The organism is Paenibacillus phytorum (assembly GCF_013141715.1).
In the GTDB taxonomy this organism is placed as follows: Bacteria; Bacillota; Bacilli; order Paenibacillales; family NBRC-103111; genus Paenibacillus_E; species Paenibacillus_E phytorum.
In genome coordinates this window covers 57,672-115,138 of record NZ_WHOA01000004.1, presented here as the reverse complement: position 1 = coordinate 115,138, position 57,467 = coordinate 57,672, and the positions used below count along the sequence as shown (strand labels likewise).

The 57,467-nt window shown below is 46.5% G+C and carries 54 protein-coding genes, 3 pseudogenes and 1 riboswitch (2 of these 58 cut by a window edge); of the genes and pseudogenes, 38 read left to right on the top strand and 19 right to left on the bottom strand.

Annotated features, from left to right (window positions below; translation table 11 throughout):
• Together aspA and GC098_RS00485 are read left to right on the top strand one after the other, a co-directional pair.
• Positions 1-323, top strand: partial view of an aspartate ammonia-lyase gene (gene aspA, locus GC098_RS00490; protein WP_171639955.1) — the end only. Its footprint begins 1,105 nt before the window's first position; the window shows 323 of its 1,428 coding nt (coding positions 1,106-1,428); the start codon falls outside the window, past its left edge; its stop codon occupies positions 321-323.
• 53 nt (positions 324-376) lie between these two features.
• Positions 377-1,804, top strand: coding sequence for an NAD-dependent malic enzyme (locus GC098_RS00485; protein ID WP_171639953.1), 1,428 nt, complete (start codon positions 377-379; stop codon positions 1,802-1,804).
• 211 nt (positions 1,805-2,015) lie between these two features.
• Here GC098_RS00485 and GC098_RS00480 read toward each other — a convergent pair whose 3' ends face one another.
• The 4 genes from GC098_RS00480 to GC098_RS00465 form a co-directional block, all read right to left on the bottom strand.
• On the bottom strand, positions 2,016-2,288 hold the full coding sequence (locus GC098_RS00480) for a hypothetical protein (protein ID WP_171639951.1): 273 nt from the start codon (positions 2,286-2,288) through the stop codon (positions 2,016-2,018).
• Between the two features lie 154 nt (positions 2,289-2,442).
• Positions 2,443-2,820 (bottom strand): hypothetical protein, encoded by a 378-nt coding sequence (locus GC098_RS00475; RefSeq protein WP_171639949.1) that lies wholly within the window; start codon positions 2,818-2,820, stop codon positions 2,443-2,445.
• Between the two features lie 41 nt (positions 2,821-2,861).
• Entirely contained in the window at positions 2,862-3,221 is a 360-nt protein-coding gene (locus GC098_RS00470; RefSeq protein WP_171639947.1) for a hypothetical protein, read from the bottom strand.
• A gap of 165 nt (positions 3,222-3,386) precedes the next feature.
• Positions 3,387-3,668, bottom strand: coding sequence for a DUF1761 domain-containing protein (locus GC098_RS00465; protein ID WP_171639945.1), 282 nt, complete (start codon positions 3,666-3,668; stop codon positions 3,387-3,389).
• A gap of 205 nt (positions 3,669-3,873) precedes the next feature.
• On the opposite strand from GC098_RS00465, the gene GC098_RS00460 reads away from it, so the two are divergent.
• From GC098_RS00460 to lepB, 4 genes are all read left to right on the top strand, one after another.
• Positions 3,874-4,332, top strand: a complete 459-nt coding sequence (locus GC098_RS00460) for a hypothetical protein (RefSeq protein ID WP_171639943.1) — start codon at positions 3,874-3,876, stop codon at positions 4,330-4,332.
• Positions 4,333-4,407: 75 nt separating this feature from the next.
• Positions 4,408-5,181: a hypothetical protein gene (locus GC098_RS00455; RefSeq protein WP_171639941.1), complete on the top strand. Its 774-nt coding sequence runs from the start codon at positions 4,408-4,410 to the stop codon at positions 5,179-5,181.
• A gap of 76 nt (positions 5,182-5,257) precedes the next feature.
• A complete protein-coding gene (locus tag GC098_RS00450) occupies positions 5,258-5,929 on the top strand; it encodes a hypothetical protein (RefSeq protein ID WP_171639939.1) in 672 nt (223 codons plus the stop codon).
• A gap of 32 nt (positions 5,930-5,961) precedes the next feature.
• A complete protein-coding gene (gene lepB, locus GC098_RS00445) occupies positions 5,962-6,519 on the top strand; it encodes a signal peptidase I (RefSeq protein ID WP_171639937.1) in 558 nt (185 codons plus the stop codon).
• A gap of 44 nt (positions 6,520-6,563) precedes the next feature.
• Here the strand turns inward: lepB and GC098_RS00440 are convergent, their stop codons facing one another.
• Entirely contained in the window at positions 6,564-7,199 is a 636-nt protein-coding gene (locus tag GC098_RS00440) for a response regulator (RefSeq protein ID WP_216625103.1), read from the bottom strand.
• 163 nt (positions 7,200-7,362) lie between these two features.
• Here GC098_RS00440 and GC098_RS00435 point away from each other — a divergent pair, with 163 nt between their 5' ends.
• The 4 genes from GC098_RS00435 (at position 7,363) to pdaA (ending at position 11,319) form a co-directional block, all read left to right on the top strand.
• Positions 7,363-8,913 carry a sensor histidine kinase gene (locus tag GC098_RS00435; protein WP_171639935.1) on the top strand — a complete coding sequence of 517 codons (1,551 nt, stop codon included), beginning with the start codon at positions 7,363-7,365 and terminating at the stop codon, positions 8,911-8,913.
• Positions 8,906-9,334 carry a response regulator gene (locus GC098_RS00430; RefSeq protein WP_171639933.1) on the top strand — a complete coding sequence of 143 codons (429 nt, stop codon included), beginning with the start codon at positions 8,906-8,908 and terminating at the stop codon, positions 9,332-9,334. Before GC098_RS00435 ends, GC098_RS00430 begins: the two co-directional genes overlap by 8 nt.
• Positions 9,334-10,452, top strand: coding sequence for an HD-GYP domain-containing protein (locus GC098_RS00425; RefSeq protein ID WP_171639931.1), 1,119 nt, complete (start codon positions 9,334-9,336; stop codon positions 10,450-10,452). The genes GC098_RS00430 and GC098_RS00425 overlap by 1 nt, the downstream gene beginning before the upstream one ends.
• A gap of 132 nt (positions 10,453-10,584) precedes the next feature.
• Complete coding sequence (gene pdaA, locus GC098_RS00420; RefSeq protein ID WP_376769339.1) at positions 10,585-11,319, top strand: delta-lactam-biosynthetic de-N-acetylase; 735 nt, start codon at positions 10,585-10,587, stop codon at positions 11,317-11,319.
• Positions 11,320-11,365: 46 nt separating this feature from the next.
• Here the strand turns inward: pdaA and GC098_RS00415 are convergent, their stop codons facing one another.
• Positions 11,366-12,286, bottom strand: a complete 921-nt coding sequence (locus GC098_RS00415; RefSeq protein WP_171639929.1) for a peptidyl-prolyl cis-trans isomerase — start codon at positions 12,284-12,286, stop codon at positions 11,366-11,368.
• Positions 12,287-12,574: 288 nt separating this feature from the next.
• On the opposite strand from GC098_RS00415, the gene trxB reads away from it, so the two are divergent.
• From trxB to tpx, 3 genes are read left to right on the top strand one after another with little or no spacing between them, the layout of a single operon-like run.
• Positions 12,575-13,519: a thioredoxin-disulfide reductase gene (trxB, locus tag GC098_RS00410; RefSeq protein ID WP_171639927.1), complete on the top strand. Its 945-nt coding sequence runs from the start codon at positions 12,575-12,577 to the stop codon at positions 13,517-13,519.
• Positions 13,520-13,551: 32 nt separating this feature from the next.
• Positions 13,552-13,863, top strand: a complete 312-nt coding sequence (gene trxA / locus GC098_RS00405) for a thioredoxin (protein ID WP_171639925.1) — start codon at positions 13,552-13,554, stop codon at positions 13,861-13,863.
• Positions 13,864-13,917: 54 nt separating this feature from the next.
• Positions 13,918-14,442, top strand: coding sequence for a thiol peroxidase (tpx, locus tag GC098_RS00400; RefSeq protein ID WP_171639923.1), 525 nt, complete (start codon positions 13,918-13,920; stop codon positions 14,440-14,442).
• A 251-nt stretch (positions 14,443-14,693) separates the two neighbouring features.
• Here tpx and GC098_RS00395 read toward each other — a convergent pair whose 3' ends face one another.
• Positions 14,694-17,024, bottom strand: a complete 2,331-nt coding sequence (locus GC098_RS00395; protein WP_171639921.1) for a UvrD-helicase domain-containing protein — start codon at positions 17,022-17,024, stop codon at positions 14,694-14,696.
• A 60-nt stretch (positions 17,025-17,084) separates the two neighbouring features.
• On the opposite strand from GC098_RS00395, the gene GC098_RS00390 reads away from it, so the two are divergent.
• Positions 17,085-17,948, top strand: a complete 864-nt coding sequence (locus tag GC098_RS00390) for a YihY/virulence factor BrkB family protein (protein ID WP_171639919.1) — start codon at positions 17,085-17,087, stop codon at positions 17,946-17,948.
• Between the two features lie 26 nt (positions 17,949-17,974).
• On the opposite strand, the gene uvsE is transcribed toward GC098_RS00390, so the two are convergent.
• Together uvsE and pyk are read right to left on the bottom strand one after the other, a co-directional pair.
• Complete coding sequence (uvsE, locus tag GC098_RS00385) at positions 17,975-18,922, bottom strand: UV DNA damage repair endonuclease UvsE (RefSeq protein WP_171639917.1); 948 nt, start codon at positions 18,920-18,922, stop codon at positions 17,975-17,977.
• Between the two features lie 471 nt (positions 18,923-19,393).
• Positions 19,394-20,806: a pyruvate kinase gene (gene pyk / locus GC098_RS00380; RefSeq protein WP_171639915.1), complete on the bottom strand. Its 1,413-nt coding sequence runs from the start codon at positions 20,804-20,806 to the stop codon at positions 19,394-19,396.
• Positions 20,807-20,929: 123 nt separating this feature from the next.
• On the opposite strand from pyk, the gene GC098_RS00375 reads away from it, so the two are divergent.
• On the top strand, positions 20,930-21,712 hold the full coding sequence (locus GC098_RS00375) for an AraC family transcriptional regulator (protein ID WP_171639913.1): 783 nt from the start codon (positions 20,930-20,932) through the stop codon (positions 21,710-21,712).
• Between the two features lie 7 nt (positions 21,713-21,719).
• Here the strand turns inward: GC098_RS00375 and GC098_RS00370 are convergent, their stop codons facing one another.
• Positions 21,720-22,451: a DUF3105 domain-containing protein gene (locus tag GC098_RS00370; RefSeq protein ID WP_171639912.1), complete on the bottom strand. Its 732-nt coding sequence runs from the start codon at positions 22,449-22,451 to the stop codon at positions 21,720-21,722.
• Positions 22,452-22,640: 189 nt separating this feature from the next.
• On the opposite strand from GC098_RS00370, the gene GC098_RS41075 reads away from it, so the two are divergent.
• The 4 genes and pseudogenes from GC098_RS41075 (at position 22,641) to GC098_RS00350 (ending at position 27,215) form a co-directional block, all read left to right on the top strand.
• Entirely contained in the window at positions 22,641-24,086 is a 1,446-nt protein-coding gene (locus GC098_RS41075; RefSeq protein WP_171639910.1) for a methyl-accepting chemotaxis protein, read from the top strand.
• A 62-nt stretch (positions 24,087-24,148) separates the two neighbouring features.
• Positions 24,149-24,258: riboswitch (TPP riboswitch) on the top strand.
• 96 nt (positions 24,259-24,354) lie between these two features.
• A complete protein-coding gene (locus GC098_RS00360; RefSeq protein WP_171639908.1) occupies positions 24,355-24,951 on the top strand; it encodes an ECF transporter S component in 597 nt (198 codons plus the stop codon).
• Positions 24,952-24,955: 4 nt separating this feature from the next.
• Entirely contained in the window at positions 24,956-26,431 is a 1,476-nt protein-coding gene (locus GC098_RS00355) for an ABC transporter ATP-binding protein (RefSeq protein ID WP_171639906.1), read from the top strand.
• Positions 26,422-27,215 (top strand): annotated as a pseudogene (locus GC098_RS00350) (energy-coupling factor transporter transmembrane component T family protein). Before GC098_RS00355 ends, GC098_RS00350 begins: the two are co-directional and overlap by 10 nt.
• A gap of 60 nt (positions 27,216-27,275) precedes the next feature.
• Here the strand turns inward: GC098_RS00350 and GC098_RS00345 are convergent.
• Positions 27,276-27,671: a YuzC family spore coat inner layer protein gene (locus GC098_RS00345; protein ID WP_171639903.1), complete on the bottom strand. Its 396-nt coding sequence runs from the start codon at positions 27,669-27,671 to the stop codon at positions 27,276-27,278.
• Positions 27,672-28,061: 390 nt separating this feature from the next.
• Between GC098_RS00345 and GC098_RS00340 the strand changes: the two genes are divergently transcribed.
• From GC098_RS00340 to ptsP, 6 genes are all read left to right on the top strand, one after another.
• Positions 28,062-28,847 (top strand): DeoR/GlpR family DNA-binding transcription regulator, encoded by a 786-nt coding sequence (locus tag GC098_RS00340; protein ID WP_171639901.1) that lies wholly within the window; start codon positions 28,062-28,064, stop codon positions 28,845-28,847.
• The gene (gene pfkB, locus GC098_RS00335) at positions 28,844-29,800 is read left to right on the top strand and encodes a 1-phosphofructokinase (RefSeq protein WP_171639899.1); all 957 of its coding nucleotides are present in this window, start codon (positions 28,844-28,846) and stop codon (positions 29,798-29,800) included. Before GC098_RS00340 ends, pfkB begins: the two co-directional genes overlap by 4 nt.
• A gap of 14 nt (positions 29,801-29,814) precedes the next feature.
• Complete coding sequence (locus GC098_RS00330) at positions 29,815-31,188, top strand: PTS fructose transporter subunit IIC (RefSeq protein ID WP_171639897.1); 1,374 nt, start codon at positions 29,815-29,817, stop codon at positions 31,186-31,188.
• A gap of 71 nt (positions 31,189-31,259) precedes the next feature.
• Positions 31,260-31,712, top strand: a complete 453-nt coding sequence (locus GC098_RS00325) for a PTS sugar transporter subunit IIA (protein ID WP_171639895.1) — start codon at positions 31,260-31,262, stop codon at positions 31,710-31,712.
• Between the two features lie 15 nt (positions 31,713-31,727).
• Entirely contained in the window at positions 31,728-32,006 is a 279-nt protein-coding gene (locus GC098_RS00320) for an HPr family phosphocarrier protein (RefSeq protein WP_171639893.1), read from the top strand.
• Between the two features lie 39 nt (positions 32,007-32,045).
• Entirely contained in the window at positions 32,046-33,767 is a 1,722-nt protein-coding gene (ptsP, locus tag GC098_RS00315; RefSeq protein ID WP_171639891.1) for a phosphoenolpyruvate--protein phosphotransferase, read from the top strand.
• Between the two features lie 53 nt (positions 33,768-33,820).
• Here the strand turns inward: ptsP and GC098_RS00310 are convergent, their stop codons facing one another.
• Complete coding sequence (locus tag GC098_RS00310) at positions 33,821-35,428, bottom strand: S-layer homology domain-containing protein (protein ID WP_171639889.1); 1,608 nt, start codon at positions 35,426-35,428, stop codon at positions 33,821-33,823.
• 780 nt (positions 35,429-36,208) lie between these two features.
• Here GC098_RS00310 and GC098_RS00305 point away from each other — a divergent pair.
• The 8 genes from GC098_RS00305 to GC098_RS00270 all read left to right on the top strand — a co-directional run bounded on the left by GC098_RS00305 (position 36,209) and on the right by GC098_RS00270 (position 44,730).
• Positions 36,209-36,916, top strand: coding sequence for a FadR/GntR family transcriptional regulator (locus tag GC098_RS00305; RefSeq protein WP_171639887.1), 708 nt, complete (start codon positions 36,209-36,211; stop codon positions 36,914-36,916).
• 58 nt (positions 36,917-36,974) lie between these two features.
• On the top strand, positions 36,975-38,204 hold the full coding sequence (locus GC098_RS00300) for an MFS transporter (RefSeq protein ID WP_171639885.1): 1,230 nt from the start codon (positions 36,975-36,977) through the stop codon (positions 38,202-38,204).
• Positions 38,205-38,327: 123 nt separating this feature from the next.
• Positions 38,328-38,903, top strand: a complete 576-nt coding sequence (locus GC098_RS00295) for a nitroreductase family protein (RefSeq protein WP_171639883.1) — start codon at positions 38,328-38,330, stop codon at positions 38,901-38,903.
• A 251-nt stretch (positions 38,904-39,154) separates the two neighbouring features.
• Entirely contained in the window at positions 39,155-40,201 is a 1,047-nt protein-coding gene (locus GC098_RS00290; RefSeq protein ID WP_171639881.1) for a LacI family DNA-binding transcriptional regulator, read from the top strand.
• Between the two features lie 24 nt (positions 40,202-40,225).
• Entirely contained in the window at positions 40,226-41,638 is a 1,413-nt protein-coding gene (locus tag GC098_RS00285; RefSeq protein ID WP_171639879.1) for an extracellular solute-binding protein, read from the top strand.
• A gap of 71 nt (positions 41,639-41,709) precedes the next feature.
• Positions 41,710-42,585: an ABC transporter permease subunit gene (locus GC098_RS00280; protein ID WP_171639877.1), complete on the top strand. Its 876-nt coding sequence runs from the start codon at positions 41,710-41,712 to the stop codon at positions 42,583-42,585.
• A 9-nt stretch (positions 42,586-42,594) separates the two neighbouring features.
• Positions 42,595-43,455 (top strand): carbohydrate ABC transporter permease, encoded by an 861-nt coding sequence (locus GC098_RS00275; protein WP_171639875.1) that lies wholly within the window; start codon positions 42,595-42,597, stop codon positions 43,453-43,455.
• 9 nt (positions 43,456-43,464) lie between these two features.
• Entirely contained in the window at positions 43,465-44,730 is a 1,266-nt protein-coding gene (locus GC098_RS00270; RefSeq protein ID WP_171639873.1) for a CehA/McbA family metallohydrolase, read from the top strand.
• A gap of 184 nt (positions 44,731-44,914) precedes the next feature.
• On the opposite strand, the gene GC098_RS00265 is transcribed toward GC098_RS00270, so the two are convergent.
• The 4 genes from GC098_RS00265 to GC098_RS00250 all read right to left on the bottom strand — a co-directional run bounded on the left by GC098_RS00265 (position 44,915) and on the right by GC098_RS00250 (position 50,238).
• Entirely contained in the window at positions 44,915-45,829 is a 915-nt protein-coding gene (locus tag GC098_RS00265) for a pseudouridine-5'-phosphate glycosidase (RefSeq protein WP_171639871.1), read from the bottom strand.
• Between the two features lie 8 nt (positions 45,830-45,837).
• On the bottom strand, positions 45,838-46,938 hold the full coding sequence (locus GC098_RS00260) for a carbohydrate kinase (RefSeq protein ID WP_171639869.1): 1,101 nt from the start codon (positions 46,936-46,938) through the stop codon (positions 45,838-45,840).
• Between the two features lie 160 nt (positions 46,939-47,098).
• Positions 47,099-47,491, bottom strand: coding sequence for a hypothetical protein (locus GC098_RS00255; protein WP_171639867.1), 393 nt, complete (start codon positions 47,489-47,491; stop codon positions 47,099-47,101).
• 143 nt (positions 47,492-47,634) lie between these two features.
• A complete protein-coding gene (locus tag GC098_RS00250; RefSeq protein WP_171639865.1) occupies positions 47,635-50,238 on the bottom strand; it encodes an Ig-like domain-containing protein in 2,604 nt (867 codons plus the stop codon).
• Between the two features lie 616 nt (positions 50,239-50,854).
• Here GC098_RS00250 and GC098_RS00245 point away from each other — a divergent pair.
• The 4 genes and pseudogenes from GC098_RS00245 to GC098_RS39710 form a co-directional block, all read left to right on the top strand.
• Positions 50,855-51,090 (top strand): annotated as a pseudogene (locus tag GC098_RS00245) (23S rRNA (pseudouridine(1915)-N(3))-methyltransferase RlmH).
• Between the two features lie 101 nt (positions 51,091-51,191).
• A complete protein-coding gene (locus tag GC098_RS00240) occupies positions 51,192-51,347 on the top strand; it encodes a hypothetical protein (RefSeq protein ID WP_246358338.1) in 156 nt (51 codons plus the stop codon).
• A gap of 144 nt (positions 51,348-51,491) precedes the next feature.
• The gene (locus tag GC098_RS00235; RefSeq protein WP_171639863.1) at positions 51,492-53,231 is read left to right on the top strand and encodes an ABC-F family ATP-binding cassette domain-containing protein; all 1,740 of its coding nucleotides are present in this window, start codon (positions 51,492-51,494) and stop codon (positions 53,229-53,231) included.
• 20 nt (positions 53,232-53,251) lie between these two features.
• Positions 53,252-53,359, top strand: a pseudogene (locus GC098_RS39710) (DUF8821 family protein); the annotation flags it as partial.
• 275 nt (positions 53,360-53,634) lie between these two features.
• Here the strand turns inward: GC098_RS39710 and GC098_RS00230 are convergent.
• The gene (locus GC098_RS00230; protein WP_171639861.1) at positions 53,635-54,924 is read right to left on the bottom strand and encodes a glycoside hydrolase family 18 protein; all 1,290 of its coding nucleotides are present in this window, start codon (positions 54,922-54,924) and stop codon (positions 53,635-53,637) included.
• Between the two features lie 101 nt (positions 54,925-55,025).
• Between GC098_RS00230 and GC098_RS40695 the strand changes: the two genes are divergently transcribed.
• Positions 55,026-55,160, top strand: a complete 135-nt coding sequence (locus GC098_RS40695) for a hypothetical protein (protein WP_281366885.1) — start codon at positions 55,026-55,028, stop codon at positions 55,158-55,160.
• Positions 55,161-55,178: 18 nt separating this feature from the next.
• Here the strand turns inward: GC098_RS40695 and GC098_RS00225 are convergent, their stop codons facing one another.
• Together GC098_RS00225 and GC098_RS00220 are read right to left on the bottom strand one after the other, a co-directional pair.
• Positions 55,179-56,981, bottom strand: coding sequence for an alpha/beta fold hydrolase (locus GC098_RS00225; RefSeq protein WP_246358337.1), 1,803 nt, complete (start codon positions 56,979-56,981; stop codon positions 55,179-55,181).
• Between the two features lie 61 nt (positions 56,982-57,042).
• On the bottom strand, positions 57,043-57,467 hold the 3' portion of the coding sequence (locus tag GC098_RS00220) for a TetR/AcrR family transcriptional regulator (RefSeq protein WP_171639859.1). It continues 157 nt past the right edge of the window; 425 of the gene's 582 nt are visible here — the last part of the coding sequence; its start codon lies off the right edge, out of view — the gene reads right to left on this strand; it ends in the stop codon at positions 57,043-57,045.

Below are 57,467 nucleotides of genomic sequence, written 5' to 3'. Positions count from 1 at the left end.
ATTTATTGCAATCGCTTAGCATGATGAATCAAGTATTCCAAGCTTTCCGCGTGCATTGTTTGGAAGGGATCGAAGCTAATGAGGAGCGCTGCAAACAATATGTGGAGCAAAGTGTAGGCGTGATCACGGCGCTTAATCCACATCTCGGCTACGAAGTGGTGGCACGAATCGCGCGTGAAGCCATTTTAACAGGAAAGCCTGTTAGAGAGCTCTGCCTGATCTACAATGTTCTGACGGAAGAAGAATTGCAAATTATTCTCGATCCATATGAGATGACAAACCCGGGGATAGCGGGAGCTGAGCTGCTGGAAGGCAAGCAATAAAAGCTGGAAGCAAAAACTCGATTAGAGCAAAATTAAAGGGAGTGAACAGGAACATGTCAGTTCCAAGCGGTGCAACGACTTATATGATTTTTCGGCTTCAAATCGATAAAGAATTAACCTCGCTCGGCGATATCGCGGCTACCATAGAAAAGACAGGAGGAGATATTGTAGGCATAGACGTCATTTCTTCCGGTCGCACGAGTACTGTCCGCGATATTACTGTGAATGTTTTCGATCAAACACATAGCCAGCTCATCGGCGAGTCTCTTCAAAGTTTAAGCGGTGTAAAGGTGATTCACGTATCGGACCGGACCTTCCTTGTCCACTTAGGTGGGAAGATTGAGATAAATTCGAAAATTCCAGTCAAAAACCGTGACGATTTGTCGCGAGTGTACACCCCTGGGGTCGCTCAAATCTGTACCGCCATTGCGCAAGAGCCAAGCAAAGCCTATTTGCTGACGATCAAACGGAATATGATCGCGGTGGTATCCGACGGTACGGCTGTACTTGGACTTGGCGACATCGGACCGTTGGCCGCGATGCCGGTGATGGAAGGCAAGGCGATGCTGTTCAAACAATTCGGGGGCGTGGATGCATTCCCAATCTGCCTTGACACGAAGGACCCGGATGAAATCGTCAGCATCATCAAAGCGATAGCTCCGGCGTTCGGAGGCATCAATCTAGAGGACATATCGTCGCCTCGCTGCTTTGAGATCGAAGAACGGCTGAAGCGTGAACTCGATATTCCCGTGTTTCATGATGACCAACACGGCACGGCGGTCGTGCTGCTGGCCGGTTTGTTGAATGCGTTGAAAATAACAGGCAAACAAATGTCGGACATTAAAGTTGTTGTTAATGGCATTGGGGCAGCAGGTATCGCTTGCTCTAAGATGCTGCTCGCCGCCGGAGTGCGTAACTTAATCGGGGTGGACCGCTATGGCGCCATTAACCGAAATACACAATACGACAATGCGCATTGGACCGAGTTTGCCCAGATGACGAATCCGAACTTGGAAGCAGGGAGCTTGTCCGACGTTATCCAGCATGCGGATGTATTCATTGGTGTTTCCGCTCCGAACATTTTAACGGTAGATGATGTCCGATCCATGGCGAGGGACCCCATTGTCTTCGCGATGGCGAACCCAACGCCGGAGATCGATCCCGAGCTTGCCAAGCCATATGTGAGAGTGATGGCTACAGGGAGATCTGATAAGCCGAATCAAATTAATAACGTTCTTTGCTTTCCCGGTATTTTCCGCGGTGCTTTGGATTGCAGGGCGAGTGAGATTAATGAGGAAATGAAGCTGGCAGCTGCTCAGGCGATTGCATCCGTAGTAACCGATGAAGAATTGAATGAGACTTACATTATCCCCAGCGTTTTTAACCAGAAAGTGGTGGAAAAGGTAAGAGAGGCTGTTGTTGAAGCTGCCTATCGTACAGGGGTGGCACGCAAGAGCATGAGGGATCCAAATAAGGAGTAGATTCATCTAATAGGGCTCAGTTCTTCGCCTTAAAGAGATGATCTGAAAGAAATCGTCATCGCATAGAACCGTTCCGTTGCTGGAGCGGTTTCTTTGTGTTTTTAGTGTCCGAACAGCAACTGAGAGTTATTGCAGATCGGCTGCGCGGGATGAGTTAGGGGAGTAACACGCGAAGTAAAAAGGGCATAAAGGATGCAAACCGTAAATTGGTTTAGCATCCTTTTTCGTTTTGTCTGCTAACCAGCTGCAACCACTCGGTTTTGGTTTTGGGAACTTGAATGGAATAGGCACCTTGATCCGGATGGCAGGCATAGGCTTGTGAACAAACCGTTGGTTCTTGATCATGGCCAAGTATCGTGATGTGTCCGCGACGTACGATAATAAGCTGATACTTATTGGCTGGGCATTCGGCCGTAAGAGAGGAACTATTCGTCTCGATCTGTTCAATGAGAGGGACAAGCGGAATAAGTTGATGAAAATTCATGATCAAGTCGTAGTCCTTTCCTAATGAGCTTCTCTTCATTTGATAGTGACATAGATGTGAGTTCACAACAAGTAAGTAACATAAAAAAACGCCCAAGCGGGCGTTTTTTAGTTGTTCCTGAAGGACGACGGAGTCGGTTATCCTTATTTTATCCTTACATGGCGTATACACTTTTGATAATAATTTCAGGTAATTCTGCACGTTGTGCTTCATATTGCTCAGGTGTAATGCTGCCGCTGGACAGCCGTAAGTTTAATTGTTCGGTTAACTCTGCTAATTGAAGCTCAATGACCTTCTGGACGTCAACCTTGTTGGCTTCGGCAATATCTGCTAGAGATAACCCATTATACTGGGCAATGTAAATATCTTCCTCTGAGGATAGCCCCAGTACATGCAGCAGATCTTCTTTTATAGGAACAGTATTCTGTTTATTTGCAATTGGATTAGCTCTTAAAGGATCAATCCATGTGGTTCCCCCCAGGCTTAAGGTAAGGGCCATTGTACTGATCAGGAGCATTTGCTTCCGGTTCATTGTATCCTCTTTTCTACTGATTAAACATTTGGTCATCATACTTAACGCCGCACAAAGGTCATGTGCCAACTATCTGAACGACTCAAGGATCTCGAGTTCTTGGCTTTATTAACGGCACTTACGAGTAGGAATATAAGCAAATCCTCGCCAGTTGTATTATTAACTAACACTTTACGAGGCGTTAAATCACCAGCTCCCCCTCTGGCTATAAAGACGCCCGGCGAGGGTTCAGCCTCAATTTTGATAGCAAAGGCCTCGTTGTTAAACAAGAAGTTGATATCCCTCAAAATTAACTTTTGTTTACTTTTCACACGAATAAGTATTTGCTGCAGCAGTATCGTTTTTCCAGCGCCAACCGAGATTGGTGAGCTACCGCCAACGATTCCATTAAGTTGAAGCACTATCTCCACCCCCAAAGATCTTGTGCTCCAGTATATTCGAGTGAATGCCAAGTGGAATGGGGGGATATACCTGAATAAACGATTTAGACGATTTTGAAACACGTTAGAGGCAATAAAAAAGAGCGTCTCCTGTGGAGGCGCTCTTGTGAGTCTATCTCTATGACATTAGGACTGCCAGGCTCCAATGATAATGCCAGCAATCAAATAGGATACCAAGTGGTAGCCGATGGTGATGAAATACAACTGCAGCTTGCTATTCTCGAACAAATAATTCATCCCGATTTTCAGCGAAATGCTTAGGCCGATAAGTAAGCCAATCGTAAGCCCTGTCAACCAGGTTGTCTCACTGCCAAGCGTCAAGAGAAGTGCCAGGATAAAGGCGCCCCCTAATGCGGTTAGTGCCGTGAGGATGTAAGTGATGGGACCTCCGCCTTTCATCTCTTCCATTTTCATATTTCGCAGCTTGACCGTATCGTGTAGCTTCTTGGTTGTAAAAGCTTATTTACTTAAAACATATGGTACTAAAGTATACCCTCAGACACTGCGAAAGTAGTAGATATAAATTACTCTAAAGGACGAAGTCACGAATCGTATGGCGGGATACAATAGGTTTGTAAGCGAGATCGGAACAAGAAGGAGGCAGGGCAGCACGATGATTCGTTTGAAACGCAAAGTGATGATCGTTTCATTGGGCCTCTCAACTTTCCTCGTTATGGGTACGGCTTACGCCTACTCGGATGTAAGTAAGCCTCTGCAAAATTGGTACAAAGCAAGTTTTCAGCAGGGGACGAAAGAAATTAATTCTATGGTCCAACAAGGGTTGGACGAAGCTTCTCAATCCTTGAGCGTATCGACGAATGAATCGACATCCAAGGCAAATGCCAACTTGAAGAAGATGGCAGATGACACTAGTCATAAGGCTATCGACAGCATAGCAGCGGCTCGCCAATCCTATGTTGGTCAAATCGAAAGCGCGGCAGAGCTTGCTAAGACTGGTGCAGCAGCAGATTTCGACAAGTACGTAAGTGCTTCGAAGAGTGCGAATGACCGTGAAATCGATCAATGGGCTCAGGAAACGATTCAAGGATTAACGTCGAAGCTGGGCAACTAGTCAGTCATGGTGAGTTATGGGTTCACTTCAGGTGAGCGCAATGAAACAATATACTATTCTAAGGGAGATTGATGAATGATGAAAGCATTGAAGAGTAGATTAGCAATTGGTGTTATTGCAACAGGTTTAGTAGCAGGTATGGGTACAGCATTCGCAGCAACAGACGCTGGTGGCCAACTTCAAAGCTGGTACTCCTCAGCATCAGCCATCACAAAAGGTTTAATCGCTGGAGACGTTGCAAGCTATGTAGCTGCTAACAAAGAAAAAATGGTTACTGATTACAAAAATATCAATAACACAGCAGTGAATGACGTAAAAACAGCAGGTACAACTGAAACGACTCGTGTACAAGGTTCTATTAACGGTCAATTGAACACTTACACGACGGCTATCGACAGTAAAAACACAAGCATTAAAGGCAGCATGCCTGGCGAGTACGACCGTTTAGTAAATGGTACGAACGCTATTAACAACGGTGTAATTGATGGTATTGGTTTTGTAGCCAAATTAGACATTACGAAAGATGTTAATGACCAAGGGAAAACATCCGTAAACAACCTGACTACGGCGGTAGGTACGACTCAAACTCAAGCTGCAACTGCTTTGACTACGAAAATCGAAACTACAAAAACAGAACTTAACACATTGCTTGCTGCTGAAAGAACAGCTGCATCCCAAGAAATTAAAGACAACTTGGCTGCTAAAATCGCAGCTAAATTAGCAGAACTTCAAACACTTGCTGATACTTTAGAAACAGCAAACAAAAAAGCAATTACGGATAAAGGTGCTTCCCTTGAAACTACTGGTTTAGCAGCATTGGAAACTATCGTAATCAACGGTTTGAAATAATAACATAGGCAAACAGGCCCCGGTGACGGGGCCTCAAGCTTACCTTTATTCACTAAGAGAAGAAGGAGGAATTAAAATGGTCACTAGAAATGAAAAGCAACGCAACCTGAAATCCAAACGGATTGTCGCCGCTGGAATTGTTTCTTTAACTGTTGTACTTACGGCGTCGGTCGGAATTTCCTATGCGGACATTGATATTGCGGGCTCCATGGCTTCTTGGTTCAATAAGAAAACAGAGCAAGTCATCCAAGGCTTGGATCAATCGATGAAGTCAGAGACCGAAACGCAAAAGGAACTGTTGAAGAAAGAATTGCAGCTTCGACTCGAAGCATCATCCAGAAGTTTGGAATCATTCACGGAGGAGCAGAAGCGAATTCGTCTTCAGGCTCTTGGACAGTATGCGCAATCTTTGCTCGCCAGTACGGATATCAAGACAGCACAAGATCGTCAGCAAATCTTGAATAAGCTCCAAGCGATTGTGGATAGTGCACAGGGGGCAATGGATACATTAGCGAACAGCTATGTTCCGCCTGCACTCGTGTTCACACCTAGCCCGCCGGTTGTCTTAGTTCTGCCACAAGGGGCACCGGCACCGCTGCCTGCACCAGCAGGACCTATTCAACCACCAGTGCCTGTGCCAATGCCTGTACCAGTCCCTGCGCCACAGCCGCCAACAGTAACGGATGATGTCTATGGACAGCAACCAAATCCAGCAACCGTGGTTCATGTCACGTACAACCAACAATAATTGAACAGACTTAAAAGTTGAGGTGAGCAGATATGACGGAAGAAGTCTTAGAGCTTAGACAGCCCGTAATCAAGAAAAAAAGTGAAGTATGGGGCTGGATTCGATTCATACTACTCCTGACACTGGCCTTTATTTTGATTAACAACATGATTGGGCTTACGAAAGTTTCGGGTAATTCCATGAATCCTTCGTTACAGAACGGCAATGTGCTGCTGATGAATAAAATATCGTTGTTCTTTTCAACGCCCAAATATGGAGATGTCGTCGTCATTAAGGATGAGCGACTAGGTTTTAGCATTATCAAACGTGTTATCGCTGTTCAAGGGGATCGCGTACTCATTCGTGATGGCGTCATCTTCGTGAACGAAACTCCGCTGCCTGAGCTGTATACAGCTGGAAAGTCGGAAGATATGGCTGTACAGACAATTCCGAGTGGACACCTGTTCGTTGTCGGAGATAATCGGAATTTGGGTGAGAGCAAGGACAGTCGGGATCCTTCATTAGGTCCTGTTCATATCAAAGATGTGAAGGGTTATGCGGTCTTCTCGTTATTTCCTATGCATAGTATCGCGGAACCGCTTGACCTATAAGGCAAAAAGATCCGGCGGGTTATCCCGACGGATCTTTCATTTTATTATCGCTGCATTTCAAACTGCACGAGTCCTTTGGATAAGGCATATAAGGCGGCTTGCGTACGATCAGCTAAAACTAATTTGGCTAGCACCTGACTCACATGCTTTTTCACCGTAAACTCTGTAATGTAGAGGGCGCTGGCGATTTCCTTATTGGAAAGTCCTTTGCCAAGAGACATAAGGACTTCTAGCTCTTTGGGGGTTAGTTCGGAGAGCTCCTGCTCTTCGCTGTGGGATTTATCGCCCATCATAGATCCCATTAGGACAGGATCATAGTATTTACGACCACGAGCAACGCTTTCAACTGCATATAGCAAGTCTTCGGGAAATGCTTCTTTCAAACAGATGCCCTCAACCTGTAAAGATTGGGCTAATTGAAGCTCACTTCGAGTTATCGAAGAGGTTAAAATGATATATTTGCAAGTATGTCCCGATCGTCGAGCCTCTCGAATCAAGTCCAGTCCATTTTCATTTCCCAAATTTAAATCAACGAGTACTAGGTCAGGCTTTGTCAGCTCAAGAAGCCGTAGAGCCTCCTTCGCATTCGCGGCTTCCCCAACAACATTTATCGATTGGCCGGATGATACAACCGTGCGAATTCCTTTGCGAACAAGCGGGTGATCATCAAGGATAATCATATTAATCAAGCGGGTTCCCTCCAAAAAGATCTCAGCTATGTTATACTAAAATAGTGCCAAATACCTATTACTATGTACCTACGCCTCATCAATTGGCTCCATTGTATAACAAAATATGCCAAAAGACCATTAAGAATTCATAAAGTTTAGGAGAAGTTAGGACATGTCCTTACATAACAGAACGGGCTTATATGTATTTTTTGGCTGCAGATGGGCGTTGTTGCTGTCTGGACTCATCCTGTATTCAAAGGATGGCGGTGTAACGCCTGGACTGCTGTTGGCTGCGGTTCTTTTTCAGACGATATACAGCCTATTACAGTTAAATAAAATGCGTAGAAAAGTGGCGATCATGGCCGCTATCGCGGATGTATCCTTTGGGATTTATTTACTTGGGCAGACGGGCGGCATTTCCAGTCCGTTTTTAATCTATAGTTTTACAGGTCTCTGGATGGTCAAACAATTCGTGAGCTGGAGACAGTACTATCCGATCCTCCTGTTTTATGTAGCGGGTATCCCGATTCTGTTTGCTTTGACATCTGATGTTCTCATATATAGATATGTACTGGCTCATTTTGATTACGGATTTATCGTATTCGCATTCTTTTGCGTAGTAAGTCTAGTGCATTATGCAGCGCAAAATGTACAGAAACAATTTCGCAAGCTTGTCATGATCTATTCTTCTCATCACATGAACGTACAGCCAATGAAGCAAGGAACGATTTCCTATGTAGAGGAACTGCTTCAGCATATTTTAGATGAGCGGGAAGTTATCCTTTGCGTGGAAAATGCCGGTCGATACGAAAAGGTTCAGAGTTGGAAGCATACATATTTTACGAATTATATGAAACAGAATAGGGCGAATATCCAGAAGATTTACACCCAATTACCATCGCCTACAGGTGAAGCTGTGCCTTATTACGTCCAAGTCCTTCTAGACCGTAGTGGGAAAAAGTATGGTTGGCTGCTTGTTAAAACAGGCAAGAATGAATTGTCTATTTTACACAAAATTTATATTCAATTTATCCTCATGAAGCTGGAAGCTTTCCATTTCGTCAACGAGGAATTGCTAGATGCTCAAGAAAATGCTGTCGCCCTTGAACGCGATGCGATTGCTCAAAATATTCACGATGGGATCGCTCAGGAGCTTTTCTTTATCTCTATTCAGCTGTTTCAATTGAAAAATGCGCTTCCCCCGGATGTTCGCGAGGAGACGCTTCCTTATGTGACGGAGATCGAGAAAAAAGTGAAAGAAAGCCATCGTGATATTCGTCAATTCATCATCGAGCTTAAGGATGAGAAGAGAAAATTCAATCTCCATAGTGCCATTGAGAAGCTGCTGCACCGTGTTACTGAACATACCGAGGTGGTGCCAATCTTTGAGAACATTGGTTGGGTAGCGCGTGAGCAGCTTGATATCGAAGAAGCGATTTATCACTTGGTAGAGGAAGCAGCCAACAACGTCATTAAGCATGCCAAGGCCAAACATATCCATGTGAGGATTGAAGTCACGATTGTACAATGGTCGATTACCATTAAGGATGATGGCATCGGAATGCAGATATCCGAGGTGTACGAGCAGGGGCGATTTGGGCTGAGAGGCATGGAAAATCGAATTAAAGCCTTGAATGGAGCCATTTCTTTTCAATCCGAAGCTGTCATGGGTACGACGGTTACAGCCTACATCCCACGTGAAAGGAGTATCGCCTATGTATAAAGTAGTCATTGCTGATGACCATTGTATCGTAAGAGAAGGTCTTCATATTTTGCTCAACAGCTGTGGGAGTTACGCGGTTACGGGTGAGGCGACGAACGGAAATGAAGCGATTGCGCAGTCGTTAGCGTTAGTGCCCGATCTTCTTTTAACGGATCTGAAAATGCCTGGTACTTCTATTATTGAAGGGGCTAAGACCCTTAAGGTTAGGTATCCGAAAATGAAAATTATCATTTTAACGGCTGTTGATGAGAGTGAGGATATTTATCGGGCTTTCAAAGCGGGGATTGACGGTTACTTGATGAAAGATACGAGTCCTGAAGTGATTCTATCCACCATTGCGGATGTCATGAAAGGTGCCTCTATCTTCCAGTCGAAGGAGAACATAAGCGATCAACCAGATTCAAGAAGGAGTTCACTATGATGAATTTACAACGATTCGGCCAACTGCCGGTTCATCAACTATTGATGGCTATCATTGGTAGTATGTCCTCTATCTGTACACTGAGTGGCTTGTCATACTGGTTGGTTAACGGTAACTCCGAATCTAAGCTGTATATGATGACCTCGTTTACCGTTTCCCTTTTTGCCTGGGGGATGTACGCGATTCAGAAAAGTATGCCAAAAGACAGTCCATATACGAATCTGATAACCCCCTCATTACTATTCTTAGTGATTGTTATCATCACATTGTATAACCCTATGGCTTTGCATCAGATGTGGGTTGCTCTTATCTTTTTCCCTGTTATGCTCAGTTTATTGGTTGAATTCAGGGTTTATCTATATGGTTCTGTCATTTTTCTGTTGTATTTCTTACTCTTTCAAATTTTTGGTCCTACGTATGGGATTAACGACGGGTTCTCTCCCATTATTATGGCGACGACAAAAGGTGTATATGCATTAGGCTGCGTGATCTTAGGCGGAATTATTATTACAGCCTTTAACCAACATAAAAGGCGCGTCGAGGCCGCCGCGTTTCAGCAGCAAAAACAGCAAGTGATTAACATCTTGCAATGCTTCATCCCCGTAGGAGAACGGAAAACACAAACGTCGCGTAAAGAAATCGGTGAAATGAGTGTGCTGCTCAAAGCACTTGTGAATGAATATGGAAGCTTGCGGGTGCAAGATTGGGAGATTGATTTATTGTCACTCTTGCATTTTGTAAGCAGGGTCAAGCTGCCGGATTATATGTTTGAAAAAGAAGAGAAATTGACAGAGTTTGAGTTCGAAGTGGTGCAGGAGCACTGCTTCATGGCGAAGGAATTGTGCGAAGGCATCCCCGATTTTCAAGAGGTCGAGAAAGCGTTCCTTTATCATCATGAAAAAGTAGATGGCACCGGCTATCCGTATCGTCTCGCGGGCGATCAGATACCGCTGCTTTCGCAGATGCTCGGCTTAGTGGAAGTGTTCCTCGCCATGACGACGCCGCGGTCATACCGACAAGCCACGTCCCCAAGAGAAGCGTACGCTGAAATTAAGAAACTAGTCGGACATGCTTTTCGGTCTGACATTGTAGAAGCTTTTGGGAAAGTGATAGATTGAAAAAGAACACATAATCTCCATCTAACATGTGGCATATTAGTAACAGTCTAATCAGACTGTACCAATCCACAAAAGGCAAGGAGTGAATGTTCAACCGTGAAATACATGCGAATTCTGACGATCGTACTCGCCATGCTGCTCGGGCAAGCAACGATGGCATCTGCCGATGGGTCTTATCATTTTGGATTTAAGAAAAGTACGAAAGGACAGCCCCCGTCGATTGATGAAGAAGGCTTCAAAGGCCTTTTGAAGCAGCGAGGGGCTATTTTCACAGGAGATCCAGCTTTAAAGGAATTGTACTTAACCTTCGATAATGGCTATGAGCAGGGCTATACCGGTAAGATTTTGGACGTGCTGAAGGAGAAGCAAGTACCCGCGATCTTCTTCGTTACGGGGCATTATATCAGGACGGAGCCTGAATTGTTAAAGCGGATGGCACAGGAAGGTCACTTGATCGGCAACCATTCTTGGAGCCATCCGGATATGAGTCAAATATCGGCAGAACGCATTCAGAAAGAACTGAATCAAGTGAAAGACGAGGTCAGAACTCTCACTGGACAACAGGAGATGCGCTATCTGCGCGCGCCGCGAGGGATATTTAGTGGCCAATCGTTAGCGGTTAGCCAGGGGCTTGGCTATACGAACGTATTCTGGTCCGTTGCTTACCGCGATTGGGAGCCCAAGCATCAGAAGGGCTGGGAGTATGCGTACAAAAATGTGATGGCGCAGCTGCATCCAGGTGCTGTCATTTTGCTTCATTCGGTGTCCAAGGATAACACGGAGGCGTTGGCCAGAATCATTGACGATGCGAAGAGTCAGGGATACCAGTTCAAGAGTCTCGATGAGATGCAAAGTCGGACGCCATAAAAGCTAAGAAGGATGCCCCGGTATGGGCATCCTTCTTTTGTATACATTAAGCATCTTTGCTCAAGTAGTTCTCAACAGTCGATTGCGATTTCTTCTCTTGCAGCCAAGTAGAAGATAGGGTAGACAACTTTTGGTTGGTTAATGTTGTTTTAATATCCTCCTTTTTCTCCTCCATTGTAGGCGTGTAGGCCGCTTTACGGTCAGTTACTTTAATAATGTCGTATCCAGTACTTGTTTGAACGGCACTGCTTGTTTCACCTACAGCTAAGGCGAAGGCCGCGGTGTCGAAGGTTGCTTCCATTTTACCGCTAGAGATGTAACCAAGAGCTCCGGCTGTATCTTTGGTTGCAGTGTCTAGGGATTTGTCTTTGGCAAGCGTTGCAAAGTCCGTACCTTTTTTCAACTCAGTGAGAATGGCATCCGCTTCTTCTTTGGTCGTGACCGAGATGTGAGAAGCCTGAATTTGCTCAGGGACCTTCAATGATTCGATATTCTCATCATAATATTGTTTGATTTCATCATCCGAAATCGTAATTTGAGGTTCTAGAATTTTCTTCAAGAGAACTTGAGTCTTCATATTTTTCTTTAGATCGTCTAATGTCATGCCGTAAGAGGTGAGTGCTTGCTGAAACTCATCATTAGAAGCGTAGGAACTTTGAATGGATGAGATTTCTTTCTGAATATCTTCATCTGTGATTTGAATGCCCGTCTTCTGTGCTTCTTGGTTAATAAGTTCATCAGTGATTAAAGAGTCCAGTGTCTGCTGGCCGCCACTTACTAGCATCGCTTTATAGAGCTGATCCGTGCTGATATTGACGCCATTAACCTTAGCTACGGCTGATGATGCTGCTGATGCCTGATCGGTTTTCTTAAGAGGAGGATAGACGATGAGATAAGCGATAAGACTGAGCAGCAGAAGAGAAGATACCCATTTCCTTGTACGATTTGCTGATATACGTTTATTCATTATGAATGCTCCCTTCGGTTTCAGTAATTGGAATGACTTGACCTGATGCCTATTATGCCGATTGAAACTGAAGCCCACTTGAAAGCTGACTGAAAGTTTGATGAATAGATAGGCTGAATCTGCCATTAACAAAGGGGATCATCCCTAAATTTAGATTGTATACAAATTAATTGTTGACAATGTTAAATGGAATTGGTATGATTCATTCATAAGGTTGTTTCAAATTAAATTGCTGACAAATAAAACAAAATCATACAATTACCACGAAGTATTAAAGGAGGCGTTCCTATGCATCACAAAGCGATCATTATCGGAACTGGACCAGCGGGGTTGACCGCAGCGATTTACCTGGCAAGGGCGAACATGTCGCCTTTAGTCATAGAAGGCATACAGCCTGGGGGGCAGTTAACTACCACCACGGAAGTAGACAACTTCCCAGGATTCCCGGATGGCATCACGGGGCCGGAGTTGATGGACAATATGCGTAAACAGGCATTGCGTTTCGGTGCAACGATTCAGCCAGGTCGGGTCTCAGAAGTCGATATGTCCAAACGGCCATTCACCTTGTTTTTAGAGGATGGAGGTCAATTGACAGCGGACTCGCTGATCATTTCCACAGGCGCAACGGCCAAGAAACTGGGCATCCCCGGTGAATCCGACAATATTGGTAAAGGCGTTAGCACCTGTGCAACTTGCGATGGATTTTTCTTTAGAAACAAGAAGATTATCGTGATTGGCGGTGGGGATACAGCGATGGAAGAGGCACAGTTCTTGACTCGGTTCGCTTCTGAAGTGCGCGTAGTGCACCGTCGTGACGATCTGAAAGCATCGAAAATCATGCAGGATCACGCCCGCGGCAATCAAAAAGTTGCCTGGAGCCTCAATCGGACACCGCTTGAAGTCGTAGCTGGCCCTCTTGGAGTGACCGGACTTAAGGTGCTCAATAACGTAACCGGCGAGGAAGAGCTGCTGGAGGCAGATGGTATTTTTCTAGCGATTGGGCATACTCCGAATACTAGCTTCCTAGGCGGACAGCTGCCAACAGATGAGCTCGGATATTTGCAGGTTATTCCCGGAACATCGCAAACGACTGTACCTGGCGTATTCGCTTGTGGGGATGTGCAGGATCGCATTTATCGCCAAGCCATTACATCAGCAGGAAGCGGTTGTATGGCGGCACTTGATTGTGAACGATTTATTTCCGAACAGCATGCTAAATGCTTTTTAATATAAAAATATAAAAGAACCTTTAGGAGGAATTAGCCATGTCAGTTAAACAAATTTCCGATGCGACTTTTAACAATGAAATTGAAGCGGGTATTGTACTTGTAGATTTTTGGGCCCCTTGGTGCGGACCTTGTAAAATAATCGCTCCTATTCTAGATGAGCTATCTGCTGAGATCGGCGATGCAGCCAAAATTGTAAAAATCAACGTGGATGATAACCCAGAATCCGCTTCTAAATATAACGTTATGAGTATCCCTACACTGCTCGTATTCAAAGATGGTCAATTGGTTGATCAGCTGGTTGGGGTACAATCCAAAGAGAAGCTTAAAGCGGTTATTGAGAAAGCCTAACAAACAACAAATCTAATGACCTAAAACATATAAAATCCCAGGAGGAATACGAATATGACACAAGTACAAGAACGCACAGGGGTAGCAACAGTTGGAGGAAATCCAGTTACTTTACTAGGACCGGAAATTAAGGTTGGCGATCAAGCGCCAGATTTTAAGGTGAATAAGGATTTGATGACAGAGGTCAGCCTATCGGATTATGCAGGCAAAGTGAAGCTGATTTCGGTCGTCCCTTCCGTGGATACAGGCACATGTGATGCACAGACGCGTCGTTTCAATGTGGAAGCAGATAAGCTAGGAGATAATGTCGCCATTTTGACGATTTCGGTGGATCTTCCATTTGCACTAAGTCGTTTCTGCGGGGCTGCAGGCATTGATAAAGTCGTAACCCTATCTGATTATAAAAGTCGCGCTTTCGGCCAAGCGTATGGCGTTTTGATTAAAGAGATTCAGCTTGATCAGCGTGCGATATTCATCTTGGATGAGAACAATACCGTTCGTTATGTGGAGTATATAACGGAGATGAAGGAGCATCCGAATTATGATGCGGCTTTAGAGGCTTTGAAGGAACTTGTGTAAAAAAAAGAGAGCAGCATTCCCAAAGGGGATTGCTGCTTTTATTGATTTAGGGGGTAAGGTGTAGATTAATGCCTATTTAGCATGGTTAGCTATGGGATTTGCTGAGCTGAGTGAGATTGTGGATATATGCATATTCATCGGGCTCGGCCGGAAGGCGTTTTTTTGTTCAACGTGAGTCCTTGCTGAAAGTTGGAGCCTTGATGGGGAAATCATCCATCGAAAAGCTTAAGTGGGCATGTAGGCATGCTCGGCTAGCGAGTGAGCGAAACCATGCGGCTGCCCTTGACCATCGCTGCGCTGCACAAGGGGCACGCCTTCGCCGCAAGCTTCGCTTCCTGCGGCGAAGAGATGCGTGACCAGGCCTTGCAGCCGACCTGCTCGCAGATCCACGCCGCGACCCGCTCAGTCGCGGCGGCGGGTTTCCCAGCAGCGGCTGGGCGCCGCGCCGCTGCAGAACCCACAGCCGCAGCAGGCTCGCGGCTGACAACAGGGTCCGCGCCAGGGAACGCGGACAGCAGGAAGCGGGAAGGCTCCGCCTTCTTCCCGCGATAAAACGCCGGCGAGCTGATCAGCAGCTCAGCCTTGGCGCGCGTGACGGCGACGTAGGCCAGTCGCCGTTCTTCCTCCAGCGCGGCGGTTCCCTTGTCGCGCCCCGTAACCCCAGCCATCTTTACATCGTCTAGATGGCTGGCATCGAGTGCCGAGCTATGCGGCATATTGCCCTCAATCGCACAGAGCAAGTACACGATCGGGAACTCCAGTCCCTTCGATTTATGAATCGTCATGAGCGAAATTTTATTCGCGAATTGTTCTTTTTGGAGCCGACTCATTTCGGTGCGTTTTTCCGCGACCTCATGGATAAAATAAAGAAATTGCTCCACCGTATCGAATCGCTTGGCCGAAGATTCCAGCTCGTCCAGCGTTTCCTTCAGCATTTCTCTGTGACTCGTCAGCTTGCTGCGCTTGTTCGTCTCTAGGAAAGCATCATAGAAATCCTTGCGAATCGCCTGAACGGCTGCGAGTGGCTTCATTTCAGCAAGCGATTTAATGAGCCGGATGCGACTTTTGAGCTTTTCTTTCTGAAAATCTTTCAGCTGAGGCAGACCGAGCAGGTGGATGAGCGGCCACTTTTTCGCCTGAATCGCTTCCTGATCTTGAATAATCCGCATGCCTTGGTCCCGTCCTATATATAATGAAGGGAGGACACCTTCTATAGCTTCGAAATTACGCCGCTCATGGGCAAGCCTTAAGTGATCGATAATCGGCTTCACCATCCACTGATCGTAGAAGGAGTCATTGCTACCGTAATCCACAAAAGGCAAATTATGAAGAATCAACTGCTCGATAATCGCCCGACTGTTGCTGGCTGTCCGATACAAAATAGCGAAATCGCCATACTGGCTGCCACCCTCGGCTACTTTAATCCGAAGATCGTTAATTAACCAATCGGCCTCGTCGTCACTATTCGTGGGTTTCACATATTGCGGCTTCCGATCACTTTCCTTCGTGGCGAGGAGGGTCTTCGACTTCCGCTGCACATTGTGTTTGATGATGGCATTTCCCAGACCGACGATGCTTGAAGTAGAACGGTAATTAATATCAAGAGTGACCGTCGTGGCAGCAGGATACTTCTCATGGAACTGTAGAATAAATTCATTTCGCGCGCCATTGAACGAATAAATCGTCTGGTCATCATCACCAACGACCATCAAATTCTCGTGGTCCTTTGCAATCATTTGAATGATTTCGTACTGCACGGTATTCGTATCCTGGAACTCATCGACGCTGATATAAGTGAACTTTCGCTGCAGCGAGCGCAAGACATCGGTGTTTTGCTTTAGTAAATGGTACGCTTTGATCAAAATATCATCGAAGTCAATCTTCTGCTGCTCCATTTTCCACTGCTCATACTGCATGAAAATCCGTTTCACTTCTTTGTCTTCTTCCGTTCCTTCTGGGAGGTCTTCAACCTCAATCAGCTGCATTTTATAAGAGGAAAGCAAGGAAATGAGCACTTCGGGTTGATATGTATCCTGCAGCCCCATGCCTAGCATGATGCGTTTGAAGACGATTTGCTGATAGCGGCCATCACTCAGAATCTCTTGTTGTAACCCGTTCATTCGCAGTAATCTGAGACAAAAAGCATGAAATGTCCGCACCTGCATCGTATTGGTCATACTATGATCAAGACCCGGCATGGACGTGAGGCGTTCCCGCATCTCTTCGGCGGCCTTTTTCGAAAAAGTAATCAACAACATATTCGACGGATGAACCCGGTGGACACGCAGTAAATAAGCCACTCGGCACACCAGAACAGTCGTCTTCCCGGAACCGGCTCCAGCCAGGGTAAGTAAGGGACCTTTGAAATGGCGCACAGCCTGAACTTGCGCTTCATTCAACAGAATCTGATGGCTTTCCAAGTCGCGGAAAAAGTAAGCGTCACGATCGCTATCTGACACAAAATCGGAACTATTCGTTAAAAGCGCCATACGCGCATGCGGGATAGGTCGCTCTGTGGTTTGTTTCGTACCTAATGGTGTAGGGTAAATAGAAAGAGAACTCAAAATCATCACCTGTTTCATAGCAATACTGGACTATCTATTCTATCACATTTATAGACCGATGAAAGGACCTATATACATATGGGGATATCTTACTTAAAATTGCTTTGGAATCAGTTCGAAAAGCATGATGCCACGGGGCTTGCAGCCCAATGCGCTTACTATTTTTTGCTATCGTTGTTCCCATTTCTTCTATTTATTCTAAGTCTATTGGGGTATTTACCGTTCTCCTCGGATGATGTCATGGGGCTCATTAAAGAATATATTCCGGGGGCAGTCGCCGGGTGGATCGAGGAAACGCTTAGCAATCTGTTGGATGTGAAAAGAGGAGGGGCACTTTCCTTCGGGATCATATTGGCCTTGGTGAGTGCCAGCGCAGCGATGAATGCGATCGTCATTGCCGTTAATAAAGCGTACGGGCTGCCTGAGCGCAAAAGCTTCATACACTCGCGTTTTCTCGCTGTGATGCTGACGCTGGGCATGCTCATTGTCATCGCTTCAGCGCTGCTGCTCAGCGTGTTTGGTCATTGGATCGGGGATTGGACGCTTGCCAACATTCCGATTTCAGTGAAGCACGTGAATTTGTGGAACAACCTGCGCTGGATCGTCAACTTTGTCATTGTGTTTGTGGTTTTCATCGGTATTTACTATATTGCACCCAATACATGTCTCACCTGTAAAAGCGTCCTTCCTGGAGCGATATTCGCTGCAGTTGGATGGCAATTAACATCCTTCGGTTTCTCCTTCTATGTCAATAATTTCACCAACTACAGCGCGACTTATGGCAGTGTCGGGGGGATCATCGTGCTCATGACGTGGTTCTATATTTCGGCGCTCATCATTATCATCGGCGGTGAAATTAATGCGATAAAGCATGTGAAGAGCCAGATTCATACAGTACCATTGGATAAAAAGGATTCGACAGCGAATAAAAACCGCTTCTGAGTTTTGGTCAGAAACGGTTTTTTGTTCTACCACGTCAAAACGCCGCCATCCACTCGTTTCACGCCGCGAATTTTTCCAAGCTGTTCCGCGAGCATGAACAGGGCTAGATCCTTCATTTTGGCTTCAATCATGACGTCGATGCGGGGGAGGCCAACCTCTTTGCAGCTTTTCAGAAAAGGGATGAGCTGATCGAGTTCAATGTAGTCGGAATGAGAACGGAATTCTTTCTCATCCTTTGGCGAGGAGACGTGAATTTTCATCGGAATGTCGCCCCAGGTCTTAGCGATGTCTGGCAGTAGTTCGATGGGGGAAGCTGCGGATGGGTTGCACCAATCATGGTGCAAATCCAGCATGCAGGGGCGCTGCAGCCTTTTGCTCACGGCCAGTGTTTCCTCTAGCGTGTAAGTTTTGTCGTCATTCTCAAATGTAAGACGCCGAATGACATGCTCGGGCACCTCAGGTATCTTAACAAATAGCCGCTCCGTGGCGGCTGCTTTATCTCCGTACATACCGCCAACGTGGATATTGATGATAGCTGACTCATCAAGCCCCATCCCATCCAAAATCGCAGCGTGATAGTGCAAGTCCCTTATAGCGGCCTCCACAACCGAGTCACTCCCGTTTAGCAGCGTGAATTGATTAGGATGCATACTTAGGCGGATTCCCTGACTGTTGGCGAAATCGCCAAGCTTTCGAAGCTCATCTCTATATTCGGTGGCCACATCAATCTGCACATCCGGATGAGTAGCGAGAGGAATCAACGACGACGATAGTCGAAATAAACGAATACCATGAGCGGCATTATAGTACAGAATTCGCTGAGTTGCCTCGAGATTTTTGCGTCCGATCTCGAGGGCTCGCTGCATGGCCTCCTCCCGCGGACGCTGAGAGAAGAGCTTATATGTAAAAGTGGAGCTAGGGGTGTTATTAAAAATCGCCATTGCTATAGATACGAATCCAAGTCGGATAATCATGGGGCCTCCGTTATTCCATCATCATTTAGCTAGATTAGTCTACCCCAAATGGGAGTAAGTATCGAGCGTATAGGGGAGGATCAGAGGGGAAAAGGATTAAGAAATTGCAAAAGCTCAGGCTGAGTTCTTCATTGGAACGCAGCAAGTGGAGCTTGTTCAAACAAATTTGCTGTAAAACTTACATCAAAATTCACGGTAGCTGCACTTACCGCGTAGATTACCTGCATTTCCTGCATCAAATTTTCCGCTTAACGAGGGTTTTCAGCCTTTTTGGCGAAATCAGCTGCACATTTTGCAGGTAATTCCATCCGAAAGGGGATAAACCCATAATTTTGATGTACGAAATGCAGGTAGTGTCACCCTAGGCGAAATTCAGGGGAGATTCCCAAGCCACCCAACAAAAAAAGACACCCAGAGGGTGTCTTTTACAGAATTGTCTGGTGAAAGATGCAGCAGACGGTTAATTAATGACTAAACCCGCTCAACCTTCAACAGGTTAGTCGTGCCTGATTTCCCTACTGGGATACCGGCGGAGACAACAGTGATGTCGCCCTTCTTCACGTAGCCGAGCGTCTCAGCTTGCCCGATGGCAGAGCGGATCATCGCGTCAGTGGAGTCGCAGAATTCGCCAAGAATCGGGATAACGCCCTGCACCATGCTCAGGTAGTTGATCGCATATTCGTTGGACGTCACCGCGATAATCGGTGCTTCTGGGCGGTACTTTGCGATCATCCGAGCAGTGAAGCCGCTCTCCGTAGGCGTCAAGATCGCTGCAGCGTGCAGCTTGTTAGCGGATGATACGACCGCTTGGCAAAGCACTTCAGTCACTTCGTTGTTCGACTGAAGCTGTGCGTCGATCATGGAGCTGCGCTCCATGGTTTGCTCTACGCGCTCGGCGATCGTCGCCATCATCGTCACGGACTCGATGGGATACTTGCCTGCAGCTGTCTCGCCGGAAAGCATGACAACGTCGCTGCCGTCAAGCACCGCATTCGCCACGTCACTTACTTCTGCGCGTGTTGGACGAGGGTTGCGCTGCATGGAATCCAACATTTGCGTCGCCGTAATAACAGGCTTGCCTGCTAAATTACAAGCGCGAATCATGTCTTTCTGCGCAATCGGAACTTCCTCCGTCGGAATCTCAACGCCGAGATCGCCCCGCGCAACCATGATGCCGTCAGAAGCTTCAAGGATCGAAGCGAAATTCGTCATGCCTTCTTCGTTCTCAATCTTCGAAATAATCGGCGTAAACGCTGCACCATGCTGTTCCAAAATCCCGCGAACTTCTCTAACGTCGTTTCCGTTACGTACGAAAGACATCGCGATGATGGAAATATTCTCTTCAACTCCGAACTTAATATGCATCACATCGCGCTCGGTAACACCGGGTAGGGAAGTACGCACGCCCGGCAGATTAACACCTTTACGCTGCTTCAAGACACTTTGATTCAAGACGCTGCAAGTAACTTCTGTACCGTCAATCATTTCTACACGAAGCTCGATAGAGCCGTCATCAATAAGAATAAGATTCCCCGGCTTAACATCCTGCGGAAGGCCAGGGTAATTCACAGAAACACGTTTGGAATCGCCGATAATTTGCTCAGTCGTAAGCACAATGTGATCGCCGCTTTGCAAATCGTAGGAAGCATCCTTCAATTGACCGATGCGGATTTCCGGACCTTTAATATCCATCAGAATAGGGATGATGACACCAAGCTCAGCAGCTGCTTGACGTACGCGCTGAATGCGTCCCCGATGCTCATCTAAATCGCCATGAGCCATATTCAATCTGGCGACGCTCATGCCCGCACGAATTAATTCTTTAAGAGTAGGGACGGAATCACAAGCGGGTCCCATGGTACAAATGATTTTTGTTTTACGCATGGTGTTTAGGACTTCCTTTCGATAGTAACGAATGAATTTTGGCTTCATTATATGCCTAAATGAGCCGAAGTTCTATGAACTATAGTATGATGTATGTACTATAGTATGCAGGAAGGTGCCATTATGCAGGTAATAACCTTTACGTATGACAAAAGCAGCAATTGGTACAAGGAAGAGTTGGAGGGATGCCCCAATTGGACGCTCGTTCTCGTTACCTATGGCCGATGTGTGTATTGGATCAATGAGAAGAAGCAGGTAGTTGAGAAAGGGCAATGGCTGCTCATACCGAGCAAAACCCCCTTTTATGGAAGAAGTGTACCGACCCAGATCCATGAAAAGTACGTCGTTCAATTCACTGCTAAGGAAGCAGCAGAACTGTTCCCACTCCTCCAACTGCAGCATTACACTAGCCGAATAACGGGTAAATATGAGTTGATTGTCGATCGTTTGCGCCTTATCCATCAGCAGTGGCAAGACAAGCAATCCTATTACCAAACGCTGTGTGAAGCGCTGCTCAAAGAGATGTTTGTTTATCTCCATAGAGAGTGGGACCAAGATACTACAACGACCGCTACAGCACAGCTAGTGGAGCAGATGAAAAGCTACATTCAGAACCATTATCGCGAGCACGTGACCAAAGACGAGCTTGCCGCGTGTATAAGCCGATCTCCGAACTACACAGCGGTACTTTTTCGCAAAGTGACAGGTCAAACGATCAGTGAGTTCGTCCATGCTATAAGGATCAAAACGGCCATCTACATGCTTAGACATTCTGCGCTATCAGTGACCGAGATCTCCGAGTTCATCGGGTACAATGACCCGTCATATTTTTACCGTGTATTCAGGCGTCTAACCGGCTTAGTGCCAACGGATTTAGTATCCGACCGTGAAACGATTCGCAAGTAGTATTAACTTACATCGTACCGCCGCCGCGGCGTACTTCGGAAGGGATCTGTTCAGGTCCTTTATCAATGTTCTGGTAGATGAACGTTCCCACACTTGCTTCGTCAAACTTTTTTAGCTGCATCGTTTTCGTCCAAGCGGTTACGACGACCTCTTGATCACTAGGTACATCTGGATTCGGTACAGCTAGTACACCGGCTCCGGCTTTCTTAAAATGCGTTAAATAGTCGAGTCGATCTAGTAATTCTTTAGGAGCATCAGGGTGGTAATGAATAATGATATCGCCGTGCTCTAAATTATGAACAAGCATTTCATAGGAAGGTCTTTCCTTATAAAAGCCGAACTTTAAGTCATGTGGACTGTGTGTACCGGAGGTCGGGATTTTCATTTCATAGGTTAGTGTACCTTCAGCATGCCCTCGTCCATAATCTTTATCTGTTACGACCTGGATAGGAGCATTAAAATTCAATTTTTCTACACTGTATTTGCTGGGATTTTGCTGAATTAGCGAGGTTCCCACACAGCATATCGCGATAATAACGAGAGTGTGAGAGAGAAGCAGCAAGGTCTTTAGCTTTTTTTGCAAAGCCTGTTTCTCCACCTTTTTCAATCGACTTGTGTTCTGCTTGTGCGCTTTCGCGGCCAACATATAGCCAATAATCGACAAAACAAAAATAGCCAATCCTATGTAGAGCAAAATAGCCATAAAATCAGGTCCGTGCTGCATGGTTGAATGATCCATTATAAATGATCTCCTTTTTGAATAAATTTTTAAATATCAACACTACATATTGTAGTTATACTATTGGCTAGAAGTCAATTTCTGCGTAAAGATTTGCTCGTTATCATTCGAAATAGAGGATTTTTCAGCCACTTGTTGAATGATGTAATAAAATGTCATTTCATGTAGAAAAAAAGGAGAGAAGTTCCAGTGTCAGAACAACGATTAGAATTACACAGAAGAAATGGATTAATGGTCAAGCTTTTATGGGGATGCTTGGTGCTTGGAATCGCCGCAGCCTATCACTCGCCGAAAATGATCATGACTTTGCTCTCTTACGGAGCACCGATTGCTCTCATATGTACTATCTTAACTTGGAAAAAAATCTGGGTGCCTTACACGATGTATGTCATTGCTATAGGTTTTAACATCATTTCTTATTTTTTTATGGCCCATGTCCCCGCCCTGTCCAGTATTCTAATCTTGTTTCTCGGTTTGACCCTCGTTTCTTTGTATATGAACTTCCGACCGCTTTTGCTTAATGCCGTGATTGGACTTATTAATTTGAACTATTTTTGCTCCACATTACCCGGGGATTTCAGCCTAGTAACCATTAACGCTTTCTACTTGTTGACCATTTTAACATTGGTAGGGCAAGGCCAAATTGGAACTAGAATGCTTGCTAATGTAGTTAAAAGCGTGAAAGAGTCTGAGGTGTCGCGTGTGAAGTCAGAAGAAATTCTGACAGGCGTCCGTACAACAACAGAAGTGCTTGGAACATCCAGCAATACGCTTCAAGAAAATGCGTCCGTTACGGGCAGAATTACCGAAGAAGTCGTGGCTGCTTTTCAAGAAATATCGATTGGCATTGAGTCGCAAGCAACCAGCATCACGGATATTACAACCGCTATTCAGGAAGTAAATGAGACCGTTGAGATGACCTCTTCCGCTTCGAACACGATGAGCAGCAGATCCCGTGATACAGCGCAGATGACGAATGAAGGCAAGAATCAGATGGAAGATTTGTCGCTCAAAATCAATGATATTACCGTTATCGTGACCGAAACGTCAGAAATTATGAATGCGGTCAATGAAGAAAATGTGAAAATCGGAAATATCGTAACAACGATTGCCGAAATAGCGAATCAAACGAACCTCTTGTCGTTAAATGCTTCCATCGAGGCTGCCCGCGCAGGTGAGCATGGCAAAGGCTTCTCCGTTGTTGCGAACGAAATTCGTAAGCTGGCGCAGAATGCACATGTGGCATCCACAGATATCTCGGAAATTCTGGGCTCTATTCAAAATAAAGTGGAGACAGCTGTGGAGAAGGTTGCCGTCGGCATTACCGCCGTAGAATCAGGTAAGAAATCAGCGGAGAGCGTCGATCAGTTGTTCGAAGTCATCAACAATAACACGGCTGAAGTCATGGAACAAGCGGAAAACCTGCAGCGCATGAATGCTCAATTGCTAACTTCGTCGCAAAGAGTTGCTGAGGAAATGACGTCCGTTGCAGCGATTACTGAGCAATCCGCAGCTTCCGTACAAGAGGTGCTCGCAAGTGCCGAAGTGCAGCAAAGGCGTGTGGAAGATATCGTAGACAGCATTCGCCAGCTGAACGGATTAACGAATGATTTGCAGCATTTGATTGAAAAATAGAGCGAATTCCCCCAAAAAAAGCATTGCCAAAAAGTTGGCAATCCGCTACAGTTAAGCCAAATGAATAGCAACACGGGTGCTTGATGAAGTCAGGCTGAGATAGTGGCCCTATGCCACTGACCGTTAATCTGATCTGGGTAATGCCAGCGTAGAGAATGAAGTGCCTTGTATGCACTAATTTTATGCCTGCCGCTACCCGGTGGGCTTTTTTTTCGTGTTCGCCTATTCATTTTACACATTTAAATATGAAAAGGAGTCGAACAAACAGATGGCGCAAAAAGAAACAGCAGCAAAGGGTTTGAAATTGACGGATATTTTGATCACCATTGTGATCTCAGCGGTGTTTGGTGTGATTTATCGCGTATGGGGGCCTATGTACGATATTTTGAAACCATTCGGCCTTCACGCGGAGCAGTTGAGCTATGGCATGTGGTTTATGGCAGCAACCTTCGCATTTCTGGTTATTCGCAAACCTGGCGTTGCCTTATTGGCTGAAGTAGCGGCTGCGACGATTGAGGCGCTTTTTGGTGGCTCTTGGGGTGTTTCAACGTTGGTATATGGATTGCTGCAGGGGCTTGGTGCCGAACTCGTTTTTGCCCTTTTCCTTTACCGCCGTGCAAATGTGGGCGTGACGATCCTAGCGTCCTTCGCATCCGCAGCTTTATCTTTGCTCGTGGATAATTACTATGGTTATATTGATCAACTCACGTTCTGGAACTACTGTCTGTTTATTGGACTTCGTCTGTTGGGCAGTGCTTTGATCGCCGGCGTATTCGCTTACTACTTAGCTGGTGCATTGGCTCGTACCGGTGTGCTCAGTCTAGTTCGTCCTGTTTCAAAGAAAGATTACGACGTATTGAGGTAACGTGATGAGCAAAGGAATGAGCGTTACGAATTTAAGGTTAAAATATCCCGGAGAAGACGCCCCCCTGTTATTTCAGGGGGTTTCCTTTTCGATTGAACCTGGAGAGAAGGTACTGCTGCTGGGGCCGAGCGGCTGTGGGAAATCAACCCTGCTTCAAGTGCTGAGCGGTATTGTACCTGATATTGTAGAGATTCCGCTCAAGGCAGATGGCATCCACACTCCAAGCCGCTCAGGCTATGTCTTTCAAGATCCGGAGACACAGTTCTGCATGCCGTATGTGGATGAGGAAATTGCTTTCGTCTTAGAAAATTTACAAGTCCCTCGTGAGGAGATGCCTGCTCGTATCGCATATTATCTGGAGCTGGTGGGGCTTCAACTAGAAAACACCCATACCTTGATTGGGAATTTGTCACAAGGGATGAAACAGCGGCTGGCTATTGCAAGTGTGCTCGCGCTAGAACCGGAAGTGCTGTTCCTTGACGAGCCTACGGCGCTTCTGGATGAAGAAGGCACTGAGCAGGTATGGGAAACGATTCGAAGGATTAGTGCTGAGAAGACACTGGTTATCGTGGAGCATAAAATAAGCGGCATCCTAGGATTCATCGACCGCTTGATCGTCATGTCACCAGACGGAGGACTGCTAGCAGATGGTCCCCCTCAAGAGGTCTTCGAAGCTTACAAACAGCAAATGATCGAGTACGGGATCTGGTACCCTGGTGTTTGGGACGATAATGAGTTGGAGCTAAAAACAACCTCCGTCCTTCAGACTGCGGCTCCGGTCATGACCCTTCGCGATTTTGAAGGGCTGCGCGGAGGGCAGATCAAGACCTCTGTGGATAACTTGAGCGTCTATCCTGGCGACTGGATTACCGTTGTCGGTGCCAACGGCGCTGGCAAAAGCTCGCTGCTGCTAGCGATCATGCGGCTCATTTCGACCCACGGCAGCTGCTGGATCGAGGGGGTTAAGGGCAGCAAAGTCGAGCAGCTTGCAGAGCAAGTCGGCTTTGTGTTCCAAAACCCCGAATTCCAATTCGTCACGAATTCGGTGGAGGAGGAGCTGGCCTACTCCTTGCCGGAGGCGGAGCAGGGGCGGGATGTGCAGCGGGCGGCTATAGAGCGGCTGCTTAGGGAATACGACTTGCTCGCGCTGCGCAAAAGGCATCCGTTCCAGCTGTCGATGGGCCAGAAGCGGCGCTTAAGCGTGGCGTCCGCGATGGTGCGCGGCCCAAGCATTCTGCTGCTGGATGAGCCCACCTTCGGGCTTGATGCGCGCGGTACGCTGCGCATCTTGCAGCAGCTGGAGCGGCTGCGGGCGAGCGGAACTGTGATCGTGATGGTCACGCACGATCCGGAGATTGTGAAACGCTGCGCCACTCGCGTTTGGCAGGTTGAAGCAGGGCATGTGAAGGAGTTGCCGGCTGAGAAGCTGCCGGGCTCAGTCGCACATGCTCCGGAAGGAGCTGCGATGCTATGCAAATAACTTTCGCGTATCGTGAAACCTGGCTGCACCGGGTGAATCCGGGTGTAAAGCTTATCCTGTCCATCTTGCTGTTTGTTGTTGTCGTGTTCACGCATAATCTGAATGCCATGATGTATTTGACCTTGGGCGCACTGGTACCGCTCTTCTTGTTCTCAGGCCATCCGATGAAGCGGCTGCTGTTGTATGCCTCACCGTTCCTGCTTATCTTCCTATCCTCGTCCACGGGGATGATGATGTTCGGCAGCGGTGATACGCTTTGGTACCAGCTGGGCTTCATCCGAATCACCGAAGAAAGCTTTTATCGCGGCATCCATCTGGGCTTTCGGGGCCTTCAGGTTGCCGCGGTCGGGCTGCTGTTCAGCTTGACCACACGGCCGGTTGCGCTTTTCTATGCCATGATGCAGCAATGGAAAGTCGCGCCGAAATACGCCTACAGCTTCCTCGCCGCACTGCGCATGCTGCCGCTCATGCTCGAAGAATTTCAAACCCTTCGCTATGCGCTGAAGGTGCGGGGGAAGAAAAAGCGTAATCCAATCACCGGATGGTATACGACGCTGCGAATGTATGCCATTCCGCTGCTTGCCCAAAGCATACGCCGCGCCCACCGGACGGCTGTGGCAATGGAAGCGAAGCGTTTTTCCGCGCAAAAAAAACGGACATTTATTATGTATCTTCCTATTCGATGCTAGATGTTTATTATATCTTTTATTGGATTGTGCTCGTCATTCTAGCTAATTGGCTGGGGAAGGTATGGCCATTCTTGAACGCAGCGGACGTCCGATAAGAATTATGAAGAGCAATCCAAGCCAACGAACAAGTTGGTTTCGATTGCTCTTTGTTTTTGTCATTTGCCCCATTTTAGGGACAATACTATTTCACAGCACTGTTTCTCGGGGACGCGAGGATCGATAGTGAAATGAACAACGCTTGGTGTAAATTTAGTCAGTATGATGGACTCAATGCCAAAAGTATGGATAATCCGATCCACTTCTTTCTGATTGCCATTCTGGGCATTGCTCATCAATTGGCCGGCTATAGCTGGGTCTTCCAGCTTTCGAATTAAGAGAGAGGCGTCTCGAAGGAGGGTCTGAGAGGTTGCAGCCGAATGTGAGAGTACCTTCGTATCGACTGGAGGAAAATCACGATGCCAAGCCCAGTAAGCAGGGTAGTATGCAGCAGGAATAGGGTAACGATCATAGGGCGAATTGGGGTGTGTGTAATAGGAAGGAGGATAATTCATGGATGATCTCCTTAGAGTTTTTTGCTAGAAATACGCTACACCAATATATGTGGATGGGGGTTGGTGTGGTTCCTGTAATTTATGTATTCGTCAGGTGAGCGCAGCGCCAAGAGTGTATTTTCTTGTGAATTGGACGTTTTCAGCCCGAACTCGGAGAAAAGCGAAAGTGGCCTCATCAAAGGAGCTTCTAAAAACCCACCCCTTTGAGGGTGGGTTTTTAGAAGCGGCAGCTTAATATGTTGTGATCAAATATGACTAGTATGAAAGAAATTACCTCTAGAAAGCGCTTTACAAATAAATATCGATCACATATAATCATAAATGAGATCAAACAATCAAACGCATGACCGTATATGCGCAAATCTATGAAATGGGATAGGGGGGGTCGTGATGCTGTTTGAGGAAGAACGTCAGCAGAAGATCGCCGATTATGTTCAAGTAAAAGAGCGTGCGTCCGTTCAAGAGCTGGCTCAGCATTTTCAGGTGTCTGAATCAACGGTCCGCAGAGATCTGAAGATCCTTGAGGAAGAAGGCAAGCTTCGCCGTACGCATGGAGGAGCTGTAGCTTTTGTCAGTGACAATTCAGAGCCTACTTTTGTGGAAAAAGAAGATCGCTATCGTTTACAAAAGGAGCTGATAGCCAAAGAAGCCGCTTCTATGGTTCGAGAAGGCGATTCCATCATACTCGATTCGGGAACTACAACTTATTATTTGGCTAAGGAATTGAAAACATTCAAAAAGCTTACGGTAGTAACCAATTCCGTTGCAGTAGCTCAAGAATTGTCTGCCAACACAGGAATCGATTTGATTCTTACGGGCGGCACCTTACGTCATGAAACGTTGGCGATGGTAGGTCCGTTAGCTGAGAAAGCGCTAGAATCCGTACATGTAGATAAAGCCTTCGTGGCTATCAATGGTCTAGATCCTGTCATTGGATTGACAACGCCGAATATGTTGGAGGCTTCGACCAAAAGGGCTTTCTTCCGTTCAACCAAGCAAGTGATTTTACTCATGGACCACAGCAAATACGGAAGAGTATCTTTTGCTAAGGTTGCGGCATTATCCGAGATTGACCAGCTGTTGACGGATGACGGTATATCGGACAATGCACTGAAAGAGCTTGATACGGCTGGGGTTACCGTTACCGTCGTACAGACAGGTGGGAGGAAGTCATGAAGCCTGTCTTGACGATTACATTGAATCCGGCCTTGGACAAAACGGTAACTGTGGAAGATTTTGTTCTGGGCGGATTGAACCGAATTAAAGAATGGAGAATGGATGCTGGAGGAAAGGGCATCAATGTCGCCAAGGTATTGAAGAATTTTTCCGTTGATGTGACGGCTTGGGGCTTGTGTGCAGGGCGCCAGGGGAATGTGCTGACGGATACACTTACGAGTCTAGGCATCCCAAATTGGTTTGTTCAGGCGAAGGGTGAAACAAGAACGAACCTAAAGGTCTATGTGGAACAAACCCAAGAAACAACGGAGTTGAATGAGCCAGGATTCACGGTAGACGATGACGTGTTAAGTCAATTTCTTGATCGTTTCAGAACCGATATTCATCATGTTTCGTTGGTTGTCCTGGGGGGCAGTTTGCCAAAGGGAGTACCTGGTGATTTCTATAAGACACTTATCCAGATTGCGAATGAGGCAGGTGTTCGGACCGTATTGGATGCCGATGGTGAGCCTTTCGTCCATGGTATTGAGGCTGTTCCCTACGCGATCAAGCCGAACATTCATGAACTGGAGTCGTTCTTCGGAGAGTCCTTCCGGACGGATGAAGAGATTATTGATGCGGCAAGAAGATTAATCGTTAAAGGGATTGCTTACGTGGCCGTTTCTTTAGGTGGAGAGGGATCGATTCTTGTAACGAAGACGGAGGCCATTCGCGCCAAACCTGCTCCAATTACTCCTCTAAGTACAGTGGGGGCTGGGGACTCCATGGTAGCCGCGCTCATTTATTGCATGCTGCATGGCATGTCGCTGGAAGAAGCTGCGAGGTGGAGCTCGGCTGCAGGAACTGTTACGGCTTTGAAGCCGGGAACACAGGTTTGTACGCTTGCTGAAGTGGAAGAAAAACTGGGCAGTGTGAACATATGGTCTATTCCAAAAACAACAAATTCGAATTGAAGGCGGGGGCGTCTATGAAAAAGATTCTTGCTGTTACTGCTTGTCCAACCGGTGTTGCACATACGTATATGGCTGCTGAATCCTTAGCGAAAGCAGCTAGAGAAAAGGGCATTACGATTAAAGTAGAAACCAGAGGAGCTGTCGGAGTAGAAAACAAGTTTACCGAGCAGGAGATTGCCGAAGCTCATGCCATTATCGTAGCTGCGGACACGGATGTATTAGAATCCCGTTTCGCTGGAAAGCCGGTTGTTAAAGTCCCTGTCGCGCAGGCAATCAAAAACCCGGCAGGCCTTCTCGATGAAGCGTTGAACAAAGAAGCGGCCTCTGCTGATGATTATCTGAAGCAAGTAGAGCAGTCGAAATCTCAGCGCAGCGCTTCACGAACCGGAGCCTATAAGCACTTGATGACAGGCGTTTCAAATATGCTTCCTTTGGTTGTTGCTGGCGGGTTGCTAATTGCGCTATCTTTTATTTTCGGCATTGAGGCTTTTAAAGAACAGGGTACTTTTGCCGCAGCTTTAATGGACATTGGCGGCGGAGCAGCTTTTGCGCTAATGGTACCGATCTTGGCGGGATTCATCGCCTTCTCCATTGCGGAAAAGCCAGGCTTGGCGCCGGGTCTTGTTGGTGGGATGCTTGCTTCAAAAATGGGAGCTGGTTTCCTTGGCGGAATCATTGCCGGATTTCTTGCGGGTTATGTCGCGAAGCTGTTGAAAGATTATATCAAGATGCCTAAGAATTTTGAAGGCTTGAAACCTATTCTAATTATTCCTTTATTGGCTACCGGAATTACTGGACTTTTAATGATATATGTCATTGGCGAACCCGTAAAAGCAATTATGGATGGTTTGACGGTATGGCTCAAATCGCTCGGATCCACGAATGCCGTATTGCTCGGTCTCCTGTTGGGAGCGATGATGGCATTCGATATGGGCGGCCCTGTGAATAAAGCGGCTTATACGTTCGCGGTAGGGTTGTTGGCCAGCAGTGTATATGGTCCCATGGCAGCAGTAATGGCTGCTGGAATGACACCTCCGCTTGGTTTGTGGCTGGCAACCATACTAGCTCCGAAGAAATTTACGAAGGAAGAGCGAGATGCCGGTAAAGCGGCTTCTGTTCTAGGAATTTCATTTATCACGGAAGGTGCCATTCCGTTTGCCGCAGGCGATCCGTTCCGCGTGATCCCTTCGATCATGGTTGGCTCTGCTTTAACAGGCGCTTTATCCATGCTGTTCGGCGCTACTTTGCGCGCGCCTCATGGAGGGATTTTCGTCCTGCCGATCCCGAATGCCGTTGGCCAACTGGCTATGTATGCTTTAGCTATCGTAGCAGGAACGGTTGTTACAGCCATTATGCTGAATATATTGAAGAAGCCTGTAAGAGACTAAATCTTTACACCAATTAAATCTAATCACGCAGGGGGAATCTCTTCCCCCTTTATATTTAGGAGGATACCCATATGAATATTCAAGAATTGCTGAATGAGCAAAGTATTTTAATTCCATTGGAAGCAACAAGCAAAGAAGAATGTATGAAATCCATGATCGACGGACTTGCAGCCGCTGGCTGTATTACGGATAAAGCAGCATATCTGGAAGCGGTTTTGAAGCGGGAAGAGACCGGTTCTACAGGTATAGGCTTCGGGGTCGCTATTCCTCACGGGAAGTCGAACGGAGTTAGCAAGCCCGGCGTTGCTTTTGCCAAGTTGACTGGGCCTCTTGATTGGAAATCACTAGATGACCAGCCCGTGAGGATCGTCTTCATGATCGCCGTGCCAGAGGCCGCCGCAGGCAATGAGCATCTGCAAATTTTGATCGCGCTCTCCCGTAAGTTGATTCATGAGGAGTTCCGTGAAAGCTTGTTGAAAGTAACAGAAGCGCAGCAATTAATAACGATTCTACAAACCATCTAAGAGGAGAACAAAAACATGATTTCGAAAGAACTTACGATCCGGAACGATTCCGGCTTTCATATTCGCCCTGCCCAACTATTTACTGAAAAAGCTGCATCTTTTCAATCAACCGTAAAGCTTGAATATTACAATGAACCTAATAACGCGATCATAGACGGGAAAAGTATTCTTGGTCTTATGACGTTAGGGCTGGAGAAGGGCTCGGTTATTACACTGACAACAGAAGGGCCGGATGAACAAGCGGCGATGGATGCTTTGGCTGAATTGGTGGAAAGCGGCTTTGGAGAAGTATAAGAGCTGCTTATAGCAGCTTGAGGGATAGGAGATGCTAGTATGACGGAGAGAGCATTGCAAGGACTAGGGGTATCCGCCGGCATTCGCACAGGTAAAGCATTCGTGTACGATCCAGTGCGACTAACGGACGTAGAGAAAAAGAAAACACAAGATGTCGATACCGAGGTTGAACGGCTTCGGGAAGCCAAATCTGCTTGTCAGGCTGAACTGCAAGTTCTGATTGAGAAGGCGCAGCGTACTCTTGGGGAAGAAAAGGCTGTGATTCTGAAAGGACAAATCAGCTTTTTGCAAGATCCAACTTTTTATCCACCCATGGAGAAATTAATAGTAGGCGAACAGTGGACAGCGGAAAGCGCGATACATCAAGTGGTCACGCAGGTTGTTGCTCTGTTCGAAAGCATGAAGAATGAATATATGCGGGAGCGCGCGGCAGATGTCCGTGATGTAGGAAACCGGATGTTCGCTCAGTTATGTGAACGCAAAGGAACACAGCTTTCCGATATCGGGGAGCCTGTCATTCTCGTAGCGGATGATTTGACACCTTCTGATACGGTTCAGTTGGACAAAAATTTGGTGCTCGGGTTTGTCACTCGTATAGGAGGCAAGACTTCCCACACCGCTATTTTGGCCAATTCATTAGGAATCGCAGCGATTCTGGGATTAGGGGATGGGATTGACCAGATTCGACATGGAGATGAGCTTCTTATTGATGGCTCGACTGGAAACTGTATCTTAAACCCATCGGCACCAACCAAAGAATCCTACCACGCTCTCATGCAGCGTGATGAAGAAGAGAAGGCCGAACTGCTGGCCTATGTGGAACGGGATGCTGTTACGAAGGACGGCTTCCGTGTGGAACTGGCTGCAAACATCGGTACGGTGGAGGAATCGGCAAGCCTGCTAAGCCAAGGGGCTGAAGCGGTAGGGCTGTACCGTACAGAGTTTTTATTTATGGGGCAATCTCAGATGCCTGACGAGGAAACCCAATATAAGGCTTACCGGCAAGTAGCAGAAGCAATGAAGGGACGTCCTGTTGTTATTCGAACGCTCGATATTGGTGGCGATAAGGAGCTTCCTTATCTGGATTTGCCGAAGGAGATGAATCCCTTTCTTGGCTACCGGGCCATTCGACTTTGTCTGGACCGTAAGGAGCTGCTTATAACCCAGCTTCGTGCGATTTTGCGAGCGGGGGTTCACGGTGATGTGAAAATCATGTTTCCGATGATTTCGGGCATGGAAGAATGGCGTCAGGCGAAAGAAATCTATGTGCAGACTCGCGAACAGCTTAGCCAAGAAGGAATCCCTTATGCGGATTCTGTAGAATTGGGAATTATGATTGAAATTCCGTCAGCAGCATTACTCGCTTCCAGATTTGCCAAGGAAGTTGACTTCTTCAGCATCGGGACGAACGATCTTGTGCAGTACACGGTTGCTGTCGATCGTATGAATGAGAAGGTAGCTTATTTATACGATTATTTCCATCCCGCGGTCATACGATTGATCAAGACAGTCATCGATGCTTCTAATGCTGTAGGCAAATGGAGCGGAATGTGCGGTAGTATGGCAGGTGACCCGATTGCTGCACCGCTTTTGCTCGGCTTAGGTCTGCATGAATGGAGTATGGCGGCTTCATCGCTTTCCAAGGTGAAGAAAGTGATTACGGATTTGAACCGCAGCGATTGCGTGGCGTTAGTTGAAAGGATTCTGGAAATGGACACGGTGGCCGAGGTTAGAGAGGCATTGCTGGCGTTTAAGCCATAATAGATGAAAAAGACCGCCAGAGTGAATGCTCTGACGGTCTTTTTTTGGTTCTACTAGTGGTTAAGTGTCACGTAGCTTGTTGCTTTTTCACCTGTTGAAGTTACAGCAGTTAATTCGAAGGAAGTCACATTACCAGTCACAGTAACGTTTCCAGCCGCGTCAACCGCTACGGTTCCTACAGCTGTTCCGGCATTCCCCTTAATATCATTCGTGATGAAAAGGGTGCCTAGTGCGAAATTGTAGCGTTTAATGTCATCACTTTTATACTTAATACCATAGTTATCTGTGATGGAAAGATCCATTTCCGTATAAGCATTGAAGGTATAAACACTTCCTGTTACCGTCTTGTCAATGGAAGTTTGTCCTGCTTTTATTTCCTTGGCAGTGATCGCGTCGCTTTTAACCGTGACAGTAACGTGTAATTGCTTTGCGTCGCCATTTCCAATTTGGACAAGGACAGTGATTTCTGCAGTTCCCGGCTTGTTGCCTAGAACGTAAGCATGATGGTCTGAGGTAAGACCCACTTTAGCAATGCTAGAATCAGAGGAATGAACGGATTGAACAACCCCAGGGATCGCAATGGGATCTCCACTAGCCGATGTCACTTTAATTTCAATTTCTTTAGCTAATTTACTTTTTGTTGGATCTTCAGCAGTTGCTTTGTCAACGAGATCATTTAATCCTGTAGCTGCATCTGTTAGACCGCTATCGAGCACACTAGCTAATGTGTAGGTACCGGTAATCGAAACGTTCCCTGTGCTAGGAGCAGTAACGCTAAAGCTGCCAGTTGTTGTTTGGACAGTGGAAGCATCGAGTCCGCCAAGCGTTACCGTGTAATCCCCGGCAGCAAGCGCAAGAGTAGTCGTTAATGTTACCGATTGACCATCACTAGCCCACTCTGTTGTCGTAGGGACGACTGTTGTACCATTTTTCAATGTGAGCGTTGCTTTGCTAGCATCCACTTTTTTATTGAAAGTAACTTGAACCTTCTTATTATCGGAAGAAGAAGCTTGCGTTTTTGTAATCGAAATGCGTGTTTGATTCCCGAAAACTTGCTGAGCTGTGTAGGAGCTTAGAACAAGGTCAGCGCGATTGGCAGGCTGGTCGCCAGATTTACTAGTAGGGTGAATGCCAAGATCTGTTGCTTGTTTCACAGCATCTGCGTACCAAGGTGAGCCTGTCATGGAAATCTTTTTGCCTAAACCTTTAAGCAGAACGGTATCCAGCTGAGCTGTTGTTACAGAATCGCCGGGAACGAAAGTAGTGTCTGTGACACCATCTATAAGACCAGCTTTTTTTGCTGCTTCAATATAAGGGATGGCCCAGCCATTCGCTGCATCATTGGCATTAACATCAGAGAAACTGGACACCTTAACGGTAGGATCAACAGTGATGTTGTAAATCAATGTGGCTACTTTGGCAAATTGAGCACGAGTCATATTTTGCGTAATGCCAAATGTGTTGTCCGAGACGCCTTCAAAAATACCAGCTGCAATCATCGCATCAATCTTAGCTTTAAGCGCGGCATCACTACCAGCCAAATCTGTGAAATCAGCGCTTGTTTTGGCTGCAGCGGAAGCCGGATTAGAAAGTGTAGCTGAAGTAAATAAGGAGAAAGCCATTGCGGCCGTCGCGATCATCGTAAGTTTAGTGGATTTCATAGTACCTCCCAAAGGTTAATTATATATTTTGAATCTAGCAAACTATCGTTCATGTTCTGTTGCTATAACTATACCTTGCATGATGGAGTACGTCATTGTCAAATTCTTGGCAGTCTCGGCAGGAGAGTGCTAACGAAGTGTGGACGAGTGTAATGAGAATGATAATTAAACTCATTTACTAACTTTTAATTATTCGCTTTACAATTGTAAGTAAAATAGATATAATTACCTCAGCACCACAAACAAGTGAGGAGGCTGAGATCATGGGTAAATGCGCATGCGGAAACACACAAAACACTGAAGGTAACTGCGACGGTTCACACGCTAAAAAAGACAAATAAGTCTCGTAAATATAGAGGTAAAAAAGGACTTCCGCGAATGTTAAATTCGATGAAGTCCTTTTTTTATGTCGTCTAATGAAAGTTGATTGAAATTAGCGGCTTTTGATAAAGGGTAGAGTGAATAGAAAGGCAAGTTGTACAACGTACAACAATTTCCCTGATTTCTTCTGGGCAAGCTATGAGATGTTGTATGTTGTACAACAATTCAGTCGTTTTAGAGGGTATAGAGCGATTTTTGGCTGAAATTGTTGTATATTTTGCAACAATCGCGTGGAAAACGCGGGTTTGCTTGCCTAAAGTTGCACAAAATACAACACTCTTACGAGAAAGGAAAGCTAAGAAGCTTACCGAGATCTTTCAAGGAAAGAGTCTGATTGTAAAAAATAGGATGTAAACTCGAGGGCAGCTATGCTATACTTTCTAAACAGGAGATGATCTGATGAATTCGAAGATGTCATTCCAGCCGCTTAATAGGCCTAAATTGGTTGATGATGTTGTTAATCAATTGCAAAAGAAAATATCAGAAGGCGAAATGAAACCCGGCGATAAGATTCCAACGGAACCCGAGCTTATGCAGCAATTCGGTGTCGGACGTTCGACGATCCGTGAAGCGGTCAGAGTGCTTGTGCATGCGGGTTTGCTCGAAAAGAAGCAGGGCTTCGGCACTTTTTTGACGGCTAACACAGGTATGCAGGAGCCGCTTGACCATAGGCTTCGCAGAGCCGAGATTCTGGAGGTCTATGAGGTAAGAAGGATGCTCGAGCTGGAAATCTCCCGATTAGCCACTGAGCGCCGCGATGATCATGATTTGGAGCAGATGCGAAGCGCACTGGATCAACGGTCGGAAGCACTGGAGAAAGGCGATACGAGTACCTATCTGAACTCAGATGTAAAGTTCCATCTGTCCATCGCCATCGCCAGCAAGAATAGCGTTGCTATCGACCTATACCGGACTTTCTCAACTGTGCTCCTTGAAACGTCTTACAAATTAGTGAGCGTCCAGAGTCCACATGATTCCCACAATCTCCAGCACGAAAATATGTATCAAGCGATTAAAGACAAGGATGTATCGGCTGCCGAGTACTGGACCAAACAAAATCTAGAAGATACGGTCAGCCAGCTTAAAAAGTATCTTAACCAGGAGTAGCTTTATTCTCCTCTAATTTTAAACATCAGATGATATGATGAAAGGGGTTTGAGATCACATGTCCGTTTCAAACAATGCCCGTAATAGTACCGTTTATGCTATTTTATTTTCAATAAGCTTGGTTCATTTGTTGAATGATGCGATTCAATCCGTTATCCCTGCTGTGTTTCCAATTCTACATGATTCGTTGCAGCTCAGTTTTACACAAATCGGGTGGATTGCCTTCACATTGAATGTGACGGCCTCTATGTTTCAACCCTTGATTGGTCTGTACACAGACGCGAAACCGAAGCCATTTCTGCTGCCCGCAGGTGTGTTTTTCTCTCTTATAGGAGTGATTGTCTTGGCGGTGGCGTCTTCGTTCGCGCAGGTTATTTTAGCCGTTATCCTAGTTGGTCTGGGTTCCTCTGTCCTTCATCCGGAAGCATCGCGTGTGGCTTATTTGGCTGCTGGGCCTCGCAGGGGACTGGCGCAGTCGATATTCCAAACAGGCGGTAACATCGGGCAGGCTTTGGCTCCTGTCTTTACAGCCCTTATCTTTGTACCGTTTGGTCAATTCGGTATCATCTGGTTTTCATTTGTAGCTGCGGCTGCGATTGTGGTTCAGTTTTTCGTTGCAAAATGGTATCGAAAGGCGGGAAGCCGTCCGTCTACAGCCAACAGAAACGAGGGTGTCAGAAAGAAACTCCCTCGTAAAATGGTTGCGTATGCGATATTTATTCTAATCATGCTCCTATTTTCCAAGTTTGTTTATGTGGCCAGTATGACAGGATTCTACGCCTTTTATTTGATTGAACATGACCAGCTTTCGGTCGAAAGAGCGCAGCTCTTCATATTCACCTTGCTTGCTGCCGGAGCTGTAGGTACGTTCATGGGTGGCCCCTTAGCGGATCGTTTTGGGAGACGGAATATGATCTGGTTCTCTATTCTAGGCACTGCACCGTTCTCGCTGCTTCTGCCTTATGCCAATTTGTTCTGGGCAGGTGTCCTTTGTGCGTGTATTGGGTTTATTTTGTTATCGGGTTTTTCCGTCATTGTCGTTTATGCACAAGAACTTCTGCCAGGCAAGGTGGGTACGGTATCTGGATTGTTCTTTGGATTGGCCTTTGGTTTAGGCGGGATCGGATCCGCTGTGCTGGGGACGCTGGCGGATGCAACAAGCATCGCCTTTGTTATTAAACTCTGTGCCTTTTTACCGTTAATCGGATTGTTAGCAGCCTTCCTTCCGACAGATAAAAAGCTAAATTTGCATGATATTGAGCTGCCGCAAACTGCAGTGAAAGCATGATTCATTGAGGTACAGGGTAAATCTCATAGCTACTAGGACGATGCTTCCCATGAGGTTTGCAGAGGGAGCTTGGGTCGTGCAACAATAGAAATAGAATTAGCAATAGGGAAAGGAGTGGGATTCATGGATATGAAAGAAGCGATTCGCCATCGACGCAGTATCGGGAAGGTCAAACAGGATCCTGTCGACAAATCACTAATTGAAGAAATCCTTGAGGCAGGCACTTGGGCGCCTAACCATTGTCATACAGAGCCATGGAGGTTCTGGGTCATGACCGGTGAAGGCAGAAGATTGTTAGGCCAAGGCTACGCCGAGGTTGCCGCTGCAGAAGCGGATCCGACGCTTTCTGAGGAGGAGTTATCCAAGCTGAAAAGCGTTCAGAAGAAGAAAGCATTCCGCGCTCCTGTTGTTATTGCCGTGGCCGTAACACCCTCAGTAAAGCCTGTAGTTCCGGAGATCGAGGAATATGCGGCCGCGCATGCCGCTGTGCAGAATATGCTGCTTACAGCGTACGCACTAGGCCTAGGAACGATATGGCGGACGGGTGCACCTACCTATCATCCGAAGATGCGGGAGGCGTTCAGTCTAGTGGGAAAAGAGGAGCTGGTCGGATTCATCTACATCGGCTACCCGGACATGGAACCACCGAAGGCAGCGCGGGTGCCGTTCGCGCAGAAGACAACATGGGTAAGTGAGTAAGCGTAAAGATTTATCGAACCTAAACGAACCGTCAGGGATATTCCCTGGCGGTTTTCTCTTTTTGTGTAAACAAATCGTCGAACCGGTTTCATGATTTTTTGTCATAGATAGCAAGGAAATGCCCATATTTCCTTGGTTTTTGATTAAAACGATCATCGAAAGTACGTGTTTCCTTTACAAATCATTATCCTCTATTTAAAACTCTGTTGATAAAACCGGTTTAATATAAAGGAGAAGTGAGGCGAGCTCATATGGCCAACATAGATGATGTTGCAAAAGTAGCTGGGGTATCCAAGAGTACAGTGTCCAACGTGTTTAGCAAAAAAAGGCCGATCAGCAAGGAAGTGTCGCAGCGTGTACTGGAGGCAGCTTTAAATTTGAATTATAGACCCAATTACTGGGCTCGCAGTTTAGCCAATAAAAAAACGAATATCATCGGGTTAAATATGGCTGGTGAGCAAGTGAAATTCAGTCAGTTCCATCTTGGCCTCTTTAATGGTGTGTTGAGAGAGTGCTATAACCAGGGCTATCGTTTGCTGGTAAACACCCTGTCTACTGAATTCTCCAGTCAAGTTGAGCATTTGGCTACAGATCCCGTAGATGGTGACATTCTTCTGGATCCTGCCGCAAATGATGAGCGAATTTCCGAACGAATAAAGCGTAACGTGCCGCTTGTCGTGATAGGAAGACCACAGGAGGAGTTCGAATCCAGTGTCTCCTATGTGGATAACGACAATATAGGGATGGGACAAATCGTTACCGAGTACCTTCTGCAATTAGGTCACAATCATATCGCGTTCCTCAATGCACCGAAGGAAAGAACGGTCGCACAAGACCGCGAGCATGGTTACTACAGAGCCTACAATAAAGCCGAGCTGTCGGTTGAGGCAAAGTTCATTGTGTATAAAGATAACAGCTTAACGTCCACTGTCTACGGCTACCAGATGACCAAGAAGCTATTAGCAGCTTATCCGCATATTACAGCCATCATTACGGATACAGATAAAGTGGCATTAGGGGTATACCAAGCGGCTGCGGAGCTTAATTTGCAAATACCGCAAGACCTTTCTGTCTTTGCTTTCAGCGATGATTCTGTCTTCGCACCTGAATTCAAGCCACCTCTTACCGGGGTCAGGCTCAATGGGGAAGTACTGGGAAGCGAAGCAGCCAAGCTGCTCATTGAACAGTGCCGTCAGCCCAACGCCATTGCCAAACGCATATTAATTCCTGCCAGTTTAGTTTATAGAGGCTCATGTGCCCGAGCGAGAGTTAGCGATACCCTAAGACCCCATAAATAGATAGATAAATAGGAGGCCATACCCATGTTCAATAAAAAAGCAGGAATCATCGCAGCCGTTGTGTTATCGACAAGTTTACTAGCCACTGCGTGCGGCACGAATACTGATAAAACAACAAGCGCTGGTAGCGAAACTTCCAAGCCGGCCAAACAAGAAACCCTTCGTATTCTAAGTGGAGTGGCAGGGGGCAAGACGCCGGAAGAGAATGTCCTGTTTGAGAAGGAAGTAGAACGACTGACGGGCATTAAGGTCACCATCGAAAAACCTGCAGCCGACTATGATAAGAAACTATACGCAGCGATTTCTGCTGGCGAAAAATATGACCTCATTTATATGGGCAAAGGCAATATGGATGTCCTTGTTGATCAAGGTGCGCTGATGCCGCTAAACGATAAGATCAAAGCTTCCAAGATTTTATCCGATCCTAAAGTGATCCCTACCAAGGAATGGGACATGATCACTTATAAAGGCGGTCAGATCTTTAGTGTATTTAATAAATCAGAAGGCGGCACGCTGCCTACCGTTCGTCAAGATTGGATGGACAAGCTGAAGCTGCAGCAGCCAAAATCATTGGAAGATTTCTACCAAGTACTGAAGGCATTCAAGGAAAAAGATCCAGACGGCAACGGTAAGGACGACACCTATGGCTTGTCCACGGCTGGGTTATACGACATTCAAGGGTTTATGAGCGCAGCAGGCGTGAAATATAAATATGTGATTGATGCTAGTGGCAAGCGCTCGATTCCTTATGCAACAGAAGCAGCGGTTCCGATTTATGAGTGGTTTGCGAAGCTGTACAAGGAAGGTATTCTAGACCCGAACTTCGCTACCAACGATTCAGCAAAAATGAGAGAGCTCTTCTTAACGAATCGAGTGGGGATGGTCACGTACTGGGATGCATGGGTAGGTTTGTTCAATAATATGAAAAAAACGGATGATCCTAACTTTAAAGCCAAAGCCATCGCTGGGGCTGTAGGGCCAGATGGCAAAATCATGCTTCGCCGCGGCGACCCAAGTGTTTGGGGAATTCCAGTGAATGCCGAGCATGCCGATACGGCGGTTAAATTTTTAGAATTCTGGCACTCTGAGAAGGGGAACATCCTTAGCACATTAGGGATTGAAGGCGATGATTACACCGTTAAAGATGGGAAATATACACTAACGGATGAGGGAGTTAAGCATGGTATGGATCATGGTGCTCCTTTCCCGAACAACACGAACTTCAAGAACCCGATTGGTACGCTGCCAGGTGCTATCGAAGGCCGCCAAGTTATTTTCGACAATAATGCAACGATTGAAAACCCAACCAAAGACTGGCCGAGCGCTGAAAAAATCGTTACCAACTACGCTTTCCAAGCGATGATGGGCAAATTGCCAGCAGCAGACGCCGTGAAAAAAATGAATGATGAGCTTAAAGCAGCTAAACTGATTGACTAGTTGGAGAGAGCGGAGGCGGGTAGTAACTCCCTAGCCGCCGCTTTACTTTTCATAGATAAGGGGGAAGTCTAGTGACCGCATGGGCACGTTATCGCGTAATGTATATCATGATGATTCCCGTTGTGATTTATTTTTTGATTTTTTCTTATTATCCGCTCATTAAGGGCTTGCAAATCTCCATGCAAAATTTTCGGATTATTGGAAATCGACCGTTCGTTGGTCTTCAGAATTACATCGTGGTTTGGAACGATCCGGTATTCTGGCGCGTTTTGGAAAACACCTTAATCATCGGAATCGGGATGCTAATTGTAGGCTTTTTTGCCCCGATTATTACGGCTCTGTCGTTAAATGAAGTGCTTAAAACATGGTTTAAGAAGCTGACGCAAATGGTTATTTACTTGCCGCATTTATTTTCTTGGGTTGTTGTAGGAGGCATCTGGATCATCATGCTGTCTCCGGACGGAGGATTTGTTAATGATTTGTTGAAGCTACTGGGTGCTGCGAAACCAATTCATTTTTTTGCGGAAGTCGACTATGCCCAAGCTTTAATGGTCTTAACGAACACTTGGAAGGAAATGGGTTTCACCTGCATTCTTTATTTGGCCTCTATCGTGACCATTTCCCCTTCTTTGTATGAAGCCGCGCGTATGGATGGAGCTGGACGCTGGCAGCAAATTCGTTATGTAACCCTGCCTCAGCTCATTCCGACGATGAAGGTTGTGACCTTGCTGAATATGATCGGGATGCTTCGGATGTTCGACCAAATGATCATTCTAAGTAATCCTGTTATTGCCCGAAAAGTGGATGTACTGATGACGTATACGTATCAAAAAGGAATTCTTGAGTTCAAAATGGGCGTCGCATCAGCGGCAGGCTTTCTCGTTGTCTTGGCAACGCTGATCTTAGTGTTCGCAACCCGCAAATTGATTCGTTATGACGAGGAGTGAAATCGTGTTATGAATAAATCGTTGAACGGCAGGGACTTGCCCTTCCATTTAGTAAACAGCCTCTTCCTGCTGCTGCTTGTAGCGACGATGATCCTGCCTATTTGGAACACCTTTGTCATCTCCATATCCTCTAACATCTCATCCATGCATGGGGGTATTCGATTATGGCCTTCTGAGCCGAGCCTAGAGGGATATCGCACAGTGTGGCAGCGTATTGAGCTGTGGAGACCTTTCGCTTTGAATGTACTGGTGACGTTGGTGGGTACGTTTGTCCATGTGCTGCTATGTGCAATGGCCGGGTATGTGCTGCTGCACAAGGGGCTGCCTGGGCGCAAGCTGATCACTAGCTTTATTTTGCTAACCATGATGGTTCCGAATGAAGCCGTGATGATCCCCCTTTACGTTGTAAATAAAGAGCTGGGCTTATTGAATTCCATAAATGCTTTGATTTTATATAGTTTGGTTTCAGGTTTCAGTATTTTACTAATGAGAAATTTCTTTGGAGCTGTTTCGTACGAAATGGCGGAATCCGCTAAAATCGACGGGGCGGGTGAGTTTCGCATTTTTTCCACGATGTATGTGCCGCTTGCTAAGCCAGGATTGGCTACCGTAGCTTTGTTTGAATTCGTCTCTCGTTGGAATCAACTGACGCCTGGACTGCTCTATATCACCGATCAGAAAATGTTTACTTTGCAGGTAGCGCTGCGCTCACTCGTCATTCAGTCCGACTCTACCAGCAGCAACTTGTTTATGACGCCTAATGTTCGCATGGCCGGTGTCATGCTAGCTTTGATTCCATTGGTAGCTATTTATCCATTTGTGCAAAAATATTTCGTAACAGGCCTTATGGTCGGCGCTACAAAAGAATAGGGGGAGCCTATGAGCATCGTGACGATATCTCGTTTTATTACAAGTGAGGAAGCCGATCGTTATGTGGAGGTTCCTTTTCAAGTAGCCTCAGGCATGGAACGTATTCACGTTAGCATAGAAGTGGAAGCCCATGGACCAGGAGACTGCGTTATTGATCTCGGTTTAAAGGATACGGATCAAGTAAGAGGCTGGAGCGGGGGCGCCCGAACCGAGTTTTATGTGGAGCTTGAAAAGGCGACTCCCGGATATGTACCTGGGTACTTGGTGGACGGGGAGTGGTGTGTGCTGCTCGGTACGTACCGGATTCCACCGGCAGGATGCACCGTCATTGTGAAGGTTACCTGCACACCCAAGGAAGGGCGTTGGCTGAAGGGCGATCTTCATATGCATACCGTCCACAGTGATGGAGCCCTGACATTATCCGAGAATGCTCGGATTATGGAAGAGTTGGGCTGCGATTTTCTAGCAATGACGGATCATAATACGTACAGTCAAAATCTTGCTTATCCGCATGAAACGGGCGTTGTTTTAATTCCTGGTATGGAATTGACAACGAATCACGGCCATGCGAACTTCTTAGGTGTTGTTAAGCCTGTGGTCGATTTCCGTGCGACTAGCTCGGAGCAGGTGCAGGAACGTATACGTGAAGCAAGAGCGAATGGCGCTCGCGTCGTGCTGAACCATCCCCATTGTCCGAACTGCGGCTGGGAATGGGACTGGATGGTCGATTATGATTGGGTGGAAATTTGGAACGGGCCTTGGCGGGAAGCTAACCGCAAGACGCTCGACTGGTGGCATGGTCAGCTTTGCATGGGCAAACGCCTCATCGCCGTAGGCGGCAGTGATATGCACCGGTTTGGAAGCTACATCAGTCACAGTTCTCCGACAACCTGGGTGTATGCATCCTCTCGAAGCGTTGACGGCATACTGGATGGTATCGACACAGGGCGCGTTTTTCTAAGCTACTCCCCAGATGGTCCGGTTATGGAGTTGAACGCAGGGAAGTATAATATGGGCGATGTGGTGCCTCAGGACGCACTTGAGCGTGAAGGAAATGCAAAGCTTGTGGTGTCAGGTTTGCTTGCAGGGGACGAGGTAAAGCTCATCTCCGATCGAGGTGTCGAGCGCTCATGTGTCGTTTACAATGAGCAGTCGCTTGAGTTATTTGGTGAACTGGCAGGTCGAAGCTTTTATCGGGCAGAGGTTTGGCGGTATTTTGTTGAGGTGCATGAAATGCTTCTTGCATCTGTAAGCAATGCGCTGTATTTGGATTAAGAATAGCCATTAAACGTAAAAAACGAGCCGCCAGAAATTCTGGGGTTCGTTTTTTGACCACATAAGAAAGTATAAGTTTTTCTAACAGAGAAACTTGACTTTCTTATTGGCGATAAAACCTACATTTAAACGCGGTCGCTCATCTTCGAAAGGCCTCGATAGAGGTTTTCTCATAAGCGGGGGCTTATTTGTTTTTAAGGGCAACCGCAACCTGCGCGGCCGTTTGTGCGTTGTGGTAAACGAGCGCGATGTTCGTCTCCAAGCTGCGACCTTCGGTCAGCTGTTTGATGCGCGCTAGCAGGAAAGGCGTGACCTTCTTGCCGGTCACGTTTTGATCTTTGGCCTCAGCCAGCGCTTGCTGAATGACGCCTTCGATCTCGTTATGGGCCATCGCGGATTCCGCGGGGACCGGATTGGCGATGATGGCGCCGCCGGCGAGGCCAAGCTCCCACTTGGTGCGCAGCATAGCCGCAACCTGGGCTGCCTCATCGAGGCGGAAGTCTACGCCGTAGCCGCTTTCGCGGGCGTAGAAGGACGGGAACTCGCTCGTTTTGAAACCAACCACGGGTACGCCGTGGGTTTCCAAATACTCGAGCGTACGGCCAATATCGAGGATCGACTTCACGCCTGCGCAGACGACGGCGACGTTCGTTTGTGCCAGTTCCGTCAAGTCGGCGGAGACGTCCATCGTCACTTCACCTTCGCGGTGAACGCCGCCGATACCGCCGGTAGCGAACACTTCGATGCCGGCAAGCGCCGCGCCGATCATCGTTGCAGCTACAGTCGTTGCGCCGATTTTGCCGGACGATAGGATGTAAGGGAAGTCACGACGGCTGACTTTTTCTACATTGGCCGTTGTCGCGAAAGCCTCAAGCTCCTGCTCGTTCAAGCCGATCTTGATTTTGCCATCCATAATGCCAATCGTTGCTGGAACAGCGCCGTTATCGCGGATGATTTGCTCAACCTTTTTAGCCATTTCAATGTTCTGCGGATATGGCATCCCATGGGAAATAATCGTTGTCTCCAAGGCTACGATTGGCTTATTGTTCGCGAGAGCATCTTTCACTTCGTCGGTAAATGTCAGGTAGGATGTGTTCATAATAGGGATCAGTCTCCTTTAGTTATCGATTGTATGGTTTGTTGCAGTCGTTCTTTGGTTAGCTCACTTGCTACGGATTGATCGGTTTGAAGCGTAATATGTGCCGCAGCGAGACCATAGGAGCAGGCCTCCATAAAGGTATGTTGATGCGTTACACCATAAGCGATACCAGCGAGGAGAGCATCGCCTGCGCCGGTTACTTCCACGACGTTGGTAGGAATAGGAGGGAAAAGCTGCTCGCCTTCCTCGCCAACATACATGACACCCGCGCTGCCGAGGGTTATGAATACGTGTTTCACACCTCGTGCCTGAATAGCTCTAGCCAGCTTGGCATAATCTTGATCGGTTTCTACCGAGGAATCAGCAAGCAGACGGGCCTCTTCAAGGTTAGGGAAAATCGCTGTAATACCATGAAGCTCCTGCGGGAGCTTTTTTGCTTTTTCGGAAGAGACAGGGTCGATGAATAGCGTGATGCCTTCTTCTTTACAACGCTTAATTAACTCTTGGAGCGTATCCGCAGGCAAATTCGTATCGGCAATGACGAGCTGTGAAGCGGCAATATGGGACCATTTGTCCATCAAAAGCTGGGGTGTACATTTATCGTAAATTTCCATGTTGGCAAAAGCTAAAAACATCTCGCCCGTGGCATCGAGCAGCGCCGTGTAGGTCCCCGTGTTCTCGCCCTGTAGGACAATCGTTTGGCTGACGTCAACACCGCGCTTTCGTGTTTCTTCAAGCACCCACTGGCCAGCCTTATCGTCACCGACAACGGTTAGGAGTGCTGTCCGGCAGGATAAACCAGCGAGTGTTTCTGCGATATTGCGCGCAACACCACCGCAGGATTCGGTGACCGTGACCGGGTTCGAGGAGGCCAGTCGAATGGCCTGCTTGCTGACCGCTTTGCTGTCGAGGTTCGCGCCGCCGATACACATGATTGTAAGCTCATCAGATGTGACATAGGCTCGGCCTCGGATCGTACCTTTCTTGGTCAACGCAGCAATATAACCGGCAACAGCGGATCGAGAAATGCCTATCATACTGGCTATTTCATTTTGGGAAATGAATGGATTTTGACGTATGAGCGCTAAAATTTGCTGTTCACGATCCATGAAAAGCTCCTTTCAAAAGAAGAACTACCTTTAGTTTAACGCAAACCAAAACAAATGTCTATAGTATAAACAAATGTCCGCATACAATCTGGTAAAAACAGAAAAAAGCCTTCCCTTAAATCGGGAACAAGGCCTCTTTAACCAACCTTCAAATTTCACACTAAGAAGTCCGGGAACGTTTGCCGAGTCCGATCAGTCCAAGTAAACCAAGCAGACCTAGGTAATTCCACCAAGTCGAAGCTTTGTCTTTCGCTCCACTTGCTGTCTGGGTATGGACTGTTAAAGCCTTCATCGATGTTGGTGGTGTAAGTCCATATGCAGCCGAATGACTATTCATGTTGTCCATTGTACGCAAATTACCATCCGCGCCAGGCATGCCGAAAGGATTCGTGTCAAAGAAAGTCGGTGAGCCTTGTTTAGCTGCTTCCCAACTATCGGCTTGCGAAATCATTTGCTGGTCAGGAGAATGCATACGATGATACTGATGAGCCCCAAGGAGAGCTGTGATTGACAAAAAAGAAACCATCCCCAACTTCATAAATCTAGAAACCATGATCCATACCTCCAAGATTTGTTGAATGGGTTCTGTAAGTGTAGGTATGGATATATTCCCCTATGTACAAGAAACTATGCTGCTTTCTGTAAAATTGAAAAAAACCGCTGTTCCCCAATTTGGGAACAACGGTTTCAATGGTATTACTTCGTAACTGTCACTTGTACAGTCGTTCTCATGTTGGAATATGTGACCGTAATTCTAGCAGTCCCTTTGCCGGTTGCTCGGATGATACCATCCTTCACATCAGCAATCATGATGTTCGACGATGTCCATAATGCAGGCTTGGTTACATCTTCTTCAGACCCGTCTGTGTAGGTAGCCAACGCCTCAATCTTAGCCGTTTTGCCTTCTTGCAGCTCGATTTTGACAACATCTGTTTTCAAATATTTCAGTGAATCGATTTCCACGGGAATAGCGACCATTTTGCCGCCGAAGGATCCGGTGATCGTTGTTTTGCCTGAACCAGTTGCTGTGAAAAGCCCATCCGTGACAGTTCCTAGCTTGTAGGACATGACTTTCCAGGTTGCTGTCTCAGTGACATCTTTGGTAGAGCCATCCGCTAAAGTAGCGGTTAATTTCACTTGTACTTGATCGCCGCTTTTGGTGACGATGAAAGATTTATCAGCGACTAGTGTCTGTATCACGCCAATTTCAACCGGAATGGATACACTTTTACCGCCATAAGTTGCCGTTATGGTTGCTTTGCCTCGGGAAACCGCTGTTACAACACCCTTGGATACTGACGCGATGGCGGCGCTGCTTGATTTCCACTCAGCCTCATTGGTGACAGTGCGAGCCGCGCCGCTTGCATCTGTTGCCGTCAGAACGATAGATCTTGTTTCATTTAAGTCAAAAACTAGATTGGCGACATTCGCCGAAAGGTCGCTGGCCATATCGACTGTGACCGAGATTGTAACTGTCTTGCTATCCAGTTGAGCAGTGAGGGTCGTTTCACCAGAAGCTATAGCTTTTACTTTACCTCCGTCAACAGTGGCAACTTTGAGATTACTGCTTGTCCAGATGACATCTGCGGCTGCATTGCTATTTTTTGTATCATCGGTATAAATAGCTTCTGCTGTCAAAGTAACAGAATCGCCTTTTTTCATCACTAGCTTTTCTTGACTGACCGTCAAACTTTTCAGTACGCCAACTGATACTTGAATGCTAGTTGTGCGTGTACCGTATTTCCCTGTAATCGTTGCTGTGCCGGTAGAGATCCCTGTGATTTCTCCGCCCCGTACTTCGGCGATATCTTTGGAGCTAGTCGTCCATTCTGCCAGGGATGTGACATCCAATTCTCTGCTGTCTTTGAAATAAGCGGTCAACGTGACTTTATCGGACCCGCCTTTTTGTAAATTAACGGCTTTTTTACTTCCTTTGATGGTCGTAGGGATATCGACTTCGACTTTGGTTGTCGTTGTTTTACCGCCGTATTTAGCGGTTACCGTGGCTTCACCGGATTTATAAGCTTTAACTAAACCTTTACTGACAAATGCAACGGCGTCGTTATCCACGCTCCAAGTCGCGCTATCTGCGATGGTATTGTCGCTTGTACCATCGGCATAAGTAGCAGTCAGAGTAAGGGCGGGAAGCACTTGGCCTACTTGCATTGAGAGTAGGTCGGTACTAACGACTAAACGGCGAGGAACTTCAACATCAACGTTAGCTGTAACTACTTTATCACCATATTTGGCATAAATCGTCGCTTCACCGATGGATATGGCAGTTAGCTTACCTTTGGTGACTTGGACGATATCTTCATCACTCGAAGCCCATTCAGCGCGATCTGTAAAGTTAACAGGTGTAGCGCTGTCGATGTAGGTTGCTTCTAATTTCAGATCTTTAATTGCATTTTTCTTCATTAAGACATTTGGTTGATCTAATGTGAGTTTCAACGTACTGTCCACATCAACTTTAACCGTTGTCGACTTAGTACCGTATGTAGCAGTCAAATTAGCTGTACCTACACCGTAACCTTTAACTGAACCATTAATTACATCAGCAACGTTCGGTTTGTCAGTGGTCCATACTGCTTTAGCGGATATGTCAGCGTTTGTACCATCTGGGTAGGTAGCGTTCAGTACGATTGGTTCCGTTCCATTAAGCAGTAAGGATATACTGGATTTCACAGCATCAATACGTCTTACAACTTCAACATCGACTGGCAATGTCAGAGATTGATTCATGTATTTAATCGTAATCGTTGCACTGCCGGGATTTTGTCCCTTCACTAAGCCATTCGTTACCGTCACAATGGAGCTGGTATCAACGGTATAATCAGCTTTGCTCGTTACATCTTCGGAAGTGCCGTCATCGTAAAAAGCTGTAATCTTAACTTGATCAGTCGCATTAAGGCGAAGAGCCAGGGACTGTTTATCTTTGGTTAACGATTTTACCTTTTTGCTAACATCAACGTTAACGATTACAGTCTTACCCATATATGTCGCAGTTATTACGGCCTTGCCTTCTTTTTTGGCTGTCACCACACCCGCATAGACGGAGGCAACATCGGTCGAACCTGAATTCCAATCGGTTTTGACGGTTGCATTCTCGGTAGAGCCGCTTACGAAAATGGCGGTTGCCGTCAGATTAGCTGTATCTCCGACTTGCAAGGCAAGTTCGTTTTTATTCAGGACGAGTTTAGAAATCTCATCAGCTGCAAAGGCGGTTCCTGTTACTAAAGATTGCGTAGCTAGAATTAATATAAATACCAAGGATAACCACTTGCTTTGTCTGGACTTCATGCTCTGATTCCCTCCGATTATGTTCCTCAATGATTATGTATATGAAAATTATGGAACCTGTTTATTATCGGAATCTAGGGGTTTAAAGTGAATAGTTGTTACAATAAATACCCAAATTCATCCATGGAATAATAGTTTCAAGTTCCACACTCGCCAGCAAGTTTGTACGTCACGCCCTTCCTATTTGGATCATAAGGATAACTGATGAAAATAAGTTCATATGTAATTGGTAAAAATTACTTAAGTTTAGACGGGAGGCTGCAAACAAAGGTTGCAGCAAGTTGTTATTGTTTACGGAGGAAGGCTGAGGTTAGAAAAAGGAGGATCCGCCAAAGGATCCTCCTTTCTTTAACCTTATTTATTTGAGTTGGGAGTAAGGTCGAAATATCTGAACTTGAGGGATTTGATTGGATTATATTCAATGATGTCTCATGACATCGGCGGTTTGGGGTTAGTTCCATTGGATTTATACAGTGGAATATGTAGAAATAGCTCAGAAAAGCTGGTTTTAGAGCATTCTATTGGATTAACTCCAATGAAAGCGGGCAAATAGGTTGAATGAGCCTGATTTGATTGTATTTTATCCAATGGAGCAAACGAGGGGAGTTTGTTGGTTATGCATCTACAGATATTAACCGTAGGGAAATTGAAGGAGCGCTAATCTCGGACGGGATCGCGGAGTATGTGAGGCGCATTGGGCCGTATGCCAAGGTGCAGATGATAGAAGTGCCGGACGATAAGGCACCGGAGAACATGTGCCTTGCTGTAGAACAGCAGCTGATGCGGTTGGTGCTGGTGGAGCAGGTTAATCGCATGATGCGGATAAACCGCGGGGAACCGCATCATAAGTAACGGCAAGTTTTTATTGTACAACTCGAGTCAAGTATGCAAAAAACGCCGGTGATATGATCAAAAGGAAAGGAGGGAAGACTTCTATGTGCGAATGGAATTAAATGGAACAGCTAGGAGCTCCCCGATCTATTCCGTTGGCTATTCGTCAGGAGGTATTCTCGCCTTATCATTATTTGATCAAGGAGCCAGATAAGATGAATAAGGTACATTTACAACCGGCAGAGATCAAAGTCGAGTTCATTCCGGCGCTTTTATGAGGATAGTTGAGAAGTAGCATGGAAATTTGACCCCATTGAAGTTGGTTGTAAACAGTGTTACTCTAACAACGGTAAACTCAAAATCTATATTTTGCAATGCATCTAACAATAGTTACTATTTTAGTTATAAAGAAAGGTAACACTATGATAAAAGTTGAAAACTTATCCTTCTCATTTCCGCAAAAAGAACTATATACAAACATTTCATTTACGCTTGAAGAGGCGCAACATTGCGCTTTTATAGGAACAAGCGGCAGTGGGAAAAGTACATTGATCGATATACTGATGGATCCAGAAAGATATTTGTTCGAGGGTAAGTTAGAAATAGATCCGACTTGTAATATTCGGCATGTAAGTCAATTCCCACAATTCGACAAAACGAAAGAAACAACAGTTTTTGAATATATAGGGGAAGAATTTATTAAGATACAGAATGAAATAACAGCTATTTGTACGGAAATGGAAACATCATCGGATATGGATGCGTTATTAGAAAAGTATCAATTGGCTTTAGACACATTTGATTCAATCGGTGGGGCTGATTTTGAAAGCAACATTAATAAGAAACTAAATCTAGCAAACCTCATGAAGCTAAAAGATCTTAGGGTATCCGACCTGAGTGGTGGGGAATTCAAACTTATTCAAGTGATGAAGGAAATGCTTAGTAGTCCAGACTTAATGATTATGGACGAACCAGATGTATTTTTAGACTTTGAAAACCTAAATGCGCTTAAAAATCTGATTAATTCTCACAAAGGAATGCTGCTAGTTGTTACGCACAACCGATATCTATTGAATCATTGTTTCAACAAAATTCTACACCTTGAAAACATGGAGATCCAAGAGTTTGATGGGCGATATATTGAGTATAATTTCTCATTACTTCAGACAAAAATTGAGTTGCAAGAAATCGCAGTTGCTGAACAAGAAGAAATTGAGAGATACGATAACATTATTGATAATCTTAGAGCTATCGCAACGTATAATTCAGAAGCATCTAGAGGGAGAGCATTAAAAGCTAGAGTTAGGTTTCAAGAAAGATTGGAAGCACGTAGAATTAAAGCGCCATTTGTTGATATTAAGCAACCTAAAATTAGTTTTGGTATTGAAAATGAGATTGAAGACACCGTTGTTGTAAATGTCAATAATTATAGTGTTACCTTTGATGAGTTGCTTTTAGACAATGTTAACTTTGAGATAAAATCTACGGATAAAGTAGCCATTATTGGTCCAAACGGTACCGGGAAAACGACTTTACTCCGAGATATCTTTACAAATAATCATGCTTCAATTGAAATAAATGCTGATGTTAAAGTGGCTTATTTATCTCAGAATCAAGGCGAAGTGCTAAAGGATTCCAATACAATACTAGAAGAATTCATCGATGCTGGGTTTAAAACTTATGATGAGATTAGATCGTATCTTTCAAACTATGGCTTTGAAGGAGAAATCGTTAATCAAAAGATAGAATCTTTATCTGGTGGAGAAAAAAACATGCTTCAATTGGCTAAAGTTTCTGCCAGTAAAGCAAACGTATTGCTTCTTGATGAACCGACAAGCCATTTAGACACCTATACGCAAATAGCACTGGAAAAAGCCATTGAAGTCTATAAAGGTGCGATTCTCATGATTTCTCATGATTTCTACTCTGTTGTAAATGGTATGGATTATGTTTTAATCATTGACGATAAGACGATTAGAAAAATGAGTATGCGAAAATTTAGACAGATGATTTATGCGAGCCATTTTGATAGAGACTATCTAGAAAATGAACAAAATAAAAAATCAGTTGAAATGAAAATAGAATTGGCTTTAAAAGATACTAATTTTGAACTTGCAAAAGTATTGGTTGATGAGCTAGAAGAGCTGATTAAGTTGCTTTAAATTACAACCCTCTGATCGAAATGAAGACCCCACAGGAATTAGAAGAGAAGTTTAAGTTTGCCCGGCAGAATTCTAAACTAGCGGGAACCATTAGGGGTTCGTTTTTTGTGATTAAAGGAGAATATTAATGTAAGCGAAAGCGCAATTGGAGTAATCCATACACTTTTTCTTCTTGCAAAAGAGATGCGAGATCAAAGAGAGGGCCATCCTAAACGGGATGGCTTAAAACTTGCCGTTTCACCTAGCGCGGTGAACCCTACCATAAGTAAGGTAAATTGTTTGGATAAAATTGTATCGAAACAAGGATATGAATATAAGCAGATGCGCGTTAAACCTAAAAAGGACCGTCAGGATGATCTTTCCTGACGGTTTTTCTTCATAAGTGCGTCGCTTCCATCAGTTATTAAGATCGTTTCACGACTTTGAAATTTTCCTCAAGCAGCAGCCAGTTTTGCGGGAATTTAAGACCGAGCTTCCAGTAACTAATACCGCGTAAGCCAAGCTCTTTCAACAAGCGGAATTTCGCTTGAATGGAGCGTGCGTCCTCGAACCAGACCGTGTGCTCCTTGCCAGCATCGTCCCAGTAGTTGAAGTGCGGGGCTTGCGCCGTGTAATCGTATAGGATCTGCGCATTATACTTGCGGGCCAGATCAATAGCCGCTTGCGGAGAGACGGCCTTAGCAAAGGCGCCGCCGTGGACATAGGGCAGCGTCCAATCGTAGCCGTACAGATTTTGGCCCATCATGACTTTGGAAGCGGGCATCTCGCTGATGGCGTACTCGAGCACTTTACGCACGGGACCGATGGGGGAGACGGCCATAGGGGGGCCGCCGCTGTAGCCCCATTCGTACGTCATGATCACGACGAAATCGGCGATCTGGCCATGCGCTTTGTAATCATGCGCAGAGTACCAGGCACCGGCTTGAGCGGCGCTTGTTTTCGGCGCGAGCGCCGTAGACATCAAATAACCTTCTTGATGGAGTTGTGTCGCGGCTTTACGAAGAAAGCGATTGTAGGCATCACGATCATCGGGGAACAGATGCTCAATGTCAAAATGGATATCGCGGAATCCATATTGTTTGGCAGTGCTTTTAATAGTCTGAAGCAGACGATTCTGAACGGTTTCGTCGGTGAGGATGATATGTCCGAGCTCAGCGCTGAATTGGTCCTTTTCGAGATTGGTCACAACCATCATCAAGGTGACGCCATGCTGTGAGGCAATCCCGCGAAGATCATCCAGCTGAGGGGCTTGGAGGGTGCCGTCCCGTTTAATACGGAAGCTGAATGGAGCTAAGTACGTAAGATGAGGGGCTGCTTCCTTGGCGGATTGAATGAGAACGGGCGATACGTCAGACCCGCGAGGCTCTAAATAGGCATTCACTTCTGCCTGCGTACGAGGGGTTGGCGGAATATAGAGACGAAAGCCTACAGGTAAAGATTGATACAAGGTTAGTTTATTGACGGAGGCGAGGGTTTGCAGGTCGATTCCGAGCTTTCGGGCAATCAGATAGAGCCCTTCACCGGGCTGTACCCAGTAGTACGAGCCAACAATCGGAATGACTAATGCCTGTCCGATGACCAGGGATTGGCTGGGGGTCATCTCATTGGCTTCTGCGATCGTATCCACCGACACTCCATACGTTTGCGCAATGCGGTATAACGTCTGTCCCTTCTGGACAACGTGGATTTGCATAGGGTTCCTCCCTTTCTTCGTAAGCAAAGGCGTTATATCCGAGCCTACTTTTTTCTTTACCTTATTCGAAAGGAAGGAGATGGGTGTATGTCTACTGGAAAATGTCTACTGGAAAAAAGCAAAGAACTCGATTGACAACCATGCCGCGCTACGGCAAGAAGAATCGAGTTCTTGCGATAATGATTATAGACCTTGCTGCCTCAGGAGCTGAGCGGTCAGCGCCGGATGCGAGATAGGGAAGTGGTGAGCAGCCGCTATCTCCACCGTGCGCGCGGAGCGAAACGCTCCGGCAGGTGGGACGCCCGATCCTGGGTTCCCCACAGGATCGATGCCTCACGAAGCAGCAGCGCATCTGGCTGCTGCAGGGAGAAGCTCTCTGCGCGCGTCAGCGCAGAGAGGGTCTCCGCAGTCGTCTTCCGCACACGCGGCGACTGCAGCTCGGCCAGGACATAAGTGACATACGCGGGCGGTATGTCACTTATGTCCGTGAAGCAGCTCTGCGCCAGCAGCTGCTTCCGCAAGCTAGCCGCGCGCAGCATGCGCAGCGCGGCTTCGTTGATTCGCGCGCTGCGGTACCTCCGCGCAGCGCTGTGCAGTGCAGGCTGCAGCAAATGCAGCCTGTGGATCTGTTCCGGTACGCGAGCGTAGGCGTGGGCGGCGAGCAGTCCGCCCAGCGAGTGCCCCACGAGCGTAACCGGGGTCTCGAAAGACCGAATCGCCTGGACAAGCGATTCGATATGCCCCTCTATCACATCCGCACCGTGGTGATAGGGCGAACGACCGAAGCCTGGGAGATCGACCAGGCAGACGGAAGACTCAGGGAATTGCTCGGCCAGCGGGAGCAAGCAATCAGCTCCGCTTAGAGTGCCGTGAACGAACAAGATCGGAGGCTTCCCTTTGTCTGATCCCACCCGTTCCAGTGTGGCCAAAGGCCCTCTTTTACCTCGTATATAGCCATCTGCCTGAGGGTTGGAATGAACGAGACGAAAGTCAAGATCCGAGATGGTATAGGGCATAATCGAGGAGTTTACCACGTGCTCCAATCCGTATTTTCGCTGCATGTCTTGTGCGGCAGTTAGGGGATAGGCCTGATTGACATCCACGATGAAATCGAGGGATTCCTTAGGAATTCCGATTTTTTGTCCAAGTGGACTCCCCAGAACCTTCGACAACAATTTAGGCGAGATTGCTCCCAATGGTTTACTAACACGAAGTTCCTTGGCTATGCCCGACACGAGCTCCATGATCGAGGGACTTTGCTTCTTTTCATTAAGTAAGTAATAGGTTTGACTAACTGGATTCGATTCCTTCGTCAGAGTGCTAATGAACTCGGCAGCGTGATTGATGTGAAATAGGGGCAACCAATGGGAGTTACCGCCGGGTGTGATACTCATCAACCTACGCGCGGTGGCCTGTACGAGAATACCGAGTCCGCCGGTTTGCGGGGTATCCCCGTGCTCTGAGCTGCCAATCAGAACGCTTGGATGGACGACAGATAGTGGAAAACTTAGCTGCATCGCTCCTTGGCGAATGCGCAAATCAGCTAGGAATTTCATGCGCTCATAAGGAGATTCCTGCTCTAAACTAGCGATAATAGGTGCTGGATTGTGGAAATTATCATCGGTAAAGGGGCTTTTGAAGCCGACAATATGGATGAAATGCTGCAAACCTTTGCTCGTTTGAATTTGCGAAGCCAAATTTAGCAATTCCTCGGCGGCTTGCAGAAAAACCGCACGGGCCTCGGACTCCCCGATCCGAATATCCATCGGTCCTCCCGCGTGAATGATGACATCTGCCGTCAGCACTGACGCCATGTCAGGTGCGCTTAATCCAAGACCGGGTAAGCCTAAATCTCCTATAACCGGGGAAAATCGCTCTTTTCCCACGTTAGTTTCCCTCTGACCATCACCGCTGAGCCAACCTAATTGCTTGCGGATCTGCTCCCATCGAGCTTTGGAACGAACGAGCACCGAAACGGTATGATCCTCACGGGATAGCTGCTCTAATGTTTGTGTTCCTATGAACCCTGTACCGCCTGTGATGAAAATATGTGTCATCTAGATTACCTGCCCTTCATTATTTTTTAGTACTATTTAGTACTAATGGTGGTTAAAAAAATTACTTTAGCAACAAGGCTAAAGTAGAAAGTGTTTGATCCAACATGGCTGGATCTTGGTTTGCATGCTGTAGGAACAGCCCACCTTCAATCGTCGAAACGATCAATTGTGCCGTGGCTTTTGTCGGCAGGGTGGATGAAAACTCCTTGTTATGAGCACCCTCGATGAGCAGGGCTTCCACCGTAAGCATTTGGTCCCGGAAAAAAACGCTCACTTTCTCCCGCAGTACATCTGCATCAAGCGGCATCTGTGTGTAGAGCGTGAGAAACGGGCATCCGCCTAAGGAAGTCCATTCAAGTCCTGTCAGCACTTGTAGGAGAGCAGTGAAGCGCTCCTGCACACTTAATTCCGAACGTGACACGGTCTCCTGGATCATCTCGTTATAGGTGTGTATAAGTTGTTCAAGAATTGCGGTCAGCAGGTCTT

What these genes read in the sequence shown, in the direction of transcription:
- GC098_RS00330 (WP_171639897.1), top strand. Translation starts at nt 29,815, where the DNA reads ATGAAAAAGATTCTTGCTGTTACTGCTTGTCCAACCGGTGTTGCACAT.
- GC098_RS00390 (WP_171639919.1), top strand. Translation starts at nt 17,085, where the DNA reads ATGGGGATATCTTACTTAAAATTGCTTTGGAATCAGTTCGAAAAGCAT.
- GC098_RS00485 (WP_171639953.1), top strand. Translation starts at nt 377, where the DNA reads ATGTCAGTTCCAAGCGGTGCAACGACTTATATGATTTTTCGGCTTCAA.
- GC098_RS00480 (WP_171639951.1), bottom strand. Translation starts at nt 2,288, where the DNA reads ATGAATTTTCATCAACTTATTCCGCTTGTCCCTCTCATTGAACAGATC.
- GC098_RS00375 (WP_171639913.1), top strand. Translation starts at nt 20,930, where the DNA reads ATGCAGGTAATAACCTTTACGTATGACAAAAGCAGCAATTGGTACAAG.
- GC098_RS00395 (WP_171639921.1), bottom strand. Translation starts at nt 17,024, where the DNA reads ATGAAACAGGTGATGATTTTGAGTTCTCTTTCTATTTACCCTACACCA.
- GC098_RS00450 (WP_171639939.1), top strand. Translation starts at nt 5,258, where the DNA reads ATGGTCACTAGAAATGAAAAGCAACGCAACCTGAAATCCAAACGGATT.
- GC098_RS00265 (WP_171639871.1), bottom strand. Translation starts at nt 45,829, where the DNA reads ATGAACACATCCTACCTGACATTTACCGACGAAGTGAAAGATGCTCTC.
- pyk (WP_171639915.1), bottom strand. Translation starts at nt 20,806, where the DNA reads ATGCGTAAAACAAAAATCATTTGTACCATGGGACCCGCTTGTGATTCC.
- GC098_RS00430 (WP_171639933.1), top strand. Translation starts at nt 8,906, where the DNA reads ATGTATAAAGTAGTCATTGCTGATGACCATTGTATCGTAAGAGAAGGT.
- GC098_RS00240 (WP_246358338.1), top strand. Translation starts at nt 51,192, where the DNA reads ATGGAACAGCTAGGAGCTCCCCGATCTATTCCGTTGGCTATTCGTCAG.
- GC098_RS00345 (WP_171639903.1), bottom strand. Translation starts at nt 27,671, where the DNA reads ATGAATTATCCTCCTTCCTATTACACACACCCCAATTCGCCCTATGAT.
- GC098_RS00275 (WP_171639875.1), top strand. Translation starts at nt 42,595, where the DNA reads ATGAATAAATCGTTGAACGGCAGGGACTTGCCCTTCCATTTAGTAAAC.
- GC098_RS00325 (WP_171639895.1), top strand. Translation starts at nt 31,260, where the DNA reads ATGAATATTCAAGAATTGCTGAATGAGCAAAGTATTTTAATTCCATTG.
- GC098_RS00255 (WP_171639867.1), bottom strand. Translation starts at nt 47,491, where the DNA reads ATGGTTTCTAGATTTATGAAGTTGGGGATGGTTTCTTTTTTGTCAATC.
- tpx (WP_171639923.1), top strand. Translation starts at nt 13,918, where the DNA reads ATGACACAAGTACAAGAACGCACAGGGGTAGCAACAGTTGGAGGAAAT.
- GC098_RS00460 (WP_171639943.1), top strand. Translation starts at nt 3,874, where the DNA reads ATGATTCGTTTGAAACGCAAAGTGATGATCGTTTCATTGGGCCTCTCA.
- GC098_RS00415 (WP_171639929.1), bottom strand. Translation starts at nt 12,286, where the DNA reads ATGAATAAACGTATATCAGCAAATCGTACAAGGAAATGGGTATCTTCT.
- GC098_RS00360 (WP_171639908.1), top strand. Translation starts at nt 24,355, where the DNA reads ATGGCGCAAAAAGAAACAGCAGCAAAGGGTTTGAAATTGACGGATATT.
- uvsE (WP_171639917.1), bottom strand. Translation starts at nt 18,922, where the DNA reads ATGATTATCCGACTTGGATTCGTATCTATAGCAATGGCGATTTTTAAT.
- GC098_RS00225 (WP_246358337.1), bottom strand. Translation starts at nt 56,981, where the DNA reads ATGACACATATTTTCATCACAGGCGGTACAGGGTTCATAGGAACACAA.
- GC098_RS00295 (WP_171639883.1), top strand. Translation starts at nt 38,328, where the DNA reads ATGGATATGAAAGAAGCGATTCGCCATCGACGCAGTATCGGGAAGGTC.
- pfkB (WP_171639899.1), top strand. Translation starts at nt 28,844, where the DNA reads ATGAAGCCTGTCTTGACGATTACATTGAATCCGGCCTTGGACAAAACG.
- GC098_RS00435 (WP_171639935.1), top strand. Translation starts at nt 7,363, where the DNA reads ATGTCCTTACATAACAGAACGGGCTTATATGTATTTTTTGGCTGCAGA.
- GC098_RS40695 (WP_281366885.1), top strand. Translation starts at nt 55,026, where the DNA reads ATGTCTACTGGAAAAAAGCAAAGAACTCGATTGACAACCATGCCGCGC.
- GC098_RS00285 (WP_171639879.1), top strand. Translation starts at nt 40,226, where the DNA reads ATGTTCAATAAAAAAGCAGGAATCATCGCAGCCGTTGTGTTATCGACA.
- pdaA (WP_376769339.1), top strand. Translation starts at nt 10,585, where the DNA reads ATGCTGCTCGGGCAAGCAACGATGGCATCTGCCGATGGGTCTTATCAT.
- GC098_RS00425 (WP_171639931.1), top strand. Translation starts at nt 9,334, where the DNA reads ATGAATTTACAACGATTCGGCCAACTGCCGGTTCATCAACTATTGATG.
- ptsP (WP_171639891.1), top strand. Translation starts at nt 32,046, where the DNA reads ATGACGGAGAGAGCATTGCAAGGACTAGGGGTATCCGCCGGCATTCGC.
- GC098_RS00270 (WP_171639873.1), top strand. Translation starts at nt 43,465, where the DNA reads ATGAGCATCGTGACGATATCTCGTTTTATTACAAGTGAGGAAGCCGAT.
- GC098_RS00355 (WP_171639906.1), top strand. Translation starts at nt 24,956, where the DNA reads ATGAGCAAAGGAATGAGCGTTACGAATTTAAGGTTAAAATATCCCGGA.
- lepB (WP_171639937.1), top strand. Translation starts at nt 5,962, where the DNA reads ATGACGGAAGAAGTCTTAGAGCTTAGACAGCCCGTAATCAAGAAAAAA.
- GC098_RS00250 (WP_171639865.1), bottom strand. Translation starts at nt 50,238, where the DNA reads ATGAAGTCCAGACAAAGCAAGTGGTTATCCTTGGTATTTATATTAATT.
- GC098_RS00320 (WP_171639893.1), top strand. Translation starts at nt 31,728, where the DNA reads ATGATTTCGAAAGAACTTACGATCCGGAACGATTCCGGCTTTCATATT.
- GC098_RS00340 (WP_171639901.1), top strand. Translation starts at nt 28,062, where the DNA reads ATGCTGTTTGAGGAAGAACGTCAGCAGAAGATCGCCGATTATGTTCAA.
- GC098_RS00230 (WP_171639861.1), bottom strand. Translation starts at nt 54,924, where the DNA reads ATGCAAATCCACGTTGTCCAGAAGGGACAGACGTTATACCGCATTGCG.
- GC098_RS00235 (WP_171639863.1), top strand. Translation starts at nt 51,492, where the DNA reads ATGATAAAAGTTGAAAACTTATCCTTCTCATTTCCGCAAAAAGAACTA.
- GC098_RS00305 (WP_171639887.1), top strand. Translation starts at nt 36,209, where the DNA reads ATGAATTCGAAGATGTCATTCCAGCCGCTTAATAGGCCTAAATTGGTT.
- GC098_RS00465 (WP_171639945.1), bottom strand. Translation starts at nt 3,668, where the DNA reads ATGGAAGAGATGAAAGGCGGAGGTCCCATCACTTACATCCTCACGGCA.
- GC098_RS00440 (WP_216625103.1), bottom strand. Translation starts at nt 7,199, where the DNA reads ATGATTATCCTTGATGATCACCCGCTTGTTCGCAAAGGAATTCGCACG.
- trxA (WP_171639925.1), top strand. Translation starts at nt 13,552, where the DNA reads ATGTCAGTTAAACAAATTTCCGATGCGACTTTTAACAATGAAATTGAA.
- GC098_RS00300 (WP_171639885.1), top strand. Translation starts at nt 36,975, where the DNA reads ATGTCCGTTTCAAACAATGCCCGTAATAGTACCGTTTATGCTATTTTA.
- GC098_RS00370 (WP_171639912.1), bottom strand. Translation starts at nt 22,451, where the DNA reads ATGGATCATTCAACCATGCAGCACGGACCTGATTTTATGGCTATTTTG.
- GC098_RS00455 (WP_171639941.1), top strand. Translation starts at nt 4,408, where the DNA reads ATGATGAAAGCATTGAAGAGTAGATTAGCAATTGGTGTTATTGCAACA.
- GC098_RS00260 (WP_171639869.1), bottom strand. Translation starts at nt 46,938, where the DNA reads ATGGATCGTGAACAGCAAATTTTAGCGCTCATACGTCAAAATCCATTC.
- GC098_RS00475 (WP_171639949.1), bottom strand. Translation starts at nt 2,820, where the DNA reads ATGAACCGGAAGCAAATGCTCCTGATCAGTACAATGGCCCTTACCTTA.
- GC098_RS00310 (WP_171639889.1), bottom strand. Translation starts at nt 35,428, where the DNA reads ATGAAATCCACTAAACTTACGATGATCGCGACGGCCGCAATGGCTTTC.
- GC098_RS00290 (WP_171639881.1), top strand. Translation starts at nt 39,155, where the DNA reads ATGGCCAACATAGATGATGTTGCAAAAGTAGCTGGGGTATCCAAGAGT.
- trxB (WP_171639927.1), top strand. Translation starts at nt 12,575, where the DNA reads ATGCATCACAAAGCGATCATTATCGGAACTGGACCAGCGGGGTTGACC.